64 protein-coding genes and 5 pseudogenes (1 of these 69 only partly in view) are annotated in these 53,130 nt (G+C 59.9%); 27 read left to right on the top strand and 42 right to left on the bottom strand.

Annotated elements, in window-relative coordinates; all coding sequences use genetic code 11:
• Nucleotides 1–227, top strand: partial view of a GFA family protein gene (locus N2600_RS05490; protein WP_260298350.1) — the 3' portion only. Its footprint begins 187 nt before the window's first position; 227 of the gene's 414 nt are visible here — the last part of the coding sequence; its start codon lies beyond the left edge, outside the window; its stop codon occupies nt 225–227.
• Between the two features lie 105 nt (nt 228–332).
• Here the strand turns inward: N2600_RS05490 and N2600_RS05485 are convergent, their stop codons facing one another.
• On the bottom strand, nt 333–1,199 hold the full coding sequence (locus N2600_RS05485) for a LysR family transcriptional regulator (RefSeq protein WP_260298884.1): 867 nt from the start codon (nt 1,197–1,199) through the stop codon (nt 333–335).
• Between the two features lie 69 nt (nt 1,200–1,268).
• Here N2600_RS05485 and N2600_RS05480 point away from each other — a divergent pair, with 69 nt between their 5' ends.
• Nucleotides 1,269–2,243, top strand: a complete 975-nt coding sequence (locus tag N2600_RS05480; protein ID WP_260298348.1) for a quinone oxidoreductase family protein — start codon at nt 1,269–1,271, stop codon at nt 2,241–2,243.
• A gap of 14 nt (nt 2,244–2,257) precedes the next feature.
• Here the strand turns inward: N2600_RS05480 and N2600_RS05475 are convergent, their stop codons facing one another.
• The 10 genes from N2600_RS05475 to N2600_RS05430 all read right to left on the bottom strand — a co-directional run bounded on the left by N2600_RS05475 (nt 2,258) and on the right by N2600_RS05430 (nt 13,899).
• Nucleotides 2,258–2,761, bottom strand: a complete 504-nt coding sequence (locus tag N2600_RS05475) for a hypothetical protein (protein WP_260298346.1) — start codon at nt 2,759–2,761, stop codon at nt 2,258–2,260.
• A 431-nt stretch (nt 2,762–3,192) separates the two neighbouring features.
• On the bottom strand, nt 3,193–4,374 hold the full coding sequence (locus N2600_RS05470) for a glycoside hydrolase 5 family protein (RefSeq protein ID WP_170263330.1): 1,182 nt from the start codon (nt 4,372–4,374) through the stop codon (nt 3,193–3,195).
• A 16-nt stretch (nt 4,375–4,390) separates the two neighbouring features.
• The gene (locus tag N2600_RS05465) at nt 4,391–5,770 is read right to left on the bottom strand and encodes a hypothetical protein (protein WP_260298345.1); all 1,380 of its coding nucleotides are present in this window, start codon (nt 5,768–5,770) and stop codon (nt 4,391–4,393) included.
• A 2-nt stretch (nt 5,771–5,772) separates the two neighbouring features.
• Entirely contained in the window at nt 5,773–6,774 is a 1,002-nt protein-coding gene (locus N2600_RS05460) for a glycosyltransferase family 2 protein (protein ID WP_162119573.1), read from the bottom strand.
• The gene (locus tag N2600_RS05455; RefSeq protein WP_311319299.1) at nt 6,767–7,597 is read right to left on the bottom strand and encodes a hypothetical protein; all 831 of its coding nucleotides are present in this window, start codon (nt 7,595–7,597) and stop codon (nt 6,767–6,769) included. The genes N2600_RS05460 and N2600_RS05455 overlap by 8 nt, the downstream gene beginning before the upstream one ends.
• Nucleotides 7,594–8,481: a DUF6492 family protein gene (locus tag N2600_RS05450; RefSeq protein WP_260298343.1), complete on the bottom strand. Its 888-nt coding sequence runs from the start codon at nt 8,479–8,481 to the stop codon at nt 7,594–7,596. Before N2600_RS05450 ends, N2600_RS05455 begins: the two co-directional genes overlap by 4 nt.
• Nucleotides 8,478–10,577: a hypothetical protein gene (locus N2600_RS05445; RefSeq protein ID WP_260298342.1), complete on the bottom strand. Its 2,100-nt coding sequence runs from the start codon at nt 10,575–10,577 to the stop codon at nt 8,478–8,480. The genes N2600_RS05450 and N2600_RS05445 overlap by 4 nt, the downstream gene beginning before the upstream one ends.
• A complete protein-coding gene (locus tag N2600_RS05440) occupies nt 10,564–11,724 on the bottom strand; it encodes a glycosyltransferase family 4 protein (RefSeq protein WP_260298341.1) in 1,161 nt (386 codons plus the stop codon). Before N2600_RS05440 ends, N2600_RS05445 begins: the two co-directional genes overlap by 14 nt.
• Nucleotides 11,725–11,750: 26 nt before the next feature.
• Complete coding sequence (locus N2600_RS05435; RefSeq protein ID WP_246726267.1) at nt 11,751–12,467, bottom strand: glycosyltransferase family 2 protein; 717 nt, start codon at nt 12,465–12,467, stop codon at nt 11,751–11,753.
• Between the two features lie 175 nt (nt 12,468–12,642).
• Nucleotides 12,643–13,899, bottom strand: a complete 1,257-nt coding sequence (locus N2600_RS05430; protein ID WP_260298339.1) for a polysaccharide biosynthesis/export family protein — start codon at nt 13,897–13,899, stop codon at nt 12,643–12,645.
• Nucleotides 13,900–14,574: 675 nt separating this feature from the next.
• On the opposite strand from N2600_RS05430, the gene N2600_RS05425 reads away from it, so the two are divergent.
• Nucleotides 14,575–15,528, top strand: coding sequence for an NmrA/HSCARG family protein (locus N2600_RS05425; protein ID WP_260298338.1), 954 nt, complete (start codon nt 14,575–14,577; stop codon nt 15,526–15,528).
• Between the two features lies 1 nt (nt 15,529).
• Here the strand turns inward: N2600_RS05425 and N2600_RS05420 are convergent, their stop codons facing one another.
• Entirely contained in the window at nt 15,530–16,450 is a 921-nt protein-coding gene (locus tag N2600_RS05420; RefSeq protein ID WP_260298336.1) for a LysR family transcriptional regulator, read from the bottom strand.
• A gap of 265 nt (nt 16,451–16,715) precedes the next feature.
• Complete coding sequence (locus N2600_RS05415; protein WP_260298334.1) at nt 16,716–17,756, bottom strand: LacI family DNA-binding transcriptional regulator; 1,041 nt, start codon at nt 17,754–17,756, stop codon at nt 16,716–16,718.
• Nucleotides 17,757–18,303: 547 nt separating this feature from the next.
• Here N2600_RS05415 and N2600_RS05410 point away from each other — a divergent pair.
• Nucleotides 18,304–19,809: a DegQ family serine endoprotease gene (locus tag N2600_RS05410; RefSeq protein ID WP_260298333.1), complete on the top strand. Its 1,506-nt coding sequence runs from the start codon at nt 18,304–18,306 to the stop codon at nt 19,807–19,809.
• Nucleotides 19,810–19,932: 123 nt separating this feature from the next.
• Here N2600_RS05410 and N2600_RS05405 read toward each other — a convergent pair whose 3' ends face one another.
• On the bottom strand, nt 19,933–20,307 hold the full coding sequence (locus tag N2600_RS05405; RefSeq protein ID WP_222386129.1) for a hypothetical protein: 375 nt from the start codon (nt 20,305–20,307) through the stop codon (nt 19,933–19,935).
• Between the two features lie 72 nt (nt 20,308–20,379).
• Nucleotides 20,380–20,784 carry a hypothetical protein gene (locus tag N2600_RS05400; RefSeq protein ID WP_222386128.1) on the bottom strand — a complete coding sequence of 135 codons (405 nt, stop codon included), beginning with the start codon at nt 20,782–20,784 and terminating at the stop codon, nt 20,380–20,382.
• 190 nt (nt 20,785–20,974) lie between these two features.
• On the opposite strand from N2600_RS05400, the gene N2600_RS05395 reads away from it, so the two are divergent.
• The 8 genes from N2600_RS05395 (at nt 20,975) to N2600_RS05360 (ending at nt 24,215) form a co-directional block, all read left to right on the top strand.
• Complete coding sequence (locus N2600_RS05395) at nt 20,975–21,274, top strand: hypothetical protein (protein WP_260298332.1); 300 nt, start codon at nt 20,975–20,977, stop codon at nt 21,272–21,274.
• Between the two features lie 137 nt (nt 21,275–21,411).
• Nucleotides 21,412–21,675 (top strand): DUF1488 domain-containing protein, encoded by a 264-nt coding sequence (locus N2600_RS05390; RefSeq protein ID WP_170279068.1) that lies wholly within the window; start codon nt 21,412–21,414, stop codon nt 21,673–21,675.
• A 78-nt stretch (nt 21,676–21,753) separates the two neighbouring features.
• Nucleotides 21,754–22,116, top strand: coding sequence for a hypothetical protein (locus N2600_RS05385; RefSeq protein ID WP_260298330.1), 363 nt, complete (start codon nt 21,754–21,756; stop codon nt 22,114–22,116).
• A gap of 71 nt (nt 22,117–22,187) precedes the next feature.
• Nucleotides 22,188–22,334, top strand: a complete 147-nt coding sequence (locus tag N2600_RS05380; protein WP_260298329.1) for a hypothetical protein — start codon at nt 22,188–22,190, stop codon at nt 22,332–22,334.
• A gap of 85 nt (nt 22,335–22,419) precedes the next feature.
• Nucleotides 22,420–22,863, top strand: coding sequence for a pyridoxamine 5'-phosphate oxidase family protein (locus N2600_RS05375; RefSeq protein ID WP_260298328.1), 444 nt, complete (start codon nt 22,420–22,422; stop codon nt 22,861–22,863).
• 207 nt (nt 22,864–23,070) lie between these two features.
• Nucleotides 23,071–23,307 (top strand): hypothetical protein, encoded by a 237-nt coding sequence (locus tag N2600_RS05370; protein WP_162119610.1) that lies wholly within the window; start codon nt 23,071–23,073, stop codon nt 23,305–23,307.
• 128 nt (nt 23,308–23,435) lie between these two features.
• The gene (locus N2600_RS05365) at nt 23,436–23,618 is read left to right on the top strand and encodes a DUF3606 domain-containing protein (protein WP_222295974.1); all 183 of its coding nucleotides are present in this window, start codon (nt 23,436–23,438) and stop codon (nt 23,616–23,618) included.
• A 396-nt stretch (nt 23,619–24,014) separates the two neighbouring features.
• Complete coding sequence (locus N2600_RS05360; RefSeq protein WP_017963405.1) at nt 24,015–24,215, top strand: hypothetical protein; 201 nt, start codon at nt 24,015–24,017, stop codon at nt 24,213–24,215.
• A 750-nt stretch (nt 24,216–24,965) separates the two neighbouring features.
• On the opposite strand, the gene N2600_RS05355 is transcribed toward N2600_RS05360, so the two are convergent.
• On the bottom strand, nt 24,966–25,151 hold the full coding sequence (locus tag N2600_RS05355; protein ID WP_017963404.1) for a hypothetical protein: 186 nt from the start codon (nt 25,149–25,151) through the stop codon (nt 24,966–24,968).
• A gap of 667 nt (nt 25,152–25,818) precedes the next feature.
• Between N2600_RS05355 and N2600_RS05350 the strand changes: the two genes are divergently transcribed.
• Both N2600_RS05350 and N2600_RS05345 read left to right on the top strand, forming a co-directional pair.
• A complete protein-coding gene (locus N2600_RS05350; protein ID WP_026154058.1) occupies nt 25,819–26,055 on the top strand; it encodes a DUF6894 family protein in 237 nt (78 codons plus the stop codon).
• Between the two features lie 172 nt (nt 26,056–26,227).
• Entirely contained in the window at nt 26,228–27,016 is a 789-nt protein-coding gene (locus N2600_RS05345) for a Crp/Fnr family transcriptional regulator (protein ID WP_260298326.1), read from the top strand.
• Between the two features lie 132 nt (nt 27,017–27,148).
• Here N2600_RS05345 and N2600_RS05340 read toward each other — a convergent pair whose 3' ends face one another.
• Nucleotides 27,149–27,577, bottom strand: a complete 429-nt coding sequence (locus N2600_RS05340; RefSeq protein WP_260298325.1) for a DUF1515 domain-containing protein — start codon at nt 27,575–27,577, stop codon at nt 27,149–27,151.
• Between the two features lie 128 nt (nt 27,578–27,705).
• Between N2600_RS05340 and N2600_RS05335 the strand changes: the two genes are divergently transcribed.
• Nucleotides 27,706–27,831, top strand: coding sequence for a hypothetical protein (locus tag N2600_RS05335; protein WP_260298901.1), 126 nt, complete (start codon nt 27,706–27,708; stop codon nt 27,829–27,831).
• A 30-nt stretch (nt 27,832–27,861) separates the two neighbouring features.
• On the opposite strand, the gene N2600_RS05330 is transcribed toward N2600_RS05335, so the two are convergent.
• The 5 genes from N2600_RS05330 to N2600_RS05310 are packed head-to-tail and all read right to left on the bottom strand — an operon-like array spanning nt 27,862 to nt 30,988.
• Nucleotides 27,862–29,703 (bottom strand): SGNH/GDSL hydrolase family protein, encoded by a 1,842-nt coding sequence (locus tag N2600_RS05330; RefSeq protein WP_260298324.1) that lies wholly within the window; start codon nt 29,701–29,703, stop codon nt 27,862–27,864.
• Nucleotides 29,700–29,885, bottom strand: coding sequence for a hypothetical protein (locus tag N2600_RS05325; protein ID WP_260298883.1), 186 nt, complete (start codon nt 29,883–29,885; stop codon nt 29,700–29,702). The genes N2600_RS05330 and N2600_RS05325 overlap by 4 nt, the downstream gene beginning before the upstream one ends.
• 47 nt (nt 29,886–29,932) lie before the next feature.
• A complete protein-coding gene (locus N2600_RS05320; protein WP_260298323.1) occupies nt 29,933–30,295 on the bottom strand; it encodes a hypothetical protein in 363 nt (120 codons plus the stop codon).
• Nucleotides 30,295–30,759 (bottom strand): lysozyme, encoded by a 465-nt coding sequence (locus tag N2600_RS05315; RefSeq protein ID WP_260298322.1) that lies wholly within the window; start codon nt 30,757–30,759, stop codon nt 30,295–30,297. The genes N2600_RS05320 and N2600_RS05315 overlap by 1 nt, the downstream gene beginning before the upstream one ends.
• Nucleotides 30,734–30,988 (bottom strand): DUF7940 domain-containing protein, encoded by a 255-nt coding sequence (locus N2600_RS05310; RefSeq protein ID WP_260298320.1) that lies wholly within the window; start codon nt 30,986–30,988, stop codon nt 30,734–30,736. Before N2600_RS05310 ends, N2600_RS05315 begins: the two co-directional genes overlap by 26 nt.
• 247 nt (nt 30,989–31,235) lie before the next feature.
• Here N2600_RS05310 and N2600_RS05305 point away from each other — a divergent pair, with 247 nt between their 5' ends.
• Nucleotides 31,236–31,772, top strand: coding sequence for a hypothetical protein (locus tag N2600_RS05305; RefSeq protein WP_260298319.1), 537 nt, complete (start codon nt 31,236–31,238; stop codon nt 31,770–31,772).
• 127 nt (nt 31,773–31,899) lie between these two features.
• Complete coding sequence (locus tag N2600_RS05300; RefSeq protein ID WP_260298317.1) at nt 31,900–32,583, top strand: methyltransferase family protein; 684 nt, start codon at nt 31,900–31,902, stop codon at nt 32,581–32,583.
• Nucleotides 32,584–33,022: 439 nt separating this feature from the next.
• Here the strand turns inward: N2600_RS05300 and N2600_RS05295 are convergent.
• The 9 genes and pseudogenes from N2600_RS05295 to N2600_RS34605 form a co-directional block, all read right to left on the bottom strand.
• Nucleotides 33,023–33,203: pseudogene (locus N2600_RS05295) on the bottom strand (hypothetical protein); the annotation flags it as partial.
• Nucleotides 33,203–33,664, bottom strand: a complete 462-nt coding sequence (locus tag N2600_RS05290; protein ID WP_260298315.1) for a lysozyme — start codon at nt 33,662–33,664, stop codon at nt 33,203–33,205. The gene N2600_RS05290 and the pseudogene N2600_RS05295, both read right to left, overlap by 1 nt.
• Nucleotides 33,657–33,857 (bottom strand): DUF7940 domain-containing protein, encoded by a 201-nt coding sequence (locus N2600_RS05285; RefSeq protein ID WP_162119090.1) that lies wholly within the window; start codon nt 33,855–33,857, stop codon nt 33,657–33,659. The genes N2600_RS05290 and N2600_RS05285 overlap by 8 nt, the downstream gene beginning before the upstream one ends.
• Before the next feature lie 95 nt (nt 33,858–33,952).
• Nucleotides 33,953–34,782, bottom strand: a pseudogene (locus tag N2600_RS05280) (terminase); the annotation flags it as partial.
• A complete protein-coding gene (locus N2600_RS05275; protein WP_260298312.1) occupies nt 34,748–35,221 on the bottom strand; it encodes a terminase small subunit-like protein in 474 nt (157 codons plus the stop codon). The gene N2600_RS05275 and the pseudogene N2600_RS05280, both read right to left, overlap by 35 nt.
• A 21-nt stretch (nt 35,222–35,242) precedes the next feature.
• Nucleotides 35,243–35,416, bottom strand: a pseudogene (locus tag N2600_RS05270) (spike base protein, RCAP_Rcc01079 family); the annotation flags it as partial.
• A gap of 54 nt (nt 35,417–35,470) precedes the next feature.
• Complete coding sequence (gene istB, locus N2600_RS05265) at nt 35,471–36,271, bottom strand: IS21-like element ISSme2 family helper ATPase IstB (RefSeq protein WP_162119685.1); 801 nt, start codon at nt 36,269–36,271, stop codon at nt 35,471–35,473.
• Nucleotides 36,271–37,557 carry an IS21 family transposase gene (gene istA, locus N2600_RS05260; RefSeq protein WP_260297571.1) on the bottom strand — a complete coding sequence of 429 codons (1,287 nt, stop codon included), beginning with the start codon at nt 37,555–37,557 and terminating at the stop codon, nt 36,271–36,273. The genes istB and istA overlap by 1 nt, the downstream gene beginning before the upstream one ends.
• Nucleotides 37,558–37,631: 74 nt before the next feature.
• Nucleotides 37,632–37,700, bottom strand: a pseudogene (locus tag N2600_RS34605) (spike base protein, RCAP_Rcc01079 family); the annotation flags it as partial.
• Nucleotides 37,701–38,393: 693 nt separating this feature from the next.
• Here N2600_RS34605 and N2600_RS05255 point away from each other — a divergent pair.
• Nucleotides 38,394–39,275, top strand: a complete 882-nt coding sequence (locus tag N2600_RS05255) for a dienelactone hydrolase family protein (protein WP_260298882.1) — start codon at nt 38,394–38,396, stop codon at nt 39,273–39,275.
• 116 nt (nt 39,276–39,391) lie between these two features.
• Here the strand turns inward: N2600_RS05255 and N2600_RS05250 are convergent, their stop codons facing one another.
• Together N2600_RS05250 and N2600_RS05245 are read right to left on the bottom strand one after the other, a co-directional pair.
• Nucleotides 39,392–39,922: a YidB family protein gene (locus N2600_RS05250; RefSeq protein ID WP_260298311.1), complete on the bottom strand. Its 531-nt coding sequence runs from the start codon at nt 39,920–39,922 to the stop codon at nt 39,392–39,394.
• Between the two features lie 141 nt (nt 39,923–40,063).
• Complete coding sequence (locus N2600_RS05245; RefSeq protein ID WP_260298310.1) at nt 40,064–40,414, bottom strand: hypothetical protein; 351 nt, start codon at nt 40,412–40,414, stop codon at nt 40,064–40,066.
• A 188-nt stretch (nt 40,415–40,602) separates the two neighbouring features.
• Here N2600_RS05245 and N2600_RS05240 point away from each other — a divergent pair, with 188 nt between their 5' ends.
• From N2600_RS05240 to N2600_RS05230, 3 genes are read left to right on the top strand one after another with little or no spacing between them, the layout of a single operon-like run.
• Nucleotides 40,603–40,932 (top strand): ArsR/SmtB family transcription factor, encoded by a 330-nt coding sequence (locus tag N2600_RS05240; protein WP_260298309.1) that lies wholly within the window; start codon nt 40,603–40,605, stop codon nt 40,930–40,932.
• Nucleotides 40,929–41,393, top strand: coding sequence for an SRPBCC family protein (locus N2600_RS05235; protein ID WP_260298308.1), 465 nt, complete (start codon nt 40,929–40,931; stop codon nt 41,391–41,393). The genes N2600_RS05240 and N2600_RS05235 overlap by 4 nt, the downstream gene beginning before the upstream one ends.
• A 47-nt stretch (nt 41,394–41,440) precedes the next feature.
• Nucleotides 41,441–41,857 carry a GFA family protein gene (locus tag N2600_RS05230; protein WP_260298307.1) on the top strand — a complete coding sequence of 139 codons (417 nt, stop codon included), beginning with the start codon at nt 41,441–41,443 and terminating at the stop codon, nt 41,855–41,857.
• Nucleotides 41,858–42,014: 157 nt separating this feature from the next.
• Here the strand turns inward: N2600_RS05230 and N2600_RS05225 are convergent, their stop codons facing one another.
• Together N2600_RS05225 and N2600_RS05220 are read right to left on the bottom strand one after the other, a co-directional pair.
• A complete protein-coding gene (locus tag N2600_RS05225) occupies nt 42,015–43,088 on the bottom strand; it encodes an alkene reductase (protein ID WP_260298306.1) in 1,074 nt (357 codons plus the stop codon).
• A 121-nt stretch (nt 43,089–43,209) separates the two neighbouring features.
• Entirely contained in the window at nt 43,210–43,998 is a 789-nt protein-coding gene (locus N2600_RS05220) for an SDR family NAD(P)-dependent oxidoreductase (protein ID WP_260298305.1), read from the bottom strand.
• Nucleotides 43,999–44,111: 113 nt separating this feature from the next.
• Here N2600_RS05220 and N2600_RS05215 point away from each other — a divergent pair, with 113 nt between their 5' ends.
• Entirely contained in the window at nt 44,112–44,687 is a 576-nt protein-coding gene (locus tag N2600_RS05215) for a TetR/AcrR family transcriptional regulator (protein WP_064248410.1), read from the top strand.
• 355 nt (nt 44,688–45,042) lie between these two features.
• Here the strand turns inward: N2600_RS05215 and N2600_RS05205 are convergent.
• Nucleotides 45,043–45,443: pseudogene (locus tag N2600_RS05205) on the bottom strand (hypothetical protein).
• A gap of 252 nt (nt 45,444–45,695) precedes the next feature.
• Here N2600_RS05205 and N2600_RS05200 point away from each other — a divergent pair.
• Nucleotides 45,696–46,487, top strand: coding sequence for an aldolase (locus tag N2600_RS05200; RefSeq protein ID WP_260298302.1), 792 nt, complete (start codon nt 45,696–45,698; stop codon nt 46,485–46,487).
• A 14-nt stretch (nt 46,488–46,501) separates the two neighbouring features.
• On the opposite strand, the gene N2600_RS05195 is transcribed toward N2600_RS05200, so the two are convergent.
• From N2600_RS05195 to N2600_RS05185, 3 genes are all read right to left on the bottom strand, one after another.
• Nucleotides 46,502–46,852: an AraC family ligand binding domain-containing protein gene (locus N2600_RS05195; RefSeq protein WP_260298301.1), complete on the bottom strand. Its 351-nt coding sequence runs from the start codon at nt 46,850–46,852 to the stop codon at nt 46,502–46,504.
• Nucleotides 46,839–46,967, bottom strand: coding sequence for a hypothetical protein (locus N2600_RS05190; protein ID WP_260298300.1), 129 nt, complete (start codon nt 46,965–46,967; stop codon nt 46,839–46,841). Before N2600_RS05190 ends, N2600_RS05195 begins: the two co-directional genes overlap by 14 nt.
• A 267-nt stretch (nt 46,968–47,234) precedes the next feature.
• Complete coding sequence (locus tag N2600_RS05185) at nt 47,235–48,173, bottom strand: AraC family transcriptional regulator (protein WP_260298298.1); 939 nt, start codon at nt 48,171–48,173, stop codon at nt 47,235–47,237.
• An 80-nt stretch (nt 48,174–48,253) separates the two neighbouring features.
• Here N2600_RS05185 and N2600_RS05180 point away from each other — a divergent pair, with 80 nt between their 5' ends.
• Nucleotides 48,254–49,081, top strand: coding sequence for an oxidoreductase (locus N2600_RS05180; protein ID WP_260298296.1), 828 nt, complete (start codon nt 48,254–48,256; stop codon nt 49,079–49,081).
• A gap of 25 nt (nt 49,082–49,106) precedes the next feature.
• Here the strand turns inward: N2600_RS05180 and N2600_RS05175 are convergent, their stop codons facing one another.
• From N2600_RS05175 to N2600_RS05165, 3 genes are all read right to left on the bottom strand, one after another.
• Nucleotides 49,107–49,346 (bottom strand): hypothetical protein, encoded by a 240-nt coding sequence (locus tag N2600_RS05175; RefSeq protein ID WP_260298295.1) that lies wholly within the window; start codon nt 49,344–49,346, stop codon nt 49,107–49,109.
• Nucleotides 49,343–49,663 (bottom strand): hypothetical protein, encoded by a 321-nt coding sequence (locus N2600_RS05170; RefSeq protein ID WP_260298294.1) that lies wholly within the window; start codon nt 49,661–49,663, stop codon nt 49,343–49,345. Before N2600_RS05170 ends, N2600_RS05175 begins: the two co-directional genes overlap by 4 nt.
• Nucleotides 49,664–49,738: 75 nt before the next feature.
• The gene (locus N2600_RS05165) at nt 49,739–50,455 is read right to left on the bottom strand and encodes an SOS response-associated peptidase (RefSeq protein WP_260298293.1); all 717 of its coding nucleotides are present in this window, start codon (nt 50,453–50,455) and stop codon (nt 49,739–49,741) included.
• Nucleotides 50,456–50,653: 198 nt separating this feature from the next.
• Between N2600_RS05165 and N2600_RS05160 the strand changes: the two genes are divergently transcribed.
• The 3 genes from N2600_RS05160 to N2600_RS05150 all read left to right on the top strand — a co-directional run bounded on the left by N2600_RS05160 (nt 50,654) and on the right by N2600_RS05150 (nt 52,760).
• On the top strand, nt 50,654–51,244 hold the full coding sequence (locus N2600_RS05160) for a TetR/AcrR family transcriptional regulator (RefSeq protein WP_260298292.1): 591 nt from the start codon (nt 50,654–50,656) through the stop codon (nt 51,242–51,244).
• Between the two features lie 71 nt (nt 51,245–51,315).
• Complete coding sequence (locus N2600_RS05155; RefSeq protein ID WP_260298290.1) at nt 51,316–51,945, top strand: hypothetical protein; 630 nt, start codon at nt 51,316–51,318, stop codon at nt 51,943–51,945.
• A 236-nt stretch (nt 51,946–52,181) separates the two neighbouring features.
• Nucleotides 52,182–52,760 (top strand): DUF308 domain-containing protein, encoded by a 579-nt coding sequence (locus N2600_RS05150; RefSeq protein ID WP_260298289.1) that lies wholly within the window; start codon nt 52,182–52,184, stop codon nt 52,758–52,760.
• Nucleotides 52,761–53,130 lie beyond the last annotated feature (370 nt).

The following is a 53,130-nucleotide window of genomic DNA, read 5'->3' as shown; positions in this document are numbered from 1 at the left end:
AGAGCGGTCGCAAGGTCCGAATGCATTTTTGCCCCACCTGCGGCTCGACCGTCTATTGGCAGGCCGATGCTGCGGCGTCCTGGATCGGGGTGGCGGTCGGCTCCCTTGCCGACCCGGCCTTCGCGCCACCTGCCATGTCAGTCTTCGAACAATCCAAACATAATTGGGTGCAGCTTGACGAAGCGGTAGAGCACTTTCAAAGCCATCCAACCCTCCCATTGAAATGAATTGACGCGGGAAGGTCGGTGAGCGCACGGGCTTTCAGTCCGGATGCCACGCTGCCGACGCGTTCAATGACTGCCTCTCCCTTTGCTGCCCCGGCCAACTGAGCACTACTTGCCGAGAGCGCTCTTCAACGCATCGACGACGACGCGGACGGAGGGGACGTCTTTGATATCAGAATGGACAACCAGCCAGACCTCTCTTGTCAAAACCTGTTCGGTCTCGATGCGCTGGAGACCGCTGGGCCCCGGGGCGGCGAAATCGGGGAGCATGACGACACCGGCGCCAAGGCTTGCCGTTGCGGCCTGGAACTCCAGAACGGACGACCGCAGCGCGATCGGCCGGCCGGCGGCCAGTTCGGTCAGCCGCAGTTGCTGCGGTGAGGCGTTCATGGTTTCGTCGTAACCGATGAAGGTCCAGTCCGACGGGGAAACCGTTTCGAGATAGGTCCTTGATGCGTAGAGATGGAAGCTCATTTCGCCGAGCTTGACGATGGCGTAATCGCCGTCCTCGGGACGCGACATGCGCACGGCGATATCCGCCTCTCGTCTATTCAGCGACGCGAGGCGCTTTTCTCCGACGAGGGTAATCTGAACACCCGGATGGTCTCGCCTGACGGCGGCGATCGGCTTTGCGAGCAGCACACTTGAGAGAGCGGGCGGCGCGCTGATCCTCACATGGCCACGCAATTCCGTGGCACTGCTGCGGCCAAGCTGCTCGATTGCCGCAGTCTGCGCGGCGACAAGAGCTGCGTGCCTGGCAACCTGCTCTCCGTCCGAAGTCAAAATGATGCGCCGTCCGCGGCGGTCTACCAGCTTGCGTCCGAGACTGGCTTCAAGCGACGAAATGCGCCGGCTGATCGTCGCATGTTCGACGCCGAGCTGCTTTGCGGCGCCAAGCAACGTTCCCGACTGCGCGAGCGCCAGGAAATGCCGAAGGTCGTCCCAGTCGAGTTGTGTGAATTCTCTCCCAATCATTGTGAAGCTATAGGGAATTTTCACACATCACGCCATCGGTTAATTTGCGCCCATGAAGGAGCACGAGAGATGACCGACCAAATCATATGGCTGAGCGCCCCCGGTGACGTCACCCAGTTCCATGTCGAGGAGCATCACCATTGTGAACCTCCCGGCGATGGTGAGATCAAGATCCGTCATCAGGCGATCGGAACCAACTTTCTCGACGTCTATCACCGCAAGGGCATCTACCCCATGCCTTCCTACCCCTCGGTGATCGGCGCCGAGGCGGCGGGCATCGTCGAAGACGTCGGTCCTGGCGTTTCCATGTTCCAAAAGGGTGACCGCGTTGCCTATGCCGGGCCTCCGGTTGGAGCCTATCGCTCCACGAGGAACATTGCCGCCGAAAGGGCGATCAAGCTTCCGGATGCCGTTTCGGCGAAAACGGCAGCGAGTTCGCTGCTCAAAGGCATGACCGCCTACATGCTGTTGAAAAAGACCTATGATGTGCGTGCAGGAACACAGGTTCTGATCCATGCTGCTGCGGGCGGGCTTGGAAGCATCCTCGTTCGCTGGGCCAAATCGCTCGATGCCACGGTGATCGGGACGGTCGGCTCTTCCGAAAGGGCCGCACTCGCCGCATCTTATCGAGCCGATCACCTCATTGTTGGACGAGGCGCCGATATCGTCTCGGACGTGAAGCGGCTGACGAACGGGCTTGGTGTCGACGTCGCCTATGACGGGATCGGCGGCGACATGCTTCTCAAGAGCCTACGCTCTGTCCGCCCATTCGGCATGGCCGTCACCATCGGCCAGGCCGCCGGTGCTATTCCACCGGTGCCCGTCGAGGAACTGCGCCCGGGCAAGGCGCTCTGCCATCCGAGTATCATGGCCTGGTGCGCTGACATCGGACAGTATCGCGAGGCTGCTTTCGCTGCCGTCGGCGCGATGGAAACAGGGATCGTCGCGCAGATCGGTGCCGAATATCGTTTGGCCGATGTTGCGAAGGCGCACGAAGAGATGGAGTCCGGACGTTCGGCGGGCAGCATCCTGCTGATACCCTGATTGGTCAGCGATATTTATTTTGGCTTACGCAGATGGAGAGATCCAGTCGGAATAGGAACCACACTGGCAAGTCGTTGGCCTACTACCGTACCGATTGTGGCAACGCCGGGCGTGTTCCTGGATGCGGGTTCGATCTGGCGAAGAAACAGTCCGGTATCATCTGCAAGAGATCCGATGGTAATCATCGGCTCATCGTCGACGAAAAGTATCAATCCAATGCCGGATCCAACCTTATCCTCCACCCTGCATGGAACGGCTCGCAGTTCGGTCTCCGCGTTTGTCGAAAACAGGGATTTCACAAGCCCGCCAAGTGCTTCGATATTATTGACGAACGGCCGCACGACAAGCGTGACCGCCTCTTTTTCAGATAGGGTGAGTTCGACGGAAAACTGAGCCGGCGCAGATCCGGTTGGCAGGCAAGCACTATAGAGCTGAAAACTCGCGGCGCGGGCGAAATTCAAGCGTGTATCTTGGGATTCGGCTTCGACGATTGATTGAAGAAAGCGTGAAGAGTTCACTGCCGCAATCCCTATTTCGATTCGGGCTAGCCCGATGATGATTTACGATATCGCATCTGGGAGCGAGCCGTCCGCATTATTCATATTGCCGACTGCTGACCTTCGAAAAATCTCCGGTTTGTCCCCGATATCCCGGATATTCCGCGAATATTTGGCGAAGCTGCAGGCCCAGTTTAGATCGCAAGAAAATATGGAAGCATTTAGGTCAATACGCCGTTGAGATCGCTATCCCTTGTGCGTTCGCGCGACCATCCCGGTTCGCGGGCGCGCTTCCGATCGTCGTGTCACGCCCGTTTTCGTCTTGAAATCGGTTTCCGCCGTCGAGCGATATGCCACATGTTGTTGGCAGCCATCAAATCGAATGGCAACACCCGGTGCCGTACCCGCGACATGCGTTAATGCTGGACGGCGGAATGGCTTCGGTGGACCGATTATTGAAGCTTGAGGGCGGCGTCGCGCAGAGCCTGCCAAGCAGGGCTCCCATCGTTATGGATGTCGAATTTGTCGTAGTCGTCCTGGGGATAGAGGCCCGAATCCTGCGTGCTGGTGAGCCGCCAGACCACCCAACCTCCGCAATCCGAGGTGGCGATCGTATTCAGCCAAGTTCCATAGGCGTTTGCCTGATCGGCATCGGATCGCGGAACTCCAAACTCCTCCAGGATCACCGGTTTTCCGATGCTTCGCCCGATCGCGCAGTATTCGCGAATGCGGGCATCGAAATCGGAATGGCTCATTTTGGCGTAGGATGGGTAGCCATGCCACGTGCCGAAATCAACGCTCGGAATATTCATATCCGCCAGCTTCTGATCCATGTTCCCATGGCCCGTCGTGACGAGCTGTTTCGGCGCCAGGGATTTGACATAGGCTGACATTTCCGACACCCACTCATAAAGGAGCGGTTTGGGATGGATGTCAGGTTCGTTGGCCAGATCCCAGGCAAATATGGTGGGGTCGTCGGAATAGCGCACACCGGTAATCGTGTTGACGCGCGACAGAACATGCCGAACCCATTCCTTGTAATCGCGTCGGGTTCGCGGATCAGCGGCAAAAAAGGTGTATTTGTCCGAACTCCCGTACCAGGCGTTCATCTGCTGGGCACCGCCCGTGTAGGCCCAGAAATCGACGAATGCGAGGATCAGCTTAAGCTTGCGCTTCGCCGCTTCCGCGATGAGGTAATCGACCTTTTGCAGGCCGTCAGGTCCGTCGTTGGGAACCATCTTGTTGGTTATCGGATCCCAACTCATCATATAGATGCCCTTGGTTCCGAGGTTGCCGGAATCGGCCGTGCTCTTTGAATTCCAGATCGTCGGCACCTGGCCGTCCAGCGACCCTATAACCGGTTGCAGGAAGGTGCGCACCACATTGGCGCCCATTGCCGTGGCATCGTCCAATACGCGGGTGACTTCGCCTGACGAGCCAAATGTCAGATAATGGTTGTTCACGCCGGCCACGCGAAATGGCTTGCCGTCCAGCAGGAAGCCCCCCTCTTTCGTCGTGACGAAAGATTGCTGCGCGGATGACTGCGCGTCCGCAGATCCGACTTGAGCAGACCAAAAAAGCGCCAGCGCCGCAGCGCCGATAGCGAAATCCCGGAAACGGTGAATACGCCTCATGCTAAGAAACTCCCTTTCAAGCCCGTGACGCAATTCCGATTTGGTCTGTCTGGTCGAGGGAATTGCCGTATGTCGAGACACCGCCAGCCGTTGATGGCGCGGCGATGGACGGCGTCGCAGTGCGCCGTGTGGCCCAATACAATGCCGGGCACAGAAGCAGGCCTTCCAGCGAAACAGCAATGACCCAGAAGTCGGCTGTGGCTGCGATCCCGAATCGCGCACCGCCGGCGGCGGCCACGATCTCCAACACCGCACCGCCGATCAGAACGAGCGTGGCAAAGCCCAGGCGCCGTCGGACACGTTGAACCGCCAGATAATGATACTTCGACGCCATTCCGAAAGCGGCAACGCCCAGAAACTGAAGGCCATTTCCTGCAATCACAGCATAGGCCGGATTGAATATCCAGAGCATGAAGCGCGACAGGAAGAGGAACGCCAAGGCGGTCGCCGCGCAGACCAGCATCGACAAGCCGAGCGACAGGCGCAGGCGCGCGGGAAATAGCTCTGGCTCCCGCACAGCGATGGCAAACAACACCGAGGCGAGTGACGCAGGGACGAGAAGCGCAACGTTCAGCACCGTCCAGGCGGCATAGAAGGCGGCGTTGATCTCAGCAGACAGCATCACCGTGACGACGAAAGGCAGCAGCAGCGCCGGCGCCTGAACAGCCATGCTGAGCGCGTGATGGCCGAAAACCTGTCCGAGCATCGGGCGGAAGGCGCGGATCTCCGGCCGGTGGAAGACGCGCCTGCCGGCATAGACAAGAAGCCCGGCCACGACGACCAGCGAGACAAGCTGCCCGGCAAACCAGGTGGTGAAGATCGCCAGTTCGTTGGTCGCCCGGCCAATTGTCAGGCCGAGAGCGATCAGGAGAAAAAGCTTGCTGGCGGCGAAGACGACATTCCGGGCCAGTTGAAGGCCGCTCCGCAGGAGGCCGACCATGGCTTGGTCGAGCACGAGCGTCACAGCCGTCAGAGCGCAAGCCGCGACGAAGAAGAGATCGGTCGCGGAGGAACCGACGATCGAGCCAAGCTGGGTCGATGTACAGGCTGCGATAGCAAGATAGATCAGCCCCACCACGATGGAGGCGCTGAACGAGGCCAGGAGGGCGCCCGTCAGAAACGGGCCTGCTCTTTGCTGACGGCCCATCTCGCCCATCAGGAAGGGTCCGAGACCGACTTCACCGAGATTCGCGAGGAGATTCATCAACGATATGGCGGCGGCGGCGAGCCCAACAGCTTCGGCCGAGAATGTACGCGCTGCGAACCACCAGTAGACGAAGCCGAGAATGGCCGTCATCAACGTTCCAAGCCCCAGCATGCCTGCATTGAGGAGCAAAACCGCCTGGTTCATCAGGAGGCTGCGGACGTTAGCGATGGCGGCGCTGACGGTCATCATGCCTATTCCACCCGTTCGAGCGCGCGAGCAGGAACGGAGGTGAACCGTCGCGTAAGGGCCGCGCGGGTCCTGCCGAGAGCGAATCCGGCCGCGGTGGCCCCTAGGCCGGCGGCCAGGGCGACGGCGCGAAGAAGGCCGCTCGGCTGGCCAAGCAGCACATCAGCAAATCCCCGCATAAGCCCTTGGGGCAAGGTCCTCGTCATATAGGTCTTTTCCGACGCCAGCGCCTCGCCGGAGCCTGCCATCAACGATAGGCTGGCCTTTGAAAGCCCTTCGGCCCAGCATCGATGAAGGAAATATTTCCACGTCGCACGATCAGCGGGTATGGCGTGATCGCTGCCGCTGGACGGCTCGAAGACGAAACGGCCATGCGGCAAGGCCTTGGTTGCACGGATGCAGAGTTCGGTTTCCTCGCATCCGAGCGGCAAAGCCTTGGCCGTTCGGCCCAAGCCGGAATCGAAGCCGCCCGTATGATCGAAGACGGAGCGGCGGATGCACATGGACGCGCCGATGAGGTTGCGCACCGGCCCCGGATGAAGGCCGCGATAGGTGCAGCCAAGGGTCCACAGGAATTCGTCGGGAAACCAGGACGGACGATCTGTTTCCCACAACGGGCGGATAGCGGAGACGGCGCCCAGAACCGAGGGATCCTCGAGTTGCCGCACCAAGGTTGCCAGCAAATCCCGATCTGACACGGCGTCGTCGTCGAGAAACAGGATGACCTCGCCGCGGCTGGCTGAAATCCCGGTGTTGCGGGCGCCGGAGAGGCCGGGCGGATGAATATTCTCGACGATCCTGACGGGGGTTTCGAAGCGCTTGGCGCGCAGACGCAGCGCCAGTGCCGGATTGTGATCGACGATGACGACGATCTCGTCCGCGGCCGGGACCTGACGCGTTGCCGCCTCCATTGCCTTGTTGAGGACGTCCCAGCGCTTGTCGGAATAGCAGCAGATGACGATTGCCGTCGTGAGCTTACCGGGCACGGGAGGCTGGAAATTATCCATTTTTCGTCTCCGGATCAGCGAACTGAAGGGTCATTCCGGTCGGTGCCGGGGACTGGCGCGTGTCGATGGTCATCCAGACCTTGCGGTAGATCGTTCCCCTGTCGCCGCTCTTGTAGAGCCAGGCTTCCAGCCGTGCGGGGGCGCGCGTTTTCGTTGGTACGGAGAATTCGAAAGTTTGGCTGGAGGAAGGTGCCAGCTCGAAGGTTGGCATCTGTCCAATCAACGTACCGCCCAGAACGAGGTCAAGACTGTAAAGCGTCTTGGTGTCTTCCGAATTGCGCACGCCGACCGTTACCGCATTGTTCGTCCAGTTCCATTTGGGCACCATCCAAAACTCGGTGAAATGAAACGGCTTACGTTCAAGCGCGACCGGGCGCGCCATGAGGACGGAACTCGTCGCCAGGATCATGGAAACTGCGAAGATCAAAAAACGGCGGCCGGGCCAAGCCCAGGGAATGGCTGGAACCGCCCTTGCGAGCGGCAAAACGACATTCAGGCACCGAAGGGCGATGGTCGTCAGGCCCAGGGCGTAGACCCAGCCGCGCGCATCGAGATGCCCGGCGACATGCAGCAGAAGCCCCAGAAAAATGCAGGCCGCGAAGCTCAGGAACACCGCGAGCGTTCCCCTTGTGACCGTATCGCCCTCTATGCGCAGGGTATCCACCAGCATGCGGCCCGGGAGATATAGGATCAGCGGCGCGCAGAGCGCCAGGCGAACCGCCTTCTCCGAGGTCGAAAAGGTTCCGGGCAGCCACGTTACGGTCAAGACAGCGGCAAGAATCCACAGCGGAATGATCCCCAGAAAGACACGGCGGGCCATCATCGGGGGCGAGCTCCTGCATCTGCCCATGCCGTCGCGCCGACGATCTGAGCGGCGCCCGGGTTCACCTTCATCAGCTTCTGCCGGATCACGTTTGGGTCGAAGGATTTCTGGACGAGATGAACGATCTTGCTGTCCAGCCGGCTCAGCGTGAGGCCGAGGCGGCTATGGATCTGCGTCAGATAGGCCCCGCGCGCATCGCGCATCGTCGGCGACTGGTGCATCACATCGAGCAGAAAGACGGAATAGAGCGTCCATTCCCCGAACCGTGTCTGGTCTTTTGACGCGCTGAGACCCTTGAGCAGCTCGACGTAGGGTTTCGAGCCGTATTTCGACGCGATATAGTCATTCAGCGCGATGAGCCATTCGCGCTTGAAGCAGAAGAAATCGTTGATGAAATCGACGTAGCGAAAAGACCGGGCCGGCTCGACGCCGAGGATCTTTGCAACATTGCGCAACCGTTTCTTCTCGAAACGGCAGTGCAGATCGGGAAGCCTGTGGCTGGAATAATAGAGAACCGGTTGGCGCCGGTCGATCAGATCGGTCGTCGCAATGGGCCGCAGCAGCAGTGTATCCGCACCGAGATTACAGAAATGCTCGGTCCGGCAGAATTCGAAGGCGCGCAGCTTGATGATCTGCTGCCGAAACCAGCCGGGAAGTTCCAGTTCGCTGGCCGAAAGCCAATCGTTGTCGCCGGTGACGGCGGCGCCAGGCACGAGACCCTTCGCGTCGAGGAAGGCTCTTAAAGCGGCCGGGTTGTCGGTGACCATGGTCAGGTTTCCCTTGTCGGGGAAATGCTGCTGGTAGGAGCGAAGGGACGCTTCGAGTAGATATTCGATGTCCCGCGAATGGACGCACATGAAAGCGTCGATACGGCTATCGATCATTGTAAATCTCCGTCAGTTCGTCCCAAGGATTGAACCGGCTCTCCGGTCCGCTTGCGAGGGGCGGCGGGCTGCCGTGTTTTCCCGAGCCGCCCCACGTCGAAAATGACCATGAAGCCGTTGTCGAAGGTGCGGTCGACATCGGGCTCGGAATTGAACTTAAGCAGCGACGACGCCTGGAGGGGGACCATGTGGTTTCGGTCTTGCGCGCCGCCGTCGAAATAGACGCCGACGCCGGGCAGGCCGGTGGTCATGCGCAGGTCGACCATGACGAAGCCGATGCCCTGGTCAATCAGCAGCTGACGTTCCATCGGGCCGAGATCGGCTGCGGTGATGGCCATGCTCGTATCTTGCCCACTCTCAAGCGTGGTCGAGACCTTTTGCCGGCCGTAGGTGGACAGGAGCAGGCGATTGATCCGATCGGTTGCGAAATTCTGGTCGCCGCCCAGCCATTCCTTGGTCCACATTGCGGCGCTGATCCCCATCGGTTCTATCGACGAGGAGTCGGCTGACACTTCATAGGCGGCCGGAACCAGGATACGTGGTCCCTCGGAGCTGATGACGCCAGCAATCAGCACCGTCGTTGCGGCGGCGGCAAGCGCCGTTGCGCGCAGCCAGCCACGCGACGTGCCGTGCCAGAACGCCGCGACGGCCACCGCGACGACAATCGCGACGCCGAGGAAAGATAGCGAGCCGATGCGGTTGCCGATCTCCCACCCACTGCGCGTCAGGCGGAAGATGATACTGACGGGATAGGCCAGCGTCGCCAAAACGAGGATCTCGAGAAGACTTGAGCGCCATAGGCGCCATCTGGTCGGCGGCCAGAGGATGCTCGCATCCCGGTGCTGCCCATTGAAAACGAGCGAGCGGAGAAAGCCGGTGAGAAGCCCCAGGCAGATCAGCGCGACGCCTGCCATCGTCAGGTAACGTTGCCAAGCAGGCGCCAAGGCTCCCGTGTCCGACACGAAAAGCCTACGCGTCGCGGTCGAATTCGATACGAGTTGCGCTACCTCGTTTATGCCGCCTTCCAGTACGGGAAGGATGTAGCCGCCGGTGGGGTTCCCGACGATCTTCGACCAGGCGACCGGAGCAATCACGGCGATCGAGGCCAACAGGATCGCCTGCCGCCTCTGCATGGCGGACGCGCCCTGCCGCAGGCATTCCATCACCGCCGTGCCGCACAAAAGGGCCGTGCAAAAATAGGAGGTGAGATGATGAGTAACCGCGAGCGCCACGATCAGGACCATGGTGGCGACGACCGTCGGCCAGGCTGCCGTGTCGCTTGGCTCCATACGTCGGCTTTCCGAAGCCAACAGCACCGCCGCAAGCATGGGGATCGCCAGGCTTTCATAGGAGTAGTGGACGTCGAACAGCAAAAACGTGGACGAGCCCATGTAGATCAGGCAGGCGATGGAGGCGATCCGCGCAGAATCCGTGATCTTCTCGAAGAGCAGGAATAGCGTGAGCATCAGCACCATCCGCGCTGCCGCCAACACGATGAGGCCTGCCGCGAAGACGGACAGTCCGGACAGGTTGACCAAGGCGGACGTTATGAGCTCCAGTCCGGGATAGAGCGGGCTGACCGGCAGAAGGGGATTGGGCAGGAACAGTCGCCGCGCCTCCAGAATGTCGTTCACCGTCGCCCAGTGCAGGAATTCGTCATGATCTATGAATGCGACGGGTGCGCGGATGACGCGTACCACGAAGAGGGCTGAAGTGACGATCACTATGAGCGCCAAGCGCTCCAGGCGGCTGGCTCCCGGATGGATGATCCGCGCCGCTGGCGGGAGAAAGATCGCGGCGATGACGGTATAGAACGTCGGAACCGCCCAGCCCTCCCCCAGCCGACTGGCATTTGCGGCAAGTGCGATCACGACAAGGGCGCAACTGCATAGCAAGGCAAAGACCGGCGACATGCCCAGCGACGAAGGATCGGCAATGCCCCCGACTGCGCTGTCCTGCCTGCGCAGGCCCAGAAATGCCGCGATCCATAGATCGATGCGTGGAATGGAAACCCTCTCTCTATAGCCGTGACGATAAGCTCCCTCCTGGTAGGCCTTCTGCTGGCCTGGAGAAGCCCGTCCCTTAACAACGGTCATCGTGCTTCAAATCTCCAAGCAGTGCTGGACCGGTTCGCAGTTCAGGCTGCTGATGCGAAAATACGCGTCTGTACACCGTCAGCAGCCGGTCCGTGCAATCGTCCCAGTCCGGCAACCTCGTCTCAATTGAGATCGGCCCGGCGTCCATGGTGGCGAGCATTTCACGTGCGGTGAAGTCTGGCGAAGCGTTGAGCGGAATGGATCGCACGAGGCCCTCCTCAACCAGCTCCCGAAAGCCTGATGTGTCGGTGGTCAGGACGGGAGCCTTGACCGAAAGCGCCTCCATAACCGCGACGGGATGAGCTTCATAATCGCTGAGGAGCACGACAAGTGCGGCCGAAGACAAAAGATCGGCCATTGCGGACCGGTCGGCCGGCGGAATTGCCCCGATCTCGACGCGGTTGCCGAGCCCGAGCTCGGCCACCTGCTGACGCAGCTTCGCCTCATAGGGGCCTTCTCCCAGGATTCGAAGGCGCATATCAGGGAATTTCGTTGCCAGCACATTAAAGGCAGCAAGCGCCCGATGATGACCTTTATAGCGCTCCAGCCTGCCGAGCGAGACAATCAGCGGCTTGTCGTGAGGTGAAGGGGATCGCCGCCCGGACTTTTCCGGCAGGCGCGCGCCATTGGGGATAACGATGAACCGGTCTCTCGCGATTGCCATATTCTGGCTGAATAGGTCCGCTTCGAATCGCGACACGCCAATGAGTTGCCCTGCCCTGGCAGCCAGAGGCGCAAGCATTCTGTGTTGGAAGCGCCGGATCGAGGATCGAAATGGTGACGAATGGCCACCGCTGTGAAAGGTGACTACGAAAGGAAGCCCCTTGCGCGATGCGGCGGCCATTCCGAGCGGTGCCAGGAACGTGTGGTAGCCCTGAACATGCATTAGGTCCCAATCACCTTCGGCGACCGCCTTGAAGACGCCGGGGGCGAAGCACCAATCCCGCCCACGGGGAAAGGTCTTCAGCCTGATAATCTGCACGCCGTCTCGGGTTTCCGCTGCCGGAAGAAGGCCATCGGGATTGCCCGTCAATACCGTCACCGCATGCCCCTTGGCCACGAGCCGGGTTGCGACCTCGCTTACATGGGTTTCCGTTCCTCCGGCATAAGGCAGGTATCTCGCGCTGAGCATCAAAATGCGCATCATGCGGCCTCGCCAATTACATCCAGACCTCAGGACATGCCCTGCTCGAGGACTTGGACGCCCGTCGGCGTACTGACGCGTTCCCGGAAGATCGTCTTCAGCACGCGCCAGCCGTCCGGAAGGGCACGCAGATTGCTGACGCCGTAGATGCGCTCCGATTCAAAGCTCGCGACTTCCATGATTTTGAGCTTGTTCTTCAGGGCCCGCAAATTGATCAGCGTCTCGATTTCGAAGCCGTCGCAATCGGCACGCAGCAAAGGAACATGCCGTCTCCAAAAGCCCATGTAGCCGTAGCACAGATCGCTGAAAGAGCTACCATACAGCATCCGGACCAGCAGGGTCAGGCCCAGATTGCCGAACCGGCGGATGACCGTCATGTCGCTGGTTCCGCCACCCTGCATAAAGCGCGAACCCTTGACGAAATCCGCACCTGCAACAAGAGCCGCGACGAACAGGATGATTTCGTAAGGATCCATCGAACCGTCAGCATCCAGCATCACGATCATATCACCAGATGCGGCTTCGAAGCCCGTCCGCAATGCGATGCCTTTGCCCTTCTTAGGCTGAAGTACGATCTTGACATCATCGCGCATGCTTCGCGCTATGTCAGGCGTTCCGTCTGTCGATCGCCCATCGACGATGATGATTTCATGCACCCATGTCGGTATGCGGGGCAAAAGCAGCTTAATGTTTTCCGCTTCGTTCAAGGTTGGAATGACGAGCGAGGTCCTTGGCAAATTGAACATCGGACCTTGGACCGGCATCGAGGAATGCGAGGCTTCTACAGCTTGTATTGCAGACATAAGCTCTCCTTGGCGTTTTGGACCGCGTGACAAATCGCAAATCGACGATGCCTCTGAGCTCTTTGGCCGAGAGGAGGACTAAACTCTCCCCAGTCGGGGAAGGGTATGTGGCTGCGTCTCAATGTACTTTGATCAGATCGCCAGGCTGTAAGACCGTTTCTTCGGTAGCAGGTTCGACTGTGACTCCATCTGGTCCAGGCCGAACGATTTCAAATTCAACACCGGCGCTATCATTCGACGATACCATCGACCGGAAGATTTCAAGATCGCTCTCGGTCGTCTTCAATGCCGTGGATAGGCCTCTTTCCGCATCCGCTGCCGACTTCTCGATCTCGATCTTGCGTTCGATACGATCGCGCTCAACGTCCTGTTTCGCTGCCGCCAGCCGCTGCTTTGCGCTCTCGACATCGATGACGGCTTGCTGCTTTCGATCTTCCGACTCGGTCAGTTCGCTTTGCGCCCGGGTCAATTCGATGCTGGTGACAAGCTTGTTTTTGGCCAAATTCTCGATACTTGCCAGCCGATCCTGACGGACCCGAATGGTGGCATCATAATTGCCGACGCGGGCCTGACGCAGATCGAGATCGGCCTGAGCATCGGCAACAGATTTTGCGTAAGCACTGCTCTGCGCATCCTTGCTCGTCGTTATCAATTGGCGCTGCCATGTCTCATCATCCAGCAACCGTTGGGCATCGGGATCGGGACCGAGAATTGGTGCACCAATGCTGGCAATTTGCACGGAATCGCGCTTCGCCCTGAGCACCTCGGTTCGCGACGCAAGCCGCTTCAGATCGGCCAACTCAGTCTTCAACCGCTCGATCTGGCGTGTAATTTCCACACTCTGCCACGGCTCAATACTCTTCGCCGCCATGCCACCCGCTTGCGCAACGGCATGCAGAACGGTCATGCCATCAACATATCGAAACGAGCCGGGATTACGAACCGGGCCGGTAATATAAACAGGCTGGTGCTCAATCTTGACGATATTCACGAACCCCTTTCTGCCGACCAAATTTTCGTACGAAGGAAGAATTATCGCCTCGACATCCGCCGGAGGAAGCCCTCGAACCCGGAAGCGTCCCAAAAGCGGAAGCGAAATCGTTCCGTCCGCTTCAACGACGTATTCGCCAGTGAGTTCGGGGCGCTGATAAAAGTTCCAGGGAACCGTGCCCCGTGAACCCGTCCAGCGGTCTTCGACGGAGGCCAAGCTTTCGTAAAATGCCAGATTCAATTTATCGCCTGAGCGAAGACCGTCACGCAACAATTGAGGCTGCCGGGCCAAAGTCTCACCAGGTGTCACAACCGAGACCGTTTCCGTAGGCGAAGGCAACTCTTCCGCTGCTGGCGTCAATGGAACAATTGCTGCAAACACCATGCACAGTATTGTTTGATGTAGGCGAGAACCGATTCTCGACCTATATTGAGGTATCGCTGGAGATATTATCTTCGAAAGCTTCATGTTTCGAATTTCCGCTTTGAAAGCGATGGACACCCTCTAATCTCTTTAAGATTAGCATAATATTAACCATATTCAACAGTACTTAACAATGATTAATACATCTTACTGGCAGGCTAATATCCTGAGTCGGAAAGAATTCAATGAAAGTAATATCTTGCGGCGACCGGGCAGCACTTCAAAATCCTTGGCTTTATGGGTTTATTTGACGATCAGCAGGGTGAAATTTGCAACGTAGCTCTCAGCTTTAGTCCATCAGAGCCGCCATTGGCGAAGAGATGTCTGAGCCAATGCCGGCACTTGAGAAATGGTTTTCGAGGACGACATTTGCGCCGTCGCGATCCTGGATGTCGACATCATTCCGCGCGGGTTTCGGCGTTGTGATCCGGGATGGCGAACCGATTTGTATCCGCGGCTGGCCGGCCACTTATCCATAAAATGGAATTATATTATGCATTTCAGATATCTACAGCCATAGAACCTGCTGCGATAAGGTGCCCGTCATCGAGGTGGGCTCTCGGCACTGGCCGACCGTCCTCCCCCGCAAAATGACACCGCAGTCGGTGTCAATGACAGGGAAAGGTTTAAAGCTCTATGTCTGTACATGAAAAGCCACTGATCGCGATTGCCGGTGCAACGAGCAAGCAGGGGCGCAGCGTCGCGGCGGCCCTCCTTGAGAGCCAGCGTTTCCGGGTGCGTGCTTTAACCCGGAAAAAGGATTCGCCTGAAGCGTTACGTCTGGAGGAACGCGGCGCTGAAATCCTAGCCGTCCCTCTCGAGCTTGGCCGTCAAAGGGACCTCGTTGCCGCCTTCAAAGGCGCGGATGGCGCATTTCTGATGACGCCGCCGATCGTCCCGCCGGAGACGATCGAGGCTCCTCTCGGGCGGCAACTGGCGGATGCCGCCGTGGAGACCGGCGTCGGGCATATTGTTTTCAGCACGCTTGAGAATGTCGACAAGATCACCAGCGGCACGAAGTATGCGCCGCATTTTACCGACAAGGCGCGCGTTGCAGACTATATTCGCAGCCTGCCGATCTCTCATTCCTTCATCATGCCGGCATTCTTCTACACGAATCTGCTCGAATATTATGTGCCGCGCATGGAGGGCGATACGCTCCTCCTGCCGGTCTATCTTCCTGAAGATTTTCGAGCGCCCTTTGTCGATCCGCTGACGGCGACCGGGCCGGTCGTGCTTGAAATTTTCTCAAACCCCGAGCGCTACAACGGCAAGACGCTGCCGATCGTTGGCGACATCATTTCTCCGCGGGAGATGGTCGAAACCTTTCAGCGCGTGACCGGGCTCAAGGCCGCGTATCGAAACGCTTTCACCCGGGATGGCCTGCTGCGCTATTTTCCCGAGTTTGCCGCCAACGAATTTCTCGTTCGTGAGATTCTGGGGATGGTGGAATATGCTGTCGACTATGGCTATTTCGGCAAGGAGCACGATCTTGAATGGAGCCGTCGCCTGAACCCCGACACGCTCAACTGGGAGCAGTTTCTAAGAAAGACGGGGTGGCGTGGCGATAAGCGGTCCTTCGGTCTATAAATTACGATGGCCGGATTCCCGGTAATCTGGAAATCTCGGCGACGAGAAAGTCGACCAGAAGCCGAACGCGGGCAATGGCGGCACGCTCCGGAACGATCAGCAAGCTCACCGGAACCGGTAAAGGACGATAGTCGCCAAGCACGACCTCGAGTTGGCCGTCGTCCAGAAGATCGTGGACCAACCAGAGGTGTGCGGGACCAATGCCGCGTCCGGCGGCAAAGGCTTCGCGCGCCGCAAGCCCGTGATCGACGCGCAACTTGCCGCTGACAGGGATCATCAGGCTCGTGCCATCGGGAGAGGAAAGAACGAGTTGATCGCTGCCGGCCACATTGGACATTACGACGGTTTCGTAGCGTGACAGATCGGCTGGGCGTTCGGGCCGTCCATGGGCCGACAAATAGGCCGGAGCGCCGACCAGCAGACGATGGCTTTCTCCGAGCGCATGAAGTTTCATTGCGCTGTCGGCGAGAGGTCCAAGACGGAGTGCGACGTCGACGCCTTCGCGAACCAGGTCGATACGCTCGTCCGTCAGGTTGAGGTCGACCCGGATGTCCGGATGCCTGTCCTGGAAATCAAAGATCAGGCGCGTGATGTGCATCACGCCGAGCGCTGCCGTACAAGAAAGCCGAACAGCGCCTGCGGGGGCCTGACGGGCATCTCTTGCTTCTTCAGCAGCCTGTTCGACCAGGCGCAATATCTGCAGGCAGTTGGTATAATAGCGGCTGCCCTCGTCGGTCAGGGTGACGCGACGCGTGGTGCGGCTGAGAAGCGGTACGCCGACAGCCTGCTCAAGTTCATTGAGGTGCCGCGTCACGGTGGATTGACCGACACCCAGCTCTCTTGCGACCATCGACAGGTTGCCGCGTTCGGCGACGCGAACGAAGGTGCGCATTCTGTCGAGAGACAGTCCGGTATTATCCATTTTTCAGCACATTGATCCTCATTCATTCCATATAGGGAATAATCTGGGCTGTGCCTAGCCGTATCAGAGCGGAACACCCTCTGCCAAAGAGATCGCCGACACCAGCCCCTCATCCGCCTGCCGGCACCTTCTCCCCGCTCGCGGGGCGAAGGGGATATGTCGCAACCTCTCCGTGCCTCGCTACCTCCCGCAAGGCACGTCCCCTCGCCCCGTTTACGGAGAGAGGGCGAGGGTGAGGGGCAGCCATTCGCGCGAACGGGACAGCTTATCGCGTCGAGCCGCGTGGGATGATCGAGAAGCCGCAATCGACCTTGCCTTCGCCGGGCGGTTCGCCGCGGATGGCGCGCAGCAGCATGTCGGCGACGCGGTAGCCGATATCGTAGCGCGCAATCTGCACCGTCGTCAGCGACGGCTGGGTGAAGGCTGAAAATTCCAGATCGTTGAAGCCGCAGATGCCGACATCCTCCGGCACGCGGATGCCGCGCGCGGCACATTCGATGAGCACGCCCAGCGCCAGATGGTCGCTTTGGGCAAAGACGGCATCGATATCCGGCACGCGCTGCAACAGGCGGGCAAACAACTCCCGGCCAAGGCCGGTGCTGCTGCTTCCCTCATCTCCGCCAATGGCGAGATCGGGATCGAAACGGCCGGCTTCCCGAATCGCGGCCTCATAGCCTTCCTTCCGCCGGCGCGAGCGAATATCCGTGCCGCGGCCGATGAAGCCGATCCTTTCATAGCCCCTCGACAGCAGGAAGCGGGTGGGTTCTGCGCCTGCAGCATGATGATCAAGGCCGACGACCAGCCTTGCCGGCTCCTGGCTAAGATCGGTGATATGGGCGATCGGACAGGTGGCATCCTTGATCAGCGGCAGGAGATCACCATAAGATTCGGCGCCGGCGATGATGACGCCGGCCGGCTTCTGCGTCAGGAAGGATCTGAGCTCGCCGGCCTCGCCGTCGGCGTGGTGGAGCGTACTGGAATATTGCACGCGGAATTCGGTGGCGCGCAGGCAATCCTCGATGCCGATCATCAGGCCGGCAAAGCCGTGCTGGTGCAAAGCGGGCGTGATGACGCCGATGATGCCGTTATGGCGGCCGGCCAGAGCCCGGGCGGCAAGATTGGGGATGTACCCCATCTCGGCTACCGTGCGCAGGATGGTCTGGCGCAGATCCTCAGAGACAATTTCGGGATTGCGAAGCGCGCGCGAAATCGTGATCGGGCTGACCCCCACCTTCTTCGCCACATCGCTCAACTTCACATGCGCGCCGCGCCTGGCTTTCCGCCCCCGCTCCACTGCTGCCCTCATCCCCCCTTATACGTCGCCCGCGAGACTCGCCTGCCCTCGAATCGCGGCCGTTACTTTTTGAAGAAGAAATAATTTAGAGTCTACTAACATTTTATATTTGCAATGGGATCCGGAATACAATTCCAGAAAGAGCACAGGATCGTCTGCCGGCAAATTACGGACGCATGCGGCGATCGGATCACCGCCTCCAGGAATAAGTCCATTTATTGTCGAATAAAAACATGGCGGCGGCCGCCAAACGAGGTAAAATCAAGCCGGAATTTTTGAGAAGCTCAAACGCTGCATGAGCGAAGATTAAATTCCAGTCATATCTTACAAATCGGCAATATAAACATGATCAAACTTTAATTTGTAAATCCGCTTGGTGGGATCATATGTATCCCGGGCGCCAATTCTTCTCTCCCCCGGTCGCCGCCCCTCGACGACTGCGCGTTTCCAGAAGGAATTGGCGCCAAACGCCATCCGACGCCAGGTCCCAGGACATGGAACCACGACGCCATCCAAGCCAACGCTCTCGCCAGGGACCACCGCCCAAGGGATCACCACCATGTCACACATCCTCCGCAATCATCGCACCGCAGCCCTTGTGGGGGCCGCCATCATCGCCGGTGCGGCATGCCTGCCCGTTGCGATCAACGCCTCCAATGCCGTTGCCGCGCCTTCGGATACCGGAGGCGTTCTCGCCCCCAGCGGCTCCTTCGCCTCCATCGTCGATGCCGACAAACCTGCCGTCGTCACCGTCACCACGACTGTCAAGACAACCGATGTCAGCGCAGATCAGCAGGAGTCGCCGATGGACGAGCAGTTCCGCCAATTCTTCGAGGACCAGGGCATCCCGCTGCCGCGCCAGGCGCCGAAAAACCGGCCGTCGCAGCAGGCAATGGCGCTCGGCTCCGGCTTCATCATCAGCCCCGACGGGGTGATCGTCACCAACAACCATGTCATCGACAATGCCGTCGACATCAAGGTGACGCTGGATGACGGCACCGAATTGCCGGCCAAGCTGATCGGCACCGACCCGAAATCCGATGTCGCCGTGCTGAAGATAGAGGCGGGCAAGCCGCTGCAAACCATTGGCTGGGGCGATTCCGACAGGCTGAAGCTCGGCGACCAGATACTGGCGATCGGCAATCCCTTCGGTATCGGCACCACAGTAACGGCCGGCATCGTCTCGGCGCGCGGCCGCGACCTGCACAGCGGTCCCTATGACGATTTCATCCAGATCGACGCGCCGATCAACCATGGCAATTCCGGTGGCCCGCTGGTCGACCGCAGCGGCAATGTCGTCGGCATCAACACCGCCATCTATTCGCCGAACGGCGGCAGCGTCGGCGTCGGTTTCGCCATTCCCTCCGATGAGGCGAAGGCGATCGTCGCCAAGCTGCAGAAGGACGGGTCGATCAATCACGGCTATCTCGGCGTGCAGATCCAGCCGGTCACCAAAGATGTCGCCGATGCCGTCGGCCTCGACAAGACCGGCGGCGCGCTGGTCGCCGCCATCACTGCCGATACGCCGGCCGCCCATGCCGGCCTGAAGCCCGGCGATATCGTCACCTCAGTCGGCGGCGAGAGCGTCAAGACACCGAAGGACCTGTCGCGCCTGGTCGCCGACCTTTCGCCGGGTGCCAAGGAAGCTCTCGGCGTCTGGCGCGACGGCAAGACCATCGATCTCAATGTCACGGTCGGCACCAATGAGGACGGCCAGAAGCAGGCCGCAGCCGAAAGCCCGGACACCCAAGGCCAAAGCACCGGCCAGCCGAGCCTCGGCATCGGCCTTGCCGACCTCACGCCCGACGTGCGCCAGCAGCTCAACCTGGCGCGCTCTGTCAACGGCGCGGTGGTCGCCAAGGTCGCCCCGGACAAGTCAGCGGCTGCCGCCGGCATCCAGTCCGGCGATGTCATCGTCTCGGTGAACGATAGACCGGTCCATAACGCCCGTGACGTCAAGACCGCGATTGCCGACGCCGGCAAGGCCGGCCGCAAGTCGGTGCTGCTGCTCGTCGAACGCGACGGCAACAAGACCTTCGTAGCCGTGCCGTTTGGGGCAGCGTGACGGTCGCCCGAGCTTTTGCCGCAAACAGGAAAAGCCTGCCTGAGGCGGGCTTTTCGACGCACCGGAGCGTAAAGACCTTGGAGCCAAGCACCGCTCAGTCGGCGAAGCTCTTCTATTTGCTGCTCAGGGAGATTTCAGCTTCGTGCTCTTTGCGCGCATGCGGAATCTGCCGCTTTGGCGGTTTACTTCCTGCTGTTTTACCGCATCGGATTGGCTGCGTTGCGCGGCCTCCAATTGCTGCCGCGTCGGAAGATCATGGTCGTAGCTGGAAGCGCTGAATGCGGTCGCGTTATCGAATGCACCTTTGTGTGGACGCGCCAGACCATAGGCTTGCCTGTCAGCGCTATCGATCCCCTCCTCCGCCGACGATGACCGCGCTTGACGCGCCTGCGCTATGAGATCGTCTGCAGTCGGGCTTAAGGTTGCGATTTTCCGCAAGAAGGCGATGATTTTGCTTTTCCTGGCCTTGTCCTTTTGATCGGCGGGAATCCCAGACATGTCTTCTTCCTTATCCGTCATGTCATCGCGATGATCGATCGAGGGGTATCGGCGACATCGCCGCAGGCCCGTTCACGGGATCTCGGACAATCGTTCAGGCAGTCTGGTTTTGGTCAAACGGTAGCCTGGCGGCCGTGGTGGTGTATCCGCACGCCCCGACGCCGTATACCGCGCGATCCGATAGGCTTTCATCGGAGCGCCGCCGTCATCCTGCCACCTGGCAAAGGAGGCGTCTTCGGTCGCATGAGGAAGCGGGCCTGAACTCAGCTGCGTCGCCAGATACATTTTCAGCGACGACCTCAACGCGGCCTCGTCGACGATGCCCATCTGGAAACAATGAATGAGGAAACTTGTGGCGGTGATCTCAGTCTCATCGACCGCATGAGTTTCACCGCCGCGAAAGCCGGCCTTTCGCAGAATACGATCGAGCATTCTCAGATTGGCAATATCGAAAAACTGATCTGAAGTGGAAGACATGATGTCCTCCTTCGTTGGGGCTAGGGTTCACTGGCGCTAACATCACTGGCGCGCCCCAAGCAGCGGTGCCCGTATCGTGCCCGCCGATAAATTAGCTTGCGCTTATTGCCAGCTGACCGCAACCTCATTCGGCTACGGCCATTGATAATGGCGTGGCGGAACCCATTTCAGTGAGAGGAGGATTCGCATCATGCGGTTCAACGATGAAGCGACCCTCACAAAGCCGTCGGCACTGCCGGTGGAAAGGCGTGCACTGGTCAATCACCTGAGAGAGGCAATCGCGCGGTTGACGCACGGGCTGGCAGCCGCCGGATTGGTGGAATTCGTGCCGTCACTGCTCGAGATCAACAAAGTTCTCCGTGATATGACGGATGAAATTTCCCGTGCGGATTCGCTCTATTCCGATGAGGTTATCACGGGTACGATGCGCTTGATCAAGACATCGGAAGCTTTGCTTGAAAACCGGGTCATCGTGCAGACCATCCATTGATATCTGCTGGACGCTCCGACATGCAGGCAGGCTGATCGCCGGACATCCGGCATCAAGCTATTCGCCCTTCGTGCATCCATCATCACCGGTGCCCGAGCTCCGCAGGTCGGCCGCGCCCATTTCCAAGGATAACCGCAATGACGCTTATTTTCCCCAACAGAAGCCGCAGCTTCGACGAAGCGCGAAAAGGTGTCCGCTTCACCGGCTATGACGGCATGTTCGAGGTCAGGTTTCTGGTCGAAGAAGCAGCCCTCGGCAGCACGATTACCCATAATTCTTCCGAAGCCGCCTACCTCAATGCATTTGATGCAGCGCGTTCTTCGATTCAGGAAGCCGCATCGCGGGCCTATCAGCATAGACGCGGAAATAACTTTACGCTCACGGCCGCAGATTTTCGCTGACCGATGGAAGGCGTGCGGTCGGCGAACTGAAACTGCGACCATCCTGCTACTGCCGTATGAGACAGGGGAGCAAAGCATATGGTTTCGACACGATACCGCCCGAAAGACCTGAAGCTGGCACGTCGCCATATCGTGAAGGCGGCGCATCGCGTTGCTGATCAGGAAATGGTGATCAGGAAACTATTGCGCAAAGGCAGACCCTCCGGATTGGCCTATGCGCTGCTCAGCAGGCTCTACGACGATCATCGGCGAAAACTCGATCGGCTGAAACTGATCGAAGCGATGGTTGAGGTAGAAGCGCAACCCTGTATGGACGTGCCCAGCAATCCTGGGACATCCGCGCCGCACTTTGCGATCGTGCGCAGCAGCGGGATCTCGCTGCAGGACCGGCAATCCGCGACGCCTTGCAGTGCAGATGTTTGGCGCCCATATCTGGTGTAGTGGCAGCTTGTGAACGGGTGCTGCTTCCCGGGGTGATCAGAGTTACCCGGCCCCAACCAAAGGAGGGCATGATGTCTTCCACGGTAAACATCCATTCGTGGAAACGCGTCGCTCAGCATATCGGCAGGTTCCGGTATATCGACTTTCTGGTGAAATCGACACCGGCAATCTGTCTGGCCTTTATCGTCTATATCATCTTCAAGGATGTCTTCTGGTAGGCGCTGCAAGACTGTTGCGGCGAGCCAAGACGCTAGGCTGCCGATCAGATGAAGGGCTGAAACGCTGACGGAATTGGATAGTGCGATGCAACTGCGAGAAATGGGTGAACAAGATTGCCTCGCCTTTCTGGCAGGCCACACCCGTGGCCACCTGGCATGTCTCGGCGAAAAATATCCCTATATCGTTCCCATTCAGTATGCCTGTGAAAAAGACCGGCTCTTCATATTTTCCATGCCGGGCCTGAAGATTGATCTATTGCGGGCCCATTCACCCGCCTGTGTTCAGGTTGAAGAATTCGGCGAAAACCGAACGTGGAAGAGCGTGCTTGTTCAGGGCACCTATGATGAGCTGACCGATACGCCGGCCCGGCATGACGAACGCCTCCACGCCTGGTCTCTGCTGCAGAAGCAACCGTTTTGGTGGGAACCCGGATCGCTTGTTCTAAGCTCGGAAAGCGAAGACAAGCCTGCTCCCTCCATATTCTTCGGCATTTCGATTGACGTGGTATCGGGACGGCAAGTGGTTTAAGGTGGCGTCTTCAGACCTGCCGCGCCTCCACCATCGATTCACGGCGCGGCGTTGCTGTACGATATATGGAACTCCAGACAGACACGGCTCAGCGCTGTCCGATACCAGCCTTCCCATAGGGGCGCGGATTGCTTGATGCATCTTACCAACGCGGCTTGCTGAACCAGCATCGCGTTCAATGCCACACGACCACCCACAGGGAAAACGATGACAGACACACCCGAGAATGAAGCCCTTTTCAACATCACCGGACACTATGTGCAGGAATTGAAGGCCGTTCTTCAAAGCGAGAGCATTGTCGAGGGCTCCGACTACGAAAACAGCGCCTTCGACGAAAAACGACGCAATGAAGGACTTCACCTGCTGCGCTTCCACAAGACCGGGATCGCAGCGCAGGCGACGCAGATCTGGGAAAAACACAAGACGGCCCGGGCGCATCGATAAAACGGCACGAAGCCAGTTCTTCGACCAATGCCGGATTGAGGGTGACGGTTCTCCGATCCTCGTTCCGGAGAGAATAGGCGCTGACATGACCTGATGTCCGGCGCCACATTGCCTTGAAAGGAAAAATCATGACCAACGACACAGCGAAAAAGGCCCAGCCGGCCAAAGCGGCCGCGACTGACGGGCCCTACGACGTCATCTACTTCGCGAAGAAACACCGCATTTCCAACGAGGATGCCAAAGGCATCATCGAAAAGCACGGCGCCAATCGCAAGGAGGCTGATAAGGCCGGCCGGCGCATCAGCGTCTGAAGCCACCCAGGCGTTCATGCATACCTTCGTCCCAAAACACAGTTTTGAGGGACATGCATGACAGCGCCGCGCGTCTTTTCAGCCGCGCGGCGCTGTAACACTTTGGATCGACGCATCGTGCTTCCGAAGATCGATTCCGATTTGCGGGCCGATGCACTAGCCGCGGCTGGCCTGCATCTGCTTTCGATGCCACGATGCAACATCAGCGGACGAATTAACCCTACTGGCTTACCTTAATATCAGCATGCGCTTGAATACATCGGGGCCTATGCCATCGTAGCTTCAGGAAAACACTTCTGGTTCCTGAAGCAGCTCGCCGGAATCGTTGCCTGCCTTTTCGTGGAAAGGCGGCTTCCATGCATAGGGGCCGAGCTCAATCAAAATGGAGGGTATGTCATGAACAATGTCTTGGAATTTCGTGCAAAATGCCCGCATGTCGAAAGTCTGTCCGACTGTCGGGAAGCGCTTGAGCCGGCCGTCATGAAAATCGTCAGCGACGCCATCGGCAAAGGATATACGGCCGCTGAAGCCGCCATGGTGGTTGCCGATATCGCCGACGATTACATTCTCATGCTGTCGCGGCGCCCACGGCGTTGAAACGCTTTCCTGGCCCGCACCGGTGGCTTCGTGTGCCAGCGCAGGTGCTGAGGTCGACGCGGATTGCGGCGTCTTCGACGGTGGGAACTTTCAACATCAAGGTGACGAACGACTGGTGCAGCGTCCGTTGCGCGCCTTAGCTAAGAGACGCACGGCCTGCAATGATCTTGGCCGCTGGCAGCAGCCGGGAGCAAAGCGGCTATCATCGTGCTTGCATCAGTGGATCGCGCAGCAACTGCAGGGGTAGCAGTGGTACAGGAGACGAGACCTGCCGCGCGATCCGCCGCCAAAACCCCTGATCTTGTCGGAAGTTCCCCGGCAAAAATGCGACGCCACGATCCCGGAAAATCCGCCGAGAGATCATCAACAACCTGCCCGGGCACGTTGCGACCGCCACACCGATAAACTCCCGCGGGGCGAAAACCGACAGGCGCATCGCAACGCCAACGAAAACCCCGCCGGAGCGGGGCTTTCAGCGAATCCAGATGGAGCAAGCCGAGCAGTTATGTCCAGGTCTCAAACAAAATCGATTGTTGAAAATCCGGGCAACAGAAGCTCTTTCACCCGCCTTCGCGGCACCTTCCGTTTCGCTCAATCTTTGAGTCATTGCCGTAATGCGGCGTGAAGCACTCATATGCCCCGCCTGTCGCACCCCCCCCACAAACGAGAGCGGTTCAGCTTTCATGGACCGAACCGCTCTCACCTTTTGTTTGATGCATTCCTGGAGAACCGCGTCGCACGTCTCCTGGCCTAACGCCACTTGGGTTGGCGCGGCGGAGCGTTCGCGTGGATTTCATGGAGCGGCGCCCGGGGGCCGAGAAGCTTCTTCAGCTTCTTCTCCTCCGCCGGGCCGATCCCGAACTTGCGGCAATGTTCGGCAACATCATGCTCTCGCGGTCCGGGAATGCGAACTTGGCGATTGTTCATGGTCTTCATGACTGTTTCCTCCTTGAGAGGAAAACCGACACGCCGGCATTTTGTTCGTTAGCAGATGCTAAAATTTGATCTTTACAGAAGGTGGCAAGAGTTTCGTGCGGCCAGGTTTCGTTTGCTCCGTCTCGTGAAAGCTCGTGGGCTTCGCCGCTTTCTGGAAAATTTCAGAGATTGTATCGGTAGCTGGAACTTTTCCGCCGCCGCCGAGTTACGCGCGAGGATGATGGGATGCACGCCCCAATCCGCCTTTCCATCCTTGCCCCGCTCATGCGGGGCTTTTTTTTGCGCCGGCGCGACGCCAGGCGACAATTGCTGACGTCGGTGCGTCGGAGATCGGCAGCCTGCAAATCGTTGAGGCTATCCCCGGTGCATTTGCCGGCGGCAGCAGAACGATTGCTGCGATGAATGGAAAAATGCGGTCGGCCGGGAACAAGAGCCTTTCGCCGGCGTAAGGGCGCCGGGTCGTGCGGAGGAAGGTTTAACGACCATGCACTTCGATTTCTCCGTGCGGCCCGCCAACTCCCAAGAAAACCCAACTCGCCCCGCTTTGGTGGGGCGTTTTTTGTAACAACGCTCGGTCCCCTGGGGTAGCGCTCGTCTGAAGATCGGGAGGAACAATTTGTCGCAAGCTGAGTTAGGCGGGCCATCTCAATTGATGGAGGAACAGAAATTGCCAAGATATTTTTTCCACGTCCGCAGGAATGATGTCTTCGAGGAAGATTCGGAAGGCATTGACCTCGCTTCACCTGAACTTGCTTGCGAGGAAGCAACCCTTTCCGCCCGCGAGATCATTGCGGAGAGGATCCGTACCGGCGATCCGGCAGACGGAGGTGCGTTCGAGATCATGACTGAGGACGGCTCGCTGGTCGCGACAGTCCCCTTCCGATCCGCTATCCGCCTGGACTAGATCACACAAACGCGCGGCAGCGGGCAGCGCGCTGCAGGAGATTGGCTCGGTGTCGCGCTGCGGCTCTCCAAGACATCGTCGGTCGTTGCAATTGTCAAAACCGCACAGAATGTGAAATCCCTGAACCAAGGGATTAACCTCGCGTTTGTCATTCAGCAGGCGGTGTGGAATCATGACAATGATGATGCAGAGCGGAGTGAAGAACAGGCTGTTGCGCTCGTTTCCGAGGGATGCATTCGACCGTCTCGCGCCGCTTCTCGAGCCCATCGACCTTCCCGTCAACCATTCGCTCGTGCGGCCGCGCCAGCCGATCGAGCATGTCTGTTTTCTTGAAAGCGGCCTCGCCTCGATGGTTGTGGAAAGCGCCGACGGCAAAAGCGTTGAAATCCGCCACATCGGACGCGAGGGCATCGCCGGCTACCCCGTCGTCCTCGGCGTCGAGCGAACGCCGAACAAGACCTTCATGCAGGTGGCCGGTCACGGGCTTCAGGTAGCCACGGAGGATTTTCTTCCGATCCTTGACCATCCCGAGGCGCGGCAACTGCTGCTGCGCTATGTGCATACCTGCGAGCTGCAGCTTGCCCACAGCGCGCTGGCAGCGGCGAAATTCAACATGCATCAGCGGCTGGCCCGCTGGCTGCTGATGTGCCACGACCGCATTGACGGCAATGATCTGCCGCTGACGCACGAATTCCTGGCGCTGATGCTCGGCGTCAGGCGGGCGAGCGTCACCGATGAGCTGCACATTCTTGAAGGCATGCACGCGATCAGATCGACACGCGGCAACGTCCGCATCACCGACCGCAGCAAGCTGATCGAGATCGCAGGCGGCTGCTACGGCGTGCCGGAGCAGGAATACGAGCGGCTGATCGAAGGCTACGGCAAGCAGGTGGTTCATTCCCTCGAGCTGAATTTGAGGGGGGGGACAGAATCGGGGATCGCATCTAGCAAATTCCGCTGAGCAGGCTTCGCCCGCTGATTGATGAGATGGCTGCTGGCGCGGCTCTGAACCGCCTCGCAATCTTTAGATTGCTTCTCTCGCTTTAGTCTTTGTTTTTACAGCTGTCGTTGTCGCAAAACCGACGGCCGCGGTTCAATTGATCTTCAACCAGTGCCTGAGCGCCGCTACCGCGCCGTCGCTCGCATAGGCGATCACGCCGCCAACGGTCAGGCCGGCAAAGGCGATCAGTCCCGATATGCCGTAGCCGATCGTCTTCATCCGTTTCCACTCGTCAAGCGCCGGCGCGACCGCCTCCTGGTTCTTCTCGACGGTCTCCTTGAGGGTTTTGATTTCCTCACGGATCTGCGCATCCGCACCGCCGCTGATCGCCACACTTGTATCGAGCTGGGCGATCTGCCTGGCCTGCTCGTCGAGCCGCTTGTGGAGCACGGCGCGGCTGTCGTGGGCACTCACCTTTTCGTCGCTGACCTCCTTGCGCAGAAGCGCGACGTTGTCCTCGATGCCGGTCAGCCTTCCCTCGACACGCCCGAGGGCGCGCAGGATATCGTCATTGGATGTCATCTATCTCCCCTCTGGGGATGGAACGTTTTCAACCGGAGAATGTTGAATCCTAGAATTTTGCGTAAAAGTTTACATGCCGCAAGATAGCGTCGATCGGTATGGCGCGAGGCAAGGCCATGAGAATGTTATTGATGATCATCATCGGGGTTATGGTCGCGTCGATCCTGAGCATTCCGCTGATTAAGCCGTTCATCCAAGGCAGCGGCAAGAGCGAAACGCCGCCGCCGGTAATCCAGCAGCCGGAACCGAAGTGACGAGGCGACAAGCCTCTTCCGCTTGACCGCTCAAGGATTGAGTTTCAGCTTTTCGGATTGGGGAATGCCGTTGACGACACGGTCGATCACCGCGCCGTAGGGATGGACGCCATCCGGCGTGACACTCGGGCGCACGATGGAGCCGACCGGCAGGACCGTGGAGCGCGGTATCGAGATGGTCAGGGTGTTGCCGGAGATGCTGCCGATCGACGTGGTCGACAGGCGGGTGATACCATCCGGCCCGGCATAGGTGTTGATCTCCTGCTCCGGCGCGAAGATGCCGGCATCCGCCACTTCGATCGTCGTGTAGGTCGCAACCCCGTCCGTTCCCGACTGCACGGTCACCGCCGTGCTCGGCAGCTCGAGCATGCCGGGCCAGACGCCGTCCCTTTCAGCGGAGACCCAGGCCGCATAGGTATCGATCGCATCGTCGCAGCAGGCCGAGGTCTTCGCCAGAAGATCGGCGCGCAGCCGCCATTTGCCCGAGGCATCCGTGCCGTCCGCCGGCCAGGTGTTGTTGGCCGAAAAGCTCTGGTAGGCGGCCCTCAGATAGAGATCATTGGCGGTGATCGTGCCGGTTGCGGGCGATGTCGCCGATCCGGCAAAATTATAGGTGAAGCTGTTCGGCCCAGTGACCGTGATCACCACATTGCCGTTATACTCCGTCTGCGCAGCGCCGGAGATCGACACCGTCTGGCCGGTCGCAAGCCCGTTGATGCCCGAGGCGATCGTTGCCGTGACGACGGTGCCGACCGATGTCAAGGTGACCGTGCGGGTGGAAACCGTACGGCCGAGCGGCGGCAAGGCGACGATCTTGACGCCGGGGTAGCGCGCCCGAAGCCTGGTGATCAGGCTTCTGTAATTGGTGTTGAAAAATTGCGTGTAGGTCGCCGCCGTATCGTTCTGTCCCATCTGGTTGGCGATGACGGTGAACGGACTCTGATTGTTGTTGAAGGCGGTGATCTCGTCGAGAATGGCCCAGCGCCGGGTCGCAATCGCCGCACCGGTGCCGGTGAGCTCGCGCACGGAACCGTTTCCCGGCATGCCGATCATCAGATGCGGAATGCGGCCGATGCCGCCGTCCGCATCGAGCCAGCGGCGAAACCAGCCGAGATTGCCGCGCGCATCGGCGGCGGCGGAAAACTGCTGGCGCGCTTCCCCCAGGCTGTCGACAACAGCAAGGGCGACCGGCCTTCCACCCCAATCGCCCTTGGCGACCATGAAGTCAGGCCCGTAATATTGCGGCTGGGTGACGGTCGCGTAATTGCTATCGAGTGCGGCCGTGCTGTCGGCAAGCGGGGTGTCCTTGAAGGCGAGCAGCGTGGCGAGATCGCCCGCACCCCAGACGCGTTCGCCGCGGTGCTTCTGGATGCGGTAGACCGGCCAGATCTTCTCCCCGACGGCGGTATGATAAAACAGCCAGATTTCGATTTCGCTTTCCGGTGCGACATCGGGAATGGTCAGCTCGTCCGTCCAGGCGCCGTTCGTCTGGTCAGCGACGGTCACCGTGTTCAGGCCGGCGAAGGTGCATTGGTAAAAGACGCCGGCGACCCTGATGAACATCGCATCGGCGACCACGGCATTGCCCGGCGTGCCGATCGTGCCGGTGACGACCGTTTCCTGCGGCGAATTTCCGCCTTCTGTCGAGGCGAAGCCCGAGAGGTGAAAGCGGAAGCTCCTGGTCTTATACTGCGGCGTGTTGACGACGATCTTGCTGCAGACATAATTCGCGCCGGATGCGGCGGTGACGATGTTTCCAGACGGCATGCGGTTGCGGGTCGCGAAGAACATGTAGCGATCGGGGTCGCCGCCCGCCCCGCCTCCACCGCTCAGCATCGGATTCGTCAGGGCAAGCGAAATGGCGTTCATCATCGGCGTGTTCCATATCTGCTGGTGAGGTCGTCGTAGAATTGAACGGTGCGCCCCTGGCGGGCATTGACGCGGTCGAGCGCCTGGCGCTCACGGGCGAGGATCGCGATGACAGGCTCGCCTTCGACAACAGGCGCATGCGCTTCCTGCCGACGCAGATCGTCCGGCAGCGGCGGCAGAGTAATGCCGGCCGCGCCGCTGCCCCTTCGTCATCGCCGCCTTGTTCAGCCGCTCAGTGGCGGAGCAGCCACTGACGATCAGCAGCAGTGACAGCGCAAGCGCGGTTCTTTTCCGAAAGCTGAAGCTCATAGGATTGGATCTCGATTTCGAGTGTGTCTCTGGCGGCCTGCTCGGCGGCTTCTGCGGCCGCAAGGCGCTTGCGGTGCTCTTCGCTGGCTTGTGACGCCGCATTGCGCTGGCGCTCCATCTCGGCAGCCTGGGCCTCGGCTGCGCTCTTTTCGGCAACAAGGACATAGCCGGCGCGCGCCTGCCTTGCCGCCGAGGGATAGCCGATCGAGACGGCGTAGAGGTGATAGAGCATCACGCCGGCGGCGATGCCGGCGCCCAACTTGAGCGTGTCGAGGATAGAGAACATCAGATGCCCTCAAGGCAGAACTGGCGCTCTTTCTGCCGGCGCCGCGTCAGGCCCGGAAAGACGATGCCGGCGGCGCGGTTCCACTTCAACAGCGCCTCGCAGCCCTCGGCCGCCCTGCCCTGATTGATAAGCTTGATGGCGCTCGAACCGCAGGCCGCCTTGACGCCGACATTATAGGCAAAGGAGGTCAGCGCTACGAAACGCGGATCCGGCAGGGCCACGCGCACGCAGCTTTCGATGCCGCTCGCATAGGTCTTAAGCTCCAGCGCCAGCAGCGCCTTGCACTGCTCCACCGTCTTGCGGTCCCCGGGCTTGACGCCATTGGTGCTGCCATAGCAGATCGTCCACGGCTTCCCTTGCGTGGCCGGATCGGGATAGGCATTCTGGCGCAGCCCCTCAAAACTTCCAACGAGCGCCACAGCCATGGCCGCGGCGGCACTACCCTTCTGCAGGCGGTTTGCCATTCAAGTCTCCTGAGATTTTTTGCTGGACGAAAATGCGGGCGATGATCGCCGCAACGGCGAGAAGCCCTGTCGCCACCGACATGGCGAGCTGGATGTAGATGTTGCGCGACACCCAGGTGGCGGCGACGAAGGTGTAGACGGGCTCGATGATGATGAAGAGCAGCGCAAGCGCCATGAGGCGCACCGACCAGGCATGCTTCAGCACGGCGCGCCAGTTATGGACGAGCATGGAACGTCTCCGATGTTTGGAGGGGTTAAGCCGTGATCAGGTTCCGAAGGCGACGAAGAGCAACAGCCGCAGCGGCGTGCCGTCGATGTTCATGAAATCGCCTCGTTAAGGTGGATAAGTTTTGTGGAAGGTTGCAAATCTCCGCAGCCGGAGTCATTCATGCGGCGCTGGTCGAGCGGCAAGCCCCGCTAAAGCATTTGCGAATATTCTGCCCAGAACCACGAGGCCTTCCGAAGGAGGAAAGCGAATGCGTGTCTTCGTTCTGACTTTTGTTCGTCTCGGACCTGCTTTGGTCTATGCCATCGGTGCGCTATTTGCCGCGAGCATGCTACTGCTGGCCATGTATCCATCACGCCCGTTTGCTTGGGCGCTGTACCTGACGATGCTGCCAGTGTTGCGCTTACCCCTTATGTTACTGAGCGCGGCGGGGATGGGGGCGTGGGAACTTCTCATTGCGTTTGCGTCAATGGCGATTTTCGGCGTCTATCTTGCTTTTCATCCGAAACGGTTTCTTAGGACACGCTTCGTTCATGCCCATGTTGCGCTGCTTGGGCTGGTGCTTGCCAATGCCGCTGCAAGCACAGCCGAAGCAGGTCGCAGTGGGGCGTCACTCCCCGCCGGTTATATCGACTGGTCACTGCCGTTGCCTACAGCGCTGCTCGGAACCGCGTTGATCGTCGTGGCCGCCCTCGCCTGCCTTTTCACTCACGCCGAGATCATCCGCCGCATCCGCATCCGGGCCAGAATTGATCGGCTGCTGGCGCATCGCGTGTCGTTGCATTGACAGACGCCGACGGCGGCGCGGCGGTGTAAGTTACATCCCCAATAGTTGGTATTCACCAATTTTGCCGGTTGCGATTGCCATTTTCCGCAACCGTGCGAAGATGCGTTCAAACAACGCGGGGGCACCAATGAGCAATCGACACTTGATTATTGCAGATGTCATCGGCCGGATTGGCATTTGTTCCTATTCAATACTAGTTGTGTGGACCAAGATTGCGCGGACGATGACGACCGGCGACTATCCGTCCCGGGGCGTCGTATTCCTGATAGCTGAGATCGCTGCGGTCTTATTTATCGGCATGATGTGTGTCGTGACCTTAACGAGAATGCCCCAAGTACGATCTGCGCGCGGCGTTGAACCATACCTGACGGCGATCGCAGGCACCTTCCTCTTCCTGCTGATCGCCTTCCTGCCTCCGCCAATGGTGTTGCCAGATACTGCGCGCCTTGCCGCAATGGTTTTGATGATCATTGGCTTCTTTTCATCGGCATATATGCTTGCGATCCTCGGCCGCAGTTTCAGCATAGCACCGGGTGCAAGAGCTCTGGTCACAACGGGGCCGTATTCCATCGTCCGGCACCCGCTCTATCTGACCGAGGAGATATTCATTATCGGAATGATCCTATTCAGCTTTTCTCAGTGGACGGTACTTCTCGGAATCGTGCATTGGTGCCTGCAACTTCGCCGGATGAGTAACGAAGAGACGGTGCTCCGGGCGGCATTTCCAGACTACCGGTCATATGCCGAGCGCGTCCCCAAGGTGATTCCGTTTTTGCCCATGCGCGGCAAACGCGCCACGGCCGCTGGATGATTTCCTCGCCAGGTTCCGGCCGAGAGGCGACAACGCCAGAATGGAGATGATCAGCCGTCATGGCGGCAAAGGCCGGGGCGTCATCGGTCACACCATCCCCGGTCGCTCCATAATCATCTGGGTTATAAATCGTCATGGGTCTTTATCCTCTCTGCGGGTATTGGTAAGAGCTAGCTTAGGGTTGGATCGCATCAGTCATCATCACGCTTGCAATTCTCTACCTGCGCGCGCCGGACATTTGGCCGGTACGGTTTTGGGTTGAGGATTTGCTTGCATTTTTTTCGCAGGCTTAGCACGGCGGAATTTCAGTCCTCTTCAAAACGTATGCTGGCTATCTGCACACCGTTCCGAGGGTTATCAGCTTGCGTCTCTATGTTTCTCTGCAACCTATTCGCCGGAAGTGTTCTTGTTTTTGTACTGTTCATAACTGGCTGGGCAGCTGGCGCTCCATTTCGGCCGCCTGGGCCTCGGCTGCGCTCTTTTCGGCAAACAAGGACATAGCCGGCGCGCGCCTGCCTTGCCGCCGAGGGATAGCCGATCGAGACGGCGTAGAGGTGATAGAGCATCAGGCCGGCCGCGATGCCGGCGCCCATCTTGAGCGTGTCGAGGATAGAGAACATCAGATGCCCTCAAGGCAGAACTGGCGCTCTTTCTGCCGGCGCCGCGTCAGGCCCGGAAAGACGATGCCGGCGGCGCGATTCCACTTCAACAGCGCCTCGCAGCCCTCGGCCGCCCTGCCCGCATTGATGAGCTTGACCGCGCTCGAGCCGCAGGCCGCCTTGACGCCGACATTATAGGCAAAGGAGGTCAGCGCCACGAAATGCGGATCCGGCAGGGCCACGCGCACGCAGCTTTCGATGCCGCTCGCATAGGTCTTAAGCTCCAGCGCCAGGAGCGCCTTGCACTGCTCCACCGTCTTGCGGTCCCCGGGCTTGACGCCATTGGTGCTGCCATAGCAGATCGTCCACGGCTTCCCTTGCGTGGCCGGATCGGGATAGGCGCGCTGCCGGAGCCCCTCGAAGCTTCCGACGAATGCAACGGCCATCGCAGCTACGGCGCTGCCCCTCTTGAGCCTATTCATCTTTAAGATTCTCCTGGTGGATGATGCGCGCGATCGGGGACATCAGAAGGATACCGATGGATGGCCATTTCGGGATGAGGTCATCGAGGTACGGCACGACATTCGGCAGTAGCTCAAACAAGCCGGCCAAATAGACGCACCACATCGAGAGCGACCACGTGAGCACGCGGCGCTTATTGCGGATCAACTTCATTGGATTTTTTGTCTCCAGATCGGCACTTTAATAAAGTACCAGCAAGTACACTATTAGTTGTCTCTTGATAAGTTTTCGCGCCGTGGTTAATCGGGCTTCATGTCGCCGAGCTGGGTTTCGGCCTTCTTGACGTACCAGGCCTTCTGCTGGTCCGTCAGCGTGATGCCCTGGTCGGCCAGGTTGCGGAAATATTTGCCAGAGCGTCGGTGATGATGACGCCTTCAGGCGCGATCGCATATTGCGGCTCCTTCCACCAGGGAAAGAAATGGAACCTGAAATCCAGTTCGGTCAGTTTCGCCGCCTGGCGCTGCTTGACCTGGCCATCTTCGCAGAGCGTGTAGAAATGCCCTTCCTGGCCCTCCGCCGTGCTTTCGACGAAGACCAGCTGGCCGGCTTGCACCGTATTCAAAGCGCCGGTCCGGACTTCCCTCGCCTTCTCCGGATATTTCGCGCAAAGCTTTCCATATTCGGAAATATGCAGATATTGCAGCGTTCCCGAGCGCAGCGAGGTGCCGACACGAATGCTCGAATTATTGCCGAGCAGCAGCTCGGCCTGGTTGGCCCTGACAACAGGCACGGCGTTGCGGATACCATCCGGCAGATTGTCATAAGGGTATTTGATCTTGTCCCGGAAGATCGTCTGCACGTCGCCCAGCGTATGGGCGATGGTGCCGGCGCGGATATCCCGGTTGAAGACGCACGCATCGAGCATGAATATCTGAATGAAGGTCGTGAGACCCAGCTGGCGGGCCTTGAGCAGCACGTTGAGATAATGCATCTCTTCGAAAAAGGTCATCTGCGTCCAGTTCATCTCGAACCTGACGCGTTTGCCCGATTTGTCGGTGATCCAATAGAGGTTGTTCAGACGCCAGCGCCAGTCGGAAAACTGGTCAACCGCCGTTTGGAAGTCCGCGCGTCTTGCCATTGATATCTTCCAGCAACTGCGAAACTTCGCTCGCGACGACGCCACGGCCAGGCTCGACCTTGGAACCGTATTTCTTCGGCCTCAGCTTCTCGGCGACCCACTGACGGGTGGCGATGCGGAGCTGCGAACGCCTTATGGCCTCGCCATTCTCCTGCCAGCCGGTGGTCTCGCCACTCGCATTCTTCTTTTCGATCCAGTCGTCTGCGCGGTCATCGGCAATCTCGACCATCTCGTCGACAAAGCCGTCGGCCTGAATCTCGCGCGCCAGGGCGTATTTGACCCGAAACGCGGCCTTGTTCTCATCGGCGAGCCAGGCGAGCACGCTCGACATGGCCGGCATCTCTTCATCCCGGCAGATCGACCGCAAGCTCTCCCTGTCGGCGATGCGCTCGCAAATCCTGTCGGCAATCGCCTGGGTGAACTTGATCGGTCTGCCCATATGGCCCGGCCTTCGGGAACTCTAGAACAGTGCGACGATGTTGGATGCCGTGGTCCCGGTCAGCGCCACGATGGCGGCGTGAACCGGCAGGATCGTCCCAGCCGGCACGTTTCTGAAGATGACCGGATCCATGTCCCGACGCGGCGCAATGGCAACATCGCCCGTCGTGCCGATATAAAGCGCGCGCGCACCGACTGTCAAGCGAATCGAAGAATTGACCCCTTTGCCGAATTGAAGAACTGACCCCCTTCATTGGTTTGCGGTTTCGTTGGTTTCAAGCGCCGCTCCGGCCTTCTGCAGAAGGCCGGAGCGGCGCTTTTCGCGAAGCCGGTAGCTGTCGCCCCGGATGGTGATCACCGTCGAGTGGTGAAGCAGGCGGTCCAATATCGCCGTGGCGACCACGGGATCCCCAAAAACACTTCCCCATTCGCCCACGGAGCGATTTGAGGTGATCAGGATTGATCCCTTCTCGTAACGCCGCGAGACCAATTGGAAGAACAGATGGGCGGCGTTGGCCTCGAATGGCAGATAGCCCAACTCGTCAATAATCAGCAGTTTTGGTCGCGACAAGATCGTCAACTGCTTGTCGAGCGAGCCGTCGTTGTGAGCCTTCGCCAGCATCGCCACCAGGGTGGCCGCCGTGACGAACTGGACGTTGTAATTCTGCCGGATCGCTTCACGTCCCAGACTTACGGCCAGATGGGTTTTACCCGTTCCGGGCGGGCCGAGGAACAGGACCGTGTCGCCGTGAGCGATCCAGCGGCAAGTTGCCAATTCTCGTATCTGCCCCCGATCCAGCGACGGCTGCGCCTCGAAGTCGAAGCCGTCGAGCTCGCGCACGAACGGGAACTGCGCCAGCTTGCTTGACATGGAGATGCGCCGCTCGTCGCGCCGGGCGATCTCGCGCGACACCAGGAAGGCGAGAGCCTCACGTAATGTCATCTTCGAACGCGCTGCCTCGTCCAGCAAGGTGTCGAGCTGGTCGCGAATTGCCGTCAACTTCAGCCGGTCAAGCGTTGCGATCAGTAAATCATGATCCACGTTCGTCATCACCAGCCTCCTCCGACCACCGCCTCATATTCGGCAAGCGGCCGCAGCAAGACAGCGGGAGCGATCTCGATGGATTCTTTACGGACCGGCCCCTCGAAGCCGGCCACGCCAACAAAATGCGCCCGATCCTCGATCCGTTGTCGCCGCCCGCGGCAAAGGGGATGGTCGGCGACGACCTGGCCGGCGTGACGGATAATCACGCGGCCGGCCAGCACCACGACCTGAACGCTTTCGCCGATCAGGCGCCAAGGGACGGAGTAGCTGTTGGTGTCGAGGTCAATCGCGCAATCGGCTTGAACCTTGCGAACAAGATCCCGCAATTGTCCGAAGGGTGCCCGTCCGGCCAGCGGGCGGAGCGCCTTGGCTTCGTCGGCAAAACGTTCCGCCGGTTTGACACCGGTGGTGCCGTGTTCACGCTGATCGGCAACTTCGCGTGTCCATCGATCCAGGTGCGCTTCGAACTCGGCCCAGCTCTCGAAGCGCCGGCCGGCGATCGCGTTCTTCTTGACGTAGCCGACCCCGCGCTCGTCCTTTCCTTTCGTGCGGGCCCGATACGGTGCGCAGGCCCGCGGCGTGAAGCTCCAATATCGGGCAAAGGCATGCAGTCGCGCGTTGAACCTCACTTCCCGCGTTACCGCATCATGATGCTCAACGAGTGCCTTTGCGTTGTCGATCAAGACTTCCGCCGGAACCCCGCCAAACCGAAGGAAAGCACCTTCCATGCCTTCAAACCAATCTGCCTGCCTCTCTCTGAGCGACGCGCGAGTATGCATCCGCCGCGAATAACCAAGCGTTCCTACGAACAGGTGGATCCGAACCCGCTCGCCGCCGATCCACACCTTCGTGTCGCCGAAGTCGATCTGCATCTGATGGCCGGGTGCTGTCTCGAAGCGGACCGTCGCCCGCTTTTGTGCCTTTAGCTCTCGCCGCCACTGCCGTACTCGAAGCTCCACAGAACGCAGACCGATGATAATGCCGTGCTCGCTCGCCAACTCTTGGCGGATCACATCCGCATTGCCGTCATGCCGGAAAAAACGCTCGCGAAGCCAATCATCGAGCCCGTCGAACGCACTGCGCCGATCAGGCTTTTTAAACGGTGCAGCTCCGCCCTCTCGAAGGTATCGGCGAACCGTGTTGCGCGCGCATCCAAATTCCTTCGATAAACGTTTGGCACCCCAACCGAGCTCATGTAGCCGCAACATTGCCACCACCTCATCAGCCTGAAGCATATCCCCGCCCTGCATCGTTCGCGACAATGCAGGATGCAACGAAATCTCGATCGTCATCCATCACTCCTCGTGTTGATACGAGGGGTCAGTTCTTCGCTTCGTTAGGGGGTCAGTTTTTCATTTCGCCCGACACCGACAATGGCACTATCGTTCGGCGTCACCACTGCGGCCCGCGAGGCCGGAGCAATCGAAGGGTCCATTGCAGTTCTCCTTGGAAGAGGCGCGCGCTACCCGGCCCGATCCCGATGTGATCGAAGATGAGAGGTCAGCGGAAGAGGATGGGGATCAATGATGATCTGGAAGCTGGCCGGACGGTGACAGACACACCGATCGAAGGGCGGCGCCGACTTGGTCGACATCCCCTTCTGGATTCAAATTTTGCAGCTTGGATTTACGGTAGTCTTAACTGATTTGCCGGGGGGTGATCAAGAACTGATTGTGCGTCTCGCGCCAGTTCGAAATCGAGCCCGCCCGATCCGATGGTGCCGGAATGCCATGCGCTGCTACGGCGGCGGATTTGGCGGAACCCCACCCTAGCCTCCGTCATCCTCGGGCTTGTCCCGAGGATCCATGCCCGCTGCTGATGGAGGCCAAGGTGAGTCCTCGGGACAAGCCCGAGGATGACGGAGCAAGGGGTGAGCTCAGTGGCAAATCCATGGTGGTGGCTCAGTGACACTGGTAGCTGTTATTGGCTTGGTCTTCATGGCATTGGGCGGCCCGACTTGGTCGACATCACCTCTGAATTCAAATCTCGCAGCTTGGATTTACGGCAGTCATAAATGATCCGCCAGGGGGTGATCAAGGGCTTTTGATCGCAGCTCATGCGCCGGTTTTGAATCGCCAATCGGGGGCAAACCCCTCACCGCTTTTCGAGCCTTCAGGTCCGGCGTACAATACGCCGGCTGTTGATCAAACGGTTGAGAAGTTCGGTGAAAACCACGAGACTTTTTCTTTGCCTCGTCGCTTTTCTCAGCGCCACGCTCGCTGGAATCCCAGCTGATGCCGACGAACTGGTGCGGTTCGAAAGCGCGCCCGTAAAGCTCAGCCCATTTCGAATACGCAAGGCCAATGAACAGGGAGAGAGCCTCCCTCAACCGCAAGGCACGCCACTGCTCGGATATGTGTCCCGCCCCCAGGGTGATGGTCCCTTCCCGGCGGTCGTTGTCCTGCATGGATGCGAGGGCATGCGGTTGAGCGTCAAAGACCTGTGGCCGAAGCGGCTGGTCTCATGGGGTTACGTCGTGCTCGTCGTCGATAGCTTCACCACCCGCAATATCAAGGACACGTGCCAAAGCTATCTCCCCGATCGCGTCTTCGACGCCTATGGCGCTTTGAATTTTTTATCGAAACAAAGCTTTGTCGATATCAGGCGCGTTGCCTTGATGGGCTTTTCAGCGGGCGGCACTGCGACGTTGGAGGGAACAAAAATCGAAGGCAACGAACAGCTGATGGACGGCAAATTCAGGGCAGCGGTTGCCTACTATCCCCTCTGTGCGGCTAGTCAGGGCGATGCCACCGTGCCGACCTTGATCTTGAGTGGCGACCGAGACAATTGGAGCCCGGCCGACCGATGCCGGAAGAGGCTTGCCGGTCTGAGCGACGATAGCCCGCCGATCGAACTCACTATCTACAAGGGGACCTACCACGATTTCGATGCCCCGGAGTTTAAGGTGGGACGGCGGGTGTTTGGCCATATCGAAAAATACAATCCAGACGCCGCCGAAAAGTCGATCAGCAGCGTTCACACATTTCTTCAGAAGTACCTCTCGAACTAAAGCCCGAGCTCGGAGCGCGCCGTCTGTCTGATGCCGGCCTCGCCGCCCGTGTCGTCCGCGAAGACGTCATCACGCGCGGCGGCGGCCTGCTGGTTGTGCGCCTGTTCGTCCCGATATCAGATGGTGCTCGGCCGCGCGGAGGTGGTGGATTGGCTGGCGGAAGACATAAACTCTTCGGCGGTGGGCAGTTTTCCCTGTGGGGTCAGGTCGTCGACGGCCTTGGGAAGATCGCGGCTCAGCCGATCGAGAATCTGCTGATGTGAAAGGCCGGTATTCGAAGCGATCTCGTTCAGAACGTCCGGGCCCAGTGCTTCGGCGAGTTGGCCGTCATTGATGTCGGCATTCTGGCCGGGCTGTACCCATGAGTCGATCTTGTCACCGTGTCCGTTCTGCTGAAACGTCTTCAGGAGATCGCCCAGACCGCCGCTGACGATGCCGCCGGAGGTCAGCCCGCCGAGCAGGCCGCCGAGACCGCCCGAACCACCCAGTCCGCCAAGGATGCCCCCAAGGCCACCCGGCTGCTGGCTTCCCGCGCCAGACTGCTGAGGGTTCTGGATGCCCCGCAGCAGCTCACCGATCTTGTCCCTGTTCTGGTAGCCGGCAACGGCAAGGACGGCGAGAAGCGCCTTCAATTGACCGCTCATCATGATGAATCCTCCAATGGTGCTTCAAAGATGCAGGCAGAGCGCTGCATGGGCAGCAATGTTCGGATTGCCCAAAGGTTCCGCGCCGGCCGCATTCGGTCGACGATCGCCCCGGCCGGCCGATTTTATTGCTCACGCCGCGGCTCAGATTTCCGGGCAGCCTCGCTGGTTGGCGAAGGTCATTCGCTCCGGTCCCCGGCGCGTCATCCCCTGGACAACGATGCTGCGGGGAGACATGCGTATGATCTGCGCCCTGCGAAGTCCTTCGCCGCGTGCGATGTCGAGGGCATCGTCCGGATCGCAGCCTCGCCGTCCGCGCCGGTCATATCGATCATATCGGTCATATCGGTCAGGGTTGCGATCACGATCGTAAACGCCCAGTCCGCCGGGGCCGACACGCAACTCCAAGTCCTGCGCGGCGGCGATTGTCGGCGCGATTGTCAGCCCGCTTATCGCGGCCAAGCCGACCAGGACAAACTGAAGAGATTGATGCATAACTTCCTCCCACGGTGCTATCACCATTGGAGTAGCAACATCGGCATGCGCGTTTTGTTCCTCAAGCCAAGACGGCGTTGGATCATTCGGTAAGAACAGCCGAACGCGCCGCCACCTGAGCGGCGACCAGCCGTCGATAGAACAAATTAGTGTTGACTCATCAATTAGCATAGGCTATTGGTTTCTTCATGAACGAAGCCGTTTCCATCACCGCCGTCATGCGCGCGCTTGCCGATCCCACACGGCGGGCCGTGTTTGAGCAGATCGTCAACGCCGATGAGATCACCGTCGTCGAACTGACGCGGGCAAGCCGCGTCACGCAGGGCGCCATTTCGCAGCACCTCAAAGCCTTGAAACAGGCTGGCCTCGTCACTGAGCGCCCCGAAGGGCGGAAGGTCTATTATCGCGCCGAGCCGGAAGGCCTGGAGCCGCTTGTCGGCTGGATGAGCCATTACGGCCTCTTCTGGCGCGAACGTTTTGCCAATCTCAGAACATTGCTGAAGGAAATCGATCCATGAACGATGCCGCATTGAAGCATGACACGCAGGAGATCGTGGTTGACGAGGTTTTCCCGCATCGGCCGGAGACGCTCTGGACAACGCTGACCACGGCCGATCTGATGGGCCGCTGGCTGATGATGCCGGCGGGCTTCGAGCCGGTGGAAGGCAAACGCTTCACCTACCAGACGACGCCGGCCGGCGCCTGGGACGGCACCATCCACTGCCAGGTACTGGAGGTGAAGCCGAACAAGCGTCTCTCCTATGCCTGGAAAGGCGGGCATGAGGGAAACGCCGGCTACGGCTCCCCGCTCGACACTGTCGTCACCTTCATCCTGTCCGAGGTCGAAGCCGGCACGCGGCTTCGCCTCATCCATTCCGGCTTCATCCTGCCCAGGAATGAAACGGCCTTCCAGAAGATGGGCGAAGGCTGGAAGAAGGTCGTGAAGAACATCGGCGCCATCAGCGACGCAAAGAATTGAAACGACCGAACGCGGTCGCCAGTACAGCATTTCATCAGGAGAGAGACATGAGCAAGCCTTACACCGGCGGTTGCGCCTGCGGTGCGATCCACTATGAAATTTCAGCCGAGCCGATTGCGATGAACGACTGCCAATGCCGCGACTGTCAGGCTTCAAGCGGCACCGGGCACGGATCCTATCTGACCTTCCCGAGCCGGCAGGCGGTGAAGCTGGAAGGCCAGGCGACGCATTGGCAGATGGTCGCCGACAACGGCAACGTCAAGACCCGCGGCTTCTGCCCCGCCTGCGGCGCACCCGTCTACATGACCTTCTCCTACATGCCTGACTTCTTCACCATTCATGCCGCAAGTCTCGACGAGCCCGGCCGGTACCAGCCGCAGATGGTGACCTACACCATGCGCGGCCTTGCCTGGGACAGGGTCGATCCGGCCGCGCAGAGATTCGAAGGAATGCCGCCGATGTGACGCTCCTGCATAAATCCGATGCAGTCGCCCGTAGATCGTCATGTGCAGTGAACCCGACGTTCACACGAGCTGACCCAGGCTATGCCAGGAGAGTTCAATTGCCGGCATGGTGAAAAGGCGCCGCGCAGCAGCACGGCGCCGATGCATAATGCGAGCGTCATGCGGCGATGGGGGGATAGTCGGTATAACCTTCGGCGCCGCCGCCATAGATCGTCGCCGGGTTCACCTCTGCCAGCGGAGCAGCGGTCTTCAGTCTCTCGACGAGATCAGGATTGGCGATGAATGGCCGGCCGAACGAGAAGAGATCCGCCGCGCCCTCCGTCAATCGCAACGTTGCGCGGTCGAGGTCGTAGCCGTTATTGGCAATGTAGGTGTTTGCGAACTTGGCCCTGAGCTCGGCGTAGTCAAAGGCAGCAGACTCATTCGGCCCGCCGCGCCCAGCTTCGACGACATGGAGATAGGCAATGCCCATCTGGCCAAGCTTCTCGGCGATATAGTTGAATTGCGCCTGCGGATCGGTCGAGGTGACGCTGTTGATCGGCGAAATCCGCACCCCCGTCCGCTCCGCGCCGACCTCGGCAGCCACGGCGGCAGCGACTTCCAATATCATCCGGGCGCGATGTTCGACCGAGCCGCCGTAGGCGTCGGTGCGGCTGTTGGAGCCGTCCTTGGCAAACTGTTCCAGCAGATAACCGTTGGCGCCATGGACTTCGACGCCATCGAAGCCCGCGGCAATCGCGTTGGCGGCGGCGCGGCGGAAATCGGCGATGATCGTCTGGATCTCATCCAATCTGAGCGCGCGAGGTTCGGACACGTCGACGAATGCATTGTTCACGAAGACCTTGGTCTCGGCCTTGATGGCCGATGGCGCGGCCGGCGCCTGCGCATTCGGCTGCAGATCGACATGCGAAATCCGACCGACATGCCAGAGCTGCAGGAAGATGTGTCCGCCTTTGGCATGCACTGCGTCAGTGACTTTCCGCCAGCCGTCGATCTGGGCTTGCGTATAAATTCCCGGTGTATCCTGGTAGCCCTGCCCTTCCTGCGAAATCTGCGCGCCTTCCGAGATGATCAGGCCGGCTGTCGCCCGCTGGGCATAATATGTCGCGGCGATATTGCCCGGCACGAAGCCGGCACCGGCTCTGTTGCGGGTCAAGGGCGCCATCACGATCCGGTTCGCTAGCGTCAGCTTGCCGAGTTTGTAGGGTTCAAAAATTGCGTTGTCCGTCATTGCGTTTCTTTCGTCTGATTTCATGGATCTCTGTCAGGTCTCGGAGTTTCGCGCCGAAACCCGGCACAGGCCGGCCTTGCGACACAGCCTGTGTTGGTGCAGCGCGTTTCTTCGGGAAGCGCTAGGAGGCGGCGCGATAACGCTCTGCAGGCTCAGCCTGCGAAAAGCCCGGGATCATCGCCTGGCGCGCGCCCTGATAGGCATCCCATTGGGCGGCATCGTGCAGCGGCGGGATGGTGATGGGCTCGCGCTTGTCGAAGCCTGCCAGGGCGGCGTCCACGAGTTCGCCCACTTCCATCACGCCGGAGAGCGTGTTGACGTCGATGCCGGAAAGCTCCCAGATCTCCGTGCGCGTTGCCGCCGGCAGGACCGCCTGGACGTAGACGCCTTTGGGACCGAGTTCGAGGCTAAGCCCCTGGGAAAGAAAGGTCACGAAGGCCTTTGTGGCGCCGTAGACCGTCATTCCGAATTCCGGGACGAGCCCGACGACCGAGGAGACGTTGACGATGGCGCCCGAGCCCGCTTCGACGAAGCGTGGCGCAACGGCGCTGGAAAGGCGGGCAACCGCCGTCGCGTTGAGCGCGATCAGCTGGGCGATATCATTGACGGGCTGATTGACGAACGTGCCTTCGAGGCTGGTGCCGGCATTGTTGACGAGAATTCCGATCCGATGGTCGTCGCGCAGACGGCTTTCCACCGCAGCAAGCTCATCGGATTTGGTGACATCGGCCTGCAGGATGTCGATCGTTACACCGGTTTCTTCGCGAAGTCGTGCCGAGAGAGCCTCCAGCCTTGCCTTATTGCGCGCAACCAGTACGAGATTGTGCCCACGACGGGCGAAACGGTCTGCATACGTCGCTCCAATACCCGAGGAGGCGCCGGTGATGAGGACGGTGGGAGTGTCAGCCATTGTCTTGTTCTCTTTCGAATGAGCGTTATATAATTATGATGACTATCCTAATTACTGGCTTAAAGTGATGGCTATCATAAAAAAGTCAATGGCAGAGAGGGAGAAATCTCAACATGAAAATCAGCCGTGAGCAGATGGCCGAAAACCGCCAAAGGATCCTCGAAGTCGCAAGCCGGTTGTTTCGGGAGAAAGGATTCGAGGCCGTCGGCGTTGCCGAGGTGATGAAGGCTGCGGGCCTGACGCATGGCAGCTTCTACGGTCATTTCAGCTCGAAGGACGAGCTGATCGTCCAGGCGCTGGCGCATGCGCTTGGCCAGCGCAATGGCGCGTCACTGCCGCTTGGCGCCTACATGGAAGAGTATCTGTCGCCGCGCCATCGCGACAACAGGGCCGGTGGCTGCCCGATTTCCGGACTTGCCGCCGACACGCTGCGCCAGACCCCTGAGGCCCGTGCGGCGGTGACGGAGGGTGTGCGGGCGCAGATCGACTGGATGAGCGAGAAGGTCGAAGGGCCGGACGCCGACCGCCGACGCCGGGCAATCGCCAACTGGTCGGCGATGGTCGGGGCAACGATCCTCGCTCGCGTCATAGTCGATCCCGCCCTGTCGAAGGAAATATTGACGGAGACGCTGGCCTGGATCGATGACGGAGCCGACCGACCCGCTTCGGCACCGGCAAAAGCCGAATGAGGAACCGCAACGGCCAGCGGCCGCGTCCCGCCGCAGCTGTCATCCCATCGCCGGATCCAAGATCCGCGATGCCGACCTGCCATTGGTGAGCAGCCGTCGGCTGACCGTCTAGCCCCGCAGCTTTTTGTTGTTTTGACGCGCTTTAGTCTCGATCGTAGCCGCCAGCCGCGAGTCATGCCGCCGCCCATGGCGCCTTCTGCCAATATCAACTGCCGCGCAAATGGCGGACGTCCTCCAGCAGCGCGCCGATTGCGGCCCGCATATCGCCCCCGCATATCGCCATTGTGATAGGCGACCACCTCGGCAAGCTCATTTTCGACCGGCGGTGACGATGTTTCGGCTTCCGTGGCGGCGCTCAAGGGAAGATGCCGGCCATTTTGAGCTTGCCGCAGAAGCTCGCTATGGCTTTCGCGACGCCCTCACCGCAGGGAAACTTGAACGGTCGCGTGGCTTCCTGGGTCAGAATCGGCTCGCCGGTTGCGGCGTCACGGCCGGTGACATGCGTCGTCAGCAGGATACCGCAGGCCTCGCCGGCGGCCTCGTCGATCGCCATCTGGACATCGCCCAGATAGCCATCGCTGGGGATGTCGATCACGAAGGCCGTGAAATATCGCACACCGCGGCTCCCTGCCACGGCCTTGGCCAGGCTTGTTGATGAACCTCGGAGACCCCAATCTCCTTCTCCGGCGGCCACATCACATCACTTGCAGGACACGCATCATCTTCCACGGCTTCGCCGATCGGCTGCTCGCGCATATCCGCTCTCCATATCTTCGGTTTTCAGATGGCGGACGCAGCGCCGATGTTCTTATTATGTTCTGATAAAGAAGAGAGTCAAGACGGATGTTTTGCTGTGAGTGTCCTTTCAGTGCCTCAATGCTTGAGCACGACCTTGACCCCGGGGGAACCGAACCATGATTCTCTCTAGCCGGCTTGATGCGAGGCTGATCCGGGCGTAATCCAGAACGCAGCCACCCTCTCCTTCGACACCAATTTGAAACGACCCCCATGGCGCACTCTCTCAACACAGCCCCATCGCCCGCCGGCGGCCCCAACCAGCCGAAACTTGATACGGACGACATTTGGCAGGCCCGCGTCGATCTGGCGGCCTGCTTCCGGATGGCGGCAAGGCTCGGCATGGAGGAAGGGATCTGCAACCATTTCTCGGCCGTCGTTCCCGGCTATGACGACCTGTTCATCGTCAACCCTTATGGCTACGCTTTCGCAGAACTGACGGCCTCGATGTTGTTGATCTGCGACTTTCACGGCAATGTCGTGTCGGGCAGCGGGCAGCCCGAGGCCACCGCTTTTTACATCCACGCCAGGATTCACAAGAACGTCCCGCGCGCCAGGGCGGCGTTCCACACCCATATGCCTTATGCCACCGCCCTTTCGATGACGGAGGGCGATCCCCTGATCTTTGCCGGGCAGACCGCATTGAAATTCTATGGACGCACGGCCATCGACCGCAACTATAACGGCCTGGCGCTCGATGCGCGCGAGGGCGATCGGATTGCGGCTGCGATCGGTGATGCCGACATCGTCTTCATGAAGCACCACGGCGTGATGGTCTGCGCACCCAACATCGCCGAGGCCTGGGACGACCTCTATTATCTCGAGCGTGCCTGCGAAGTGCAGACGCTCGCCCTGTCGACCGGACGCCAAGTCCTTGCCGTCGCGCCTGAGATTGCGGAGGCGGCGTACCGGCAAATGCGCGAAGGAGACCCGGAGTCGGCCCGACTCCATCTGGAGTCGGTGAAGCGCGCGCTCGATCGCAGCGAGCCGGAATACAGGCGCTGAGCCGCAGACCTAGCTTACGCGTGCGCCGGCCGCCAATGGGGATAGGTGACATAGGCGGTGAGCGCGCCTTCGTCATGCGAGCGGATGGTCACCGCTTCGCCCTTGGGCATGTAGACGATCTCGCCTGGCCCGGCGGTAACTGTTCCCAAATCCGTCGAGACCGATAGCTGCCCTTCCAGAACGATCATGACGTCGTCGACTTCAATCGTCTCGGTGAGGCTCTGGCCGGGCGCGTAGCGTCCATAGCCGATGGTGATCGGCCCTCCCTGCCGCTCGTCGACCAGATTGCCGACGAAGATGTCCGCCTGCTGCCCGGGAGAACGCTCCAACGCCACATCGGTAACCGTGAACTTACGGCTTTTCATCGTCTTCCTCCATTGCCGCGTGCAGAGGTAGCGCGGAAATCCCGCGCGCCAAGAGCGCTCGTCTATCAATGCCGAACATGCCGATGACTGCTTTGCGGGCTGCGATGGCGCTCATGATTGCGACCGCGAGTTCTTCAGTGATTTAGTGAAGATACAACCGTATTTGCCTTTGGTTTATGATTTGGCGGTCAGTCCCACCGAAGGTATTGAAGAGGCCATGGAGGCCTTGTTCCGGAAGATCGTCAGCGCACCTCGGATAACCAGCTAAAACATGTCGCGCGCTGTGCCGCGGTTTGCGATAGCGACATGCGTAAAAACAAGGACCGAAAGCGCGAGGAGCGAATCTGAAAGATCGTGACGCGCTTTAGCTCAGGCGCTATGCCTAACCGTGATCGTCACCCGTTTCGCCGAGGTGGCGCTGGACCCACTTGATCTCTTCCGATGCGGTGCGCCCGAAATGCCGCTTGAAATCGCGGCTGAACTGCGCCGGGCTTGCGTAGCCGACCGACGCCGCCACCTCGGCGATCGTTCTCGTCCGGCGGGCGATCATCAATCTTGCTTCGTGAAGGCGCATCGCCTTGACGTATTGCATCGGACTGTTGCCGGTCAGAGCCTTGAAATGGACATGGTAGGAGGGAACGCTCATGCCCACCTCTCTTGCCAGATCGGTGATCGCGATCTCCGAGCCATAGTTTTCCCGCAGCCAGGTCAGGCTTTGAATGATCTTTCCGGACCTGCCTTTCTGCTGAAGGGCCGCGATCATCGCGCCGCCTTGCGGACCGACCAGGACCCGGTAGTGCAGCTCGCGCAAAATGCCGGCGCCAAGCACATCCGTCTCGATGCTGCTGCCGAGTGCCGTCAGCAAGCGCAGCAGCACATCCTCGATATCGCCGGACATCCTGCTCGATACGAGACCTCTCGGCTCGTCGCCTGGCAGGTCGGCATGTTTTTCCACCTGCAATGCGATCTCGGCTGCCATCCGCATATCGAATTCGACATAGACCGCAAGCAATGGCCGCTCGGGGCTGGCGGTCGACGTCATGCGGAAGGGAACCGGCAGCGACACCGCCAGGTAGTGCTCCTCATCATAGAGGAAGACTTCGCCTTCGAGGATGCCCTGCTTGCTGCCCTGCAGGACGAAAACCGCGCCCGGTCTATAGAGCACCGGTATGTCGTGGAGCACGGCTTCGGTGCGCAGGATGCGGACGGAGCTAAGCGCCGTCGGATTGTATCCGTGACGCGGGGCGAGACGTCCGGCCAGCGCGACCATCTCCCCTCGCCTGGATGGGCCGCGATCACCTTGCATAGGATTTGGCAACATATTCAGACAATTCGCCATCGAAGCACGGGGTTCTTCATACTATTTGTCAAATCCCATCCTCAATCAAGGAATCTTCGCTCATGTCACGAAAGACCTTCTTCATCACCGGATCGAATTCCGGCTTCGGGCTCGCCATTGCGTCTGCGGCTCTTCAGGCCGGTCACAGGGTGATCGGCACTGTGCGCTCGCAGGCGTCGCTGACAGCGCTCGCCAAAACCCTGCCTGGCCTGCGGCCGGTCCTTTGCGACGTCACCGAGTTCGACCGTATCGATGATGTCGTCGGCCAAGTGGAGGAAGAGCATGGGCCGGTCGACGTGCTGATCAACAATGCCGGCTACGGCCATGAGGGCGTGCTCGAGGAGTCGCTGATCGAAGAGATGCGGCGTCAGTTCGACGTCAACGTCTTCGGCGCCGTCGCCGTTGCCAAGGCATTTCTGCCGAGGTTTCGCCAGCGACGCCAAGGGTTCATCGTCAACGTCACGTCGATGGGCGGCATGATCACCATGCCCGGCATCGCCTATTACTGCGGCAGCAAATTTGCGCTGCAAGGCATATCGGAGGTGATGCGCGCGGAAATGGCGCCGTTCGGTGTCCATGTGACCACCCTTTGCCCCGGCTCCTTCCGGACGGACTGGGCCGGACGATCGATGGTCCGCACCGAGCGGTCGATCGCCGATTATGATGCCCTTTTCGACCCGATCCGCCAGGCGCGACAGGCCGTCAGCGGCAAGCAGCGCGGCGATCCCGCCAAACTGGCCGCCGCGGTTCTAGGCCTCATCGAATCCGATAATCCCCCGCCGCAGCTTCTGCTCGGCAGCGACGCCCTCAGGCACGTGTCAGAGAGGATCGCTCGCCTGCAGCAGGAGATCGAGGCGTGGAAGCCTGTCACCGTCTCGACCGACGGCTGACGGCGGAACATCAATCAGCCAGCTCTCATTGGGTGATTTTCCCACCCCCGGCAGCCTCCAGCTTCCGCCTCAGCGCCTGTTCCTGTTCAAATGTCTTGTGCGGGAAGTGTTCCCAACACCACCAGCGCGTTGGCACAGCCGGGGATGGGCTGTGGCCCCAACCTCCCCATTCCTTGCAGCCTGTGCCGTCAGCAAGCCGGTGCTCGCAATAATGCTCAACGATCACATTGGCGCCCGGTGCACGCGAATGGCCTTCGATGCTCATGGGTGCGCCGTCCTTGGTTTTCCGCTCTTGATGCTCTCATAGATCATTTCGAGCCGCCTTGAGGCGACGTAGGCACTGTCCTCGTATCCAGCCGACGGCCAATCCAGTCGATGGCTGCCGTCTGTCGCCACGATCCAGAACCATCGATTATCGATCCCTCCGCCAGCCTGTGACCGGAATATCCTTCCGATCTGGGTATCGCCGTCAAATGCGACGTAATCGTCGCCGGGTTTCTCCTTCCAGGCGTGCCGCCATTTATATTTGATGTCCCGGCCGCTGACATATTCCCATGATTTCCAGGTGATTTGTTCTGGCATGCGTCGTCCTGTCCTCTCGCGAGGTATCTCTTTGACCGCATGGTTGATGGATGGCTCCCGCCCGAGCCAGTGAATTCAGATCAGCGTCGGTTCCGGATCGGGGTCGATCGGATCGATGATGTCAGCCGTGTCGTTCTTGGGCGAACCCACATTGCGGCCGATCGGCCACATGGTCATCAAATCGGCCGGGAACGGCTTCATCAAATCGGCCGGATCAGGCTCCGGCGATAGCCAGCGCTCGTAATCTTCGCGGTGCAGGACGACCGGCATGCGGTCATGGATCTGCGCCATCATCGCATTCGGCTCACAGGTCACGATTGCGAAGCTCCGAGTCTCTATGTCATTGTCGCGCCGCGTCTCCCAGATGCCGGCGAGCGCAAAGGGCGAGCCGTCAGCCATGGCGATCGCATAAGGCTGCTTGTTCTTGCCGGTGCCGAAGATATCCTTCCACTCGAAGAAGCCGTTGATCGGCACCAAGCAACGGCGCGACCTGTAGGCCGAGCGGAACAGGCCGTTGGTACCGATACCCTCGCAACGGGCATTGATCGGCGGCGGCCGCCCTCCCGGCTTCATCCATTCCGGCATCAGACCCCAGCGAGCGCTGGCGAATACCGGCCCCATGATATCAGGCTCGCGGACCATGTCGCGAATGATGATGGGATAATCCAGCGTCGGCGCGCCGTTGTAGCGCGGAAATCGGTTTCCGAGCGCATCGATCGCAGCACGCTCCGCGAAGGCGAAATTGCGCACCAGTTCCTCAAGCGAGGTCTTGATATAGACGCGGCCGCACATCCAGAACTCCATCCCACATATTAGATGTTCTGATTATGTTCTGGCGTTTCGAGGCGAGTCAAGGCCGGTCGCCACAACCGACGCCATTTCACTTTCGCCCGCGTCAAGATGAAAGCCGGTCACCGCCTCGATGACGGCCGATGGCAGAAAATCTGCTTTGCGCTTGACTATCTTCCTACTAGAAGGTAGACAAACCTCATGAGCAATCTTTCGACGACATCCGACGAAATCCTGGCCTCCGCCCGAGCGCTGATCATGACCGGAGGCTATAACGGCTTCAGCTATGCCGATATTGCTGCCGTCGTCGGGATCCGCAAGGCGAGCATCCATCACCACTTTCCGAGCAAAACCGATCTGGTGCGCACGCTGGTCGTGCGCTATCGCGAAGATGCCGAGGCGGGTATTGCGGGCCTGGAGCAGCAGGTGCGGAATCCGCTGGCACTCCTCCAGGCCTATGCGGGCCACTGGGCCCAGTGCATCGAGGACGCCAGCCGGCCGTTTTGCGTGTGCGCCCTGCTGGCAAGCGAACTGCCGGCGCTGCCGCCGGAGGTCGCAGCCGAGGTCAAGGCTTTCTTCCGCTTTGCGTCGACATGGCTGACCTCGGTGATGGAGCGAGGCTTGAAGGATGGCAGTTTGACACTATCGAGCGCACCGCGTGTCGAGGCTGAAGCCTTCATGGCCTCCGTCCACGGCGCCATGCTGTCGGCCCGTGCTTACGGCACCCCGGAGATCTTCGCCACCATTCTCGCCCCCACCCTGGAGCGGCTCACTCCGACCGCCGCTCGATAAAGTTGCGGGCGGAATAAAGCCCGGAGCGACAACCACGTTCAGCGACACTACCAACTAGTAGGAAGAACGATATGATCAAGACCATGATCCCCGCCCTCGTGCTGGGGCTCAGCGCTATCACGTCGGCGGCTATCTTGACGGCGCCTGTCCATGCTGAAGACCAGAAACCCGAGCAGGTCCATATCAGGGGTAGCATCGTCAATTACAGCGGCTCCGCTCTCAAGGTGAAGACCCGCGAGGGAGAGACCGTCGATGTGACGCTTGCCGACGGCTGGAAACTGGCGAGCGTCGCAAATGCTGCGGTCACCGACATCAAGCCGGGCGACTTCGTCGGCATTGCATCGCTGCCGAGCGCAGGCGGCGGCGACGGCGCGATTGAAGTGCTGATCTTCCCGCCGGCAATGAAGGGTGCCGGCGAAGGCAGCTATGGCTGGGACCTCAAGCCCAACAGCAGCATGACCAATGCGACCGTCGCCGACGCCGTCAAGGGCGTCGATGGCCGCACCGTCACCGTCTCCTATCACGGCAAGGAAAAGAAGATCGCCATTCCGGACGGCACGCCCGTCGTGACCATCGCTCCGGCCACCAAGGACGATCTCGTGCCCGGCGCCGTCGTCTTCATTCCGGCCGAGAAGTCGCCGTCCGGCCCCCTCGCCCATCAGGTGCTTGTCGGCAAGAATGGCGTGGTCCCGCCCATGTGACCACGTCGTCGCCGGTCGGCCGGGCCGCCCCCGGTTCGACCGGCGATTTGCCAGGGAATGCCGCCCGATCGGCAGGCGATCGACCCGAATGACGGAGAACGTCGTCTCGACAGCAGCCCGGCGGTGCCCAGCGGTTCGGGCAAACCAAGAAAATCCAATCCCCATGACGGACGCCGCCACCGATAACGGTGAGCCGCCCCTATCAGACCAACACCATCACATTCAGGAAAGAGATCATGATGACCACCGATCAAACCACCGTCGCATCTGGCGACAGGGAAGAGTGGCTGACGCGCTATTACTTCACGCGAGCAGCCTTTTCCGCCATCTGGGTCGCCGCCGCCTTGACCACTGGCCGCCAGTCGCTTGCCGTCGCGGCCGCCTTGCTGATCCTCTACCCGGCCTGGGATGCCGCCGCCAACCTCATCGACGCAGCGCGGAACGGCGGCCTGGCAAACAACCGCAGCCAGGCGATCAACGTCGCCGTCAGCACGCTGACGACAGCGGCGGTGATCGTCGCTTTGACGATGAGCATGAATTGGGTCCTCAGCGTCTTCGGCCTCTGGGCGATCTTTTCCGGCCTGCTGCAGCTCGGAACCGCTGTCCGGCGCTGGAAGACCAATGGCGGCCAGTGGGCGATGATCCTCAGCGGCGGCCAATCTGCCGTCGCAGGCTGCTTCTTCATCGCCCAGGCGCAAATGCCGGAAGCGCCGTCCATTGCCAACATCGCTGGCTATGCCGGCCTCGGCGCCTTCTATTTCCTGGTGTCGGTCGTCTGGCGGAGCGTCACGCAGATGCGGCGGAAGCGGGTCTGAGGTGATCGAAGCGGGAGTCTCCAAGTTCGTGGCGGGCGGCGTCGGAATGGCTCGCCCGCCGCCCCTACTTCCTGTCATGTCATGATTAGTCGTGAGACGTCGTCGTGCTTCTAGGTATTTGCCTCTAATGACTCTCCTGATCTCCAAATTCATCCTATCAGGCGCATCGGAACGTCTTCCGCGCGGAAGCAACCGGATTCGCCGATCGACAGCGATGTCACGCCTAAACCTCGATCTTCGCCTTCGACCTAAGAAAAGGATGTTCACCGACGTATCGGCGGCCACCGGCAATTGCAGCCCTCCCTCCGTTGCTAGGCGCTTGATGAATGTCCGATTGCGCACAGACGGCGACAGAGCAGGAACTGCGACG

The sequence above is a fragment of the Rhizobium sp. WSM1274 genome, from assembly GCF_025200775.1.
GTDB lineage: Bacteria > Pseudomonadota > Alphaproteobacteria > Rhizobiales > Rhizobiaceae > Rhizobium > Rhizobium leguminosarum_I.
This window is presented reverse-complemented; position numbering and strand designations above follow the sequence as displayed.

Bases quoted from the DNA above. Each gene is read 5' to 3' on its own strand.
- N2600_RS05485 (WP_260298884.1), bottom strand. From the start codon at position 1,199: ATGATTGGGAGAGAATTCACACAACTCGACTGGGACGACCTTCGGCAT.
- N2600_RS05425 (WP_260298338.1), top strand. From the start codon at position 14,575: ATGTCTGTACATGAAAAGCCACTGATCGCGATTGCCGGTGCAACGAGC.
- N2600_RS05430 (WP_260298339.1), bottom strand. From the start codon at position 13,899: ATGGTGTTTGCAGCAATTGTTCCATTGACGCCAGCAGCGGAAGAGTTG.
- N2600_RS05390 (WP_170279068.1), top strand. From the start codon at position 21,412: ATGACGCTTATTTTCCCCAACAGAAGCCGCAGCTTCGACGAAGCGCGA.
- N2600_RS05180 (WP_260298296.1), top strand. From the start codon at position 48,254: ATGTCACGAAAGACCTTCTTCATCACCGGATCGAATTCCGGCTTCGGG.
- N2600_RS05345 (WP_260298326.1), top strand. From the start codon at position 26,228: ATGACAATGATGATGCAGAGCGGAGTGAAGAACAGGCTGTTGCGCTCG.
- N2600_RS05190 (WP_260298300.1), bottom strand. From the start codon at position 46,967: ATGAGCGCCATCGCAGCCCGCAAAGCAGTCATCGGCATGTTCGGCATT.
- N2600_RS05455 (WP_311319299.1), bottom strand. From the start codon at position 7,597: ATGATGGCCCGCCGTGTCTTTCTGGGGATCATTCCGCTGTGGATTCTT.
- N2600_RS05370 (WP_162119610.1), top strand. From the start codon at position 23,071: ATGACAGACACACCCGAGAATGAAGCCCTTTTCAACATCACCGGACAC.
- N2600_RS05250 (WP_260298311.1), bottom strand. From the start codon at position 39,922: ATGATGAGCGGTCAATTGAAGGCGCTTCTCGCCGTCCTTGCCGTTGCC.
- N2600_RS05405 (WP_222386129.1), bottom strand. From the start codon at position 20,307: ATGTCTGGGATTCCCGCCGATCAAAAGGACAAGGCCAGGAAAAGCAAA.
- N2600_RS05215 (WP_064248410.1), top strand. From the start codon at position 44,112: ATGAAAATCAGCCGTGAGCAGATGGCCGAAAACCGCCAAAGGATCCTC.
- N2600_RS05240 (WP_260298309.1), top strand. From the start codon at position 40,603: ATGAACGAAGCCGTTTCCATCACCGCCGTCATGCGCGCGCTTGCCGAT.
- N2600_RS05235 (WP_260298308.1), top strand. From the start codon at position 40,929: ATGAACGATGCCGCATTGAAGCATGACACGCAGGAGATCGTGGTTGAC.
- N2600_RS05275 (WP_260298312.1), bottom strand. From the start codon at position 35,221: ATGGGCAGACCGATCAAGTTCACCCAGGCGATTGCCGACAGGATTTGC.
- N2600_RS05320 (WP_260298323.1), bottom strand. From the start codon at position 30,295: ATGTTCTCTATCCTCGACACGCTCAAGTTGGGCGCCGGCATCGCCGCC.
- N2600_RS05480 (WP_260298348.1), top strand. From the start codon at position 1,269: ATGACCGACCAAATCATATGGCTGAGCGCCCCCGGTGACGTCACCCAG.
- N2600_RS05330 (WP_260298324.1), bottom strand. From the start codon at position 29,703: ATGATGAACGCCATTTCGCTTGCCCTGACGAATCCGATGCTGAGCGGT.
- N2600_RS05465 (WP_260298345.1), bottom strand. From the start codon at position 5,770: ATGATGACCGTCAGCGCCGCCATCGCTAACGTCCGCAGCCTCCTGATG.
- N2600_RS05375 (WP_260298328.1), top strand. From the start codon at position 22,420: ATGCAACTGCGAGAAATGGGTGAACAAGATTGCCTCGCCTTTCTGGCA.
- N2600_RS05225 (WP_260298306.1), bottom strand. From the start codon at position 43,088: ATGACGGACAACGCAATTTTTGAACCCTACAAACTCGGCAAGCTGACG.
- N2600_RS05385 (WP_260298330.1), top strand. From the start codon at position 21,754: ATGGTTTCGACACGATACCGCCCGAAAGACCTGAAGCTGGCACGTCGC.
- N2600_RS05435 (WP_246726267.1), bottom strand. From the start codon at position 12,467: ATGTTCAATTTGCCAAGGACCTCGCTCGTCATTCCAACCTTGAACGAA.
- istB (WP_162119685.1), bottom strand. From the start codon at position 36,271: ATGACGAACGTGGATCATGATTTACTGATCGCAACGCTTGACCGGCTG.
- N2600_RS05195 (WP_260298301.1), bottom strand. From the start codon at position 46,852: ATGAAAAGCCGTAAGTTCACGGTTACCGATGTGGCGTTGGAGCGTTCT.
- N2600_RS05220 (WP_260298305.1), bottom strand. From the start codon at position 43,998: ATGGCTGACACTCCCACCGTCCTCATCACCGGCGCCTCCTCGGGTATT.
- N2600_RS05460 (WP_162119573.1), bottom strand. From the start codon at position 6,774: ATGGATAATTTCCAGCCTCCCGTGCCCGGTAAGCTCACGACGGCAATC.
- N2600_RS05415 (WP_260298334.1), bottom strand. From the start codon at position 17,756: ATGAGGGCAGCAGTGGAGCGGGGGCGGAAAGCCAGGCGCGGCGCGCAT.
- N2600_RS05440 (WP_260298341.1), bottom strand. From the start codon at position 11,724: ATGATGCGCATTTTGATGCTCAGCGCGAGATACCTGCCTTATGCCGGA.
- N2600_RS05400 (WP_222386128.1), bottom strand. From the start codon at position 20,784: ATGTCTTCCACTTCAGATCAGTTTTTCGATATTGCCAATCTGAGAATG.
- N2600_RS05175 (WP_260298295.1), bottom strand. From the start codon at position 49,346: ATGAGCATCGAAGGCCATTCGCGTGCACCGGGCGCCAATGTGATCGTT.
- N2600_RS05245 (WP_260298310.1), bottom strand. From the start codon at position 40,414: ATGCATCAATCTCTTCAGTTTGTCCTGGTCGGCTTGGCCGCGATAAGC.
- N2600_RS05300 (WP_260298317.1), top strand. From the start codon at position 31,900: ATGAGCAATCGACACTTGATTATTGCAGATGTCATCGGCCGGATTGGC.
- N2600_RS05285 (WP_162119090.1), bottom strand. From the start codon at position 33,857: ATGAAGTTGATCCGCAATAAGCGCCGCGTGCTCACGTGGTCGCTCTCG.
- N2600_RS05365 (WP_222295974.1), top strand. From the start codon at position 23,436: ATGACCAACGACACAGCGAAAAAGGCCCAGCCGGCCAAAGCGGCCGCG.
- N2600_RS05310 (WP_260298320.1), bottom strand. From the start codon at position 30,988: ATGCTCGTCCATAACTGGCGCGCCGTGCTGAAGCATGCCTGGTCGGTG.
- N2600_RS05160 (WP_260298292.1), top strand. From the start codon at position 50,654: ATGAGCAATCTTTCGACGACATCCGACGAAATCCTGGCCTCCGCCCGA.
- N2600_RS05380 (WP_260298329.1), top strand. From the start codon at position 22,188: ATGTCTTCCACGGTAAACATCCATTCGTGGAAACGCGTCGCTCAGCAT.
- N2600_RS05230 (WP_260298307.1), top strand. From the start codon at position 41,441: ATGAGCAAGCCTTACACCGGCGGTTGCGCCTGCGGTGCGATCCACTAT.
- istA (WP_260297571.1), bottom strand. From the start codon at position 37,557: ATGACGATCGAGATTTCGTTGCATCCTGCATTGTCGCGAACGATGCAG.
- N2600_RS05445 (WP_260298342.1), bottom strand. From the start codon at position 10,577: ATGACCGTTGTTAAGGGACGGGCTTCTCCAGGCCAGCAGAAGGCCTAC.
- N2600_RS05395 (WP_260298332.1), top strand. From the start codon at position 20,975: ATGCGGTTCAACGATGAAGCGACCCTCACAAAGCCGTCGGCACTGCCG.
- N2600_RS05360 (WP_017963405.1), top strand. From the start codon at position 24,015: ATGAACAATGTCTTGGAATTTCGTGCAAAATGCCCGCATGTCGAAAGT.
- N2600_RS05410 (WP_260298333.1), top strand. From the start codon at position 18,304: ATGTCACACATCCTCCGCAATCATCGCACCGCAGCCCTTGTGGGGGCC.
- N2600_RS05340 (WP_260298325.1), bottom strand. From the start codon at position 27,577: ATGACATCCAATGACGATATCCTGCGCGCCCTCGGGCGTGTCGAGGGA.
- N2600_RS05200 (WP_260298302.1), top strand. From the start codon at position 45,696: ATGGCGCACTCTCTCAACACAGCCCCATCGCCCGCCGGCGGCCCCAAC.
- N2600_RS05290 (WP_260298315.1), bottom strand. From the start codon at position 33,664: ATGAATAGGCTCAAGAGGGGCAGCGCCGTAGCTGCGATGGCCGTTGCA.
- N2600_RS05315 (WP_260298322.1), bottom strand. From the start codon at position 30,759: ATGGCAAACCGCCTGCAGAAGGGTAGTGCCGCCGCGGCCATGGCTGTG.
- N2600_RS05420 (WP_260298336.1), bottom strand. From the start codon at position 16,450: ATGGATAATACCGGACTGTCTCTCGACAGAATGCGCACCTTCGTTCGC.
- N2600_RS05450 (WP_260298343.1), bottom strand. From the start codon at position 8,481: ATGATCGATAGCCGTATCGACGCTTTCATGTGCGTCCATTCGCGGGAC.
- N2600_RS05470 (WP_170263330.1), bottom strand. From the start codon at position 4,374: ATGAGGCGTATTCACCGTTTCCGGGATTTCGCTATCGGCGCTGCGGCG.
- N2600_RS05185 (WP_260298298.1), bottom strand. From the start codon at position 48,173: ATGTTGCCAAATCCTATGCAAGGTGATCGCGGCCCATCCAGGCGAGGG.
- N2600_RS05155 (WP_260298290.1), top strand. From the start codon at position 51,316: ATGATCAAGACCATGATCCCCGCCCTCGTGCTGGGGCTCAGCGCTATC.
- N2600_RS05305 (WP_260298319.1), top strand. From the start codon at position 31,236: ATGCGTGTCTTCGTTCTGACTTTTGTTCGTCTCGGACCTGCTTTGGTC.
- N2600_RS05150 (WP_260298289.1), top strand. From the start codon at position 52,182: ATGATGACCACCGATCAAACCACCGTCGCATCTGGCGACAGGGAAGAG.
- N2600_RS05165 (WP_260298293.1), bottom strand. From the start codon at position 50,455: ATGTGCGGCCGCGTCTATATCAAGACCTCGCTTGAGGAACTGGTGCGC.
- N2600_RS05355 (WP_017963404.1), bottom strand. From the start codon at position 25,151: ATGAAGACCATGAACAATCGCCAAGTTCGCATTCCCGGACCGCGAGAG.
- N2600_RS05170 (WP_260298294.1), bottom strand. From the start codon at position 49,663: ATGCCAGAACAAATCACCTGGAAATCATGGGAATATGTCAGCGGCCGG.